Annotated in this window: 62 protein-coding genes and 1 other RNA gene (2 of these 63 running past the window's edge); 10 read left to right on the top strand and 53 right to left on the bottom strand. The window is 41.1% G+C overall.

What is annotated here, in order from left to right:
- From V7D18_RS13505 to V7D18_RS13485, 5 genes are all read right to left on the bottom strand, one after another.
- Positions 1-1306 carry the 5' portion of a S8 family peptidase gene (locus V7D18_RS13505; RefSeq protein ID WP_426154793.1) on the bottom strand. The gene continues 392 nt to the left of window position 1, outside the view, so 1306 of the gene's 1698 nt are visible here — the first part of the coding sequence; it begins with the start codon at positions 1304-1306; the stop codon falls past the left edge of the window.
- A gap of 160 nt (positions 1307-1466) precedes the next feature.
- On the bottom strand, positions 1467-2492 hold the full coding sequence (locus V7D18_RS13500; protein ID WP_426154792.1) for a sugar kinase: 1026 nt from the start codon (positions 2490-2492) through the stop codon (positions 1467-1469).
- Between the two features lie 116 nt (positions 2493-2608).
- The gene (locus V7D18_RS13495) at positions 2609-3640 is read right to left on the bottom strand and encodes a PfkB family carbohydrate kinase (protein WP_170821685.1); all 1032 of its coding nucleotides are present in this window, start codon (positions 3638-3640) and stop codon (positions 2609-2611) included.
- 34 nt (positions 3641-3674) lie between these two features.
- The gene (locus V7D18_RS13490; RefSeq protein WP_314459231.1) at positions 3675-4325 is read right to left on the bottom strand and encodes a bifunctional 2-keto-4-hydroxyglutarate aldolase/2-keto-3-deoxy-6-phosphogluconate aldolase; all 651 of its coding nucleotides are present in this window, start codon (positions 4323-4325) and stop codon (positions 3675-3677) included.
- A gap of 110 nt (positions 4326-4435) precedes the next feature.
- On the bottom strand, positions 4436-5197 hold the full coding sequence (locus V7D18_RS13485; protein ID WP_426154791.1) for an IclR family transcriptional regulator: 762 nt from the start codon (positions 5195-5197) through the stop codon (positions 4436-4438).
- 215 nt (positions 5198-5412) lie between these two features.
- On the opposite strand from V7D18_RS13485, the gene V7D18_RS13480 reads away from it, so the two are divergent.
- A complete protein-coding gene (locus V7D18_RS13480; protein ID WP_426154790.1) occupies positions 5413-6414 on the top strand; it encodes a LacI family DNA-binding transcriptional regulator in 1002 nt (333 codons plus the stop codon).
- Between the two features lie 29 nt (positions 6415-6443).
- A complete protein-coding gene (gene uxaC / locus V7D18_RS13475; protein ID WP_426154789.1) occupies positions 6444-7841 on the top strand; it encodes a glucuronate isomerase in 1398 nt (465 codons plus the stop codon).
- Between the two features lie 78 nt (positions 7842-7919).
- On the opposite strand, the gene V7D18_RS13470 is transcribed toward uxaC, so the two are convergent.
- From V7D18_RS13470 to V7D18_RS13350, 25 genes are all read right to left on the bottom strand, one after another.
- Entirely contained in the window at positions 7920-9059 is a 1140-nt protein-coding gene (locus tag V7D18_RS13470) for a hypothetical protein (protein ID WP_426154788.1), read from the bottom strand.
- Between the two features lie 87 nt (positions 9060-9146).
- The gene (locus tag V7D18_RS13465; RefSeq protein ID WP_426154787.1) at positions 9147-9911 is read right to left on the bottom strand and encodes a C39 family peptidase; all 765 of its coding nucleotides are present in this window, start codon (positions 9909-9911) and stop codon (positions 9147-9149) included.
- Between the two features lie 319 nt (positions 9912-10230).
- The gene (locus V7D18_RS13460; protein ID WP_426154786.1) at positions 10231-10371 is read right to left on the bottom strand and encodes a hypothetical protein; all 141 of its coding nucleotides are present in this window, start codon (positions 10369-10371) and stop codon (positions 10231-10233) included.
- Positions 10372-10520: 149 nt separating this feature from the next.
- Positions 10521-11309, bottom strand: a complete 789-nt coding sequence (locus V7D18_RS13455) for an RnfABCDGE type electron transport complex subunit B (protein ID WP_426154785.1) — start codon at positions 11307-11309, stop codon at positions 10521-10523.
- 18 nt (positions 11310-11327) lie between these two features.
- Positions 11328-11903, bottom strand: coding sequence for an electron transport complex subunit RsxA (rsxA, locus tag V7D18_RS13450; protein WP_426154784.1), 576 nt, complete (start codon positions 11901-11903; stop codon positions 11328-11330).
- 12 nt (positions 11904-11915) lie between these two features.
- A complete protein-coding gene (gene rsxE, locus V7D18_RS13445) occupies positions 11916-12710 on the bottom strand; it encodes an electron transport complex subunit RsxE (RefSeq protein WP_426154783.1) in 795 nt (264 codons plus the stop codon).
- Positions 12711-12721: 11 nt separating this feature from the next.
- Positions 12722-13336, bottom strand: coding sequence for an RnfABCDGE type electron transport complex subunit G (locus tag V7D18_RS13440; RefSeq protein ID WP_426154782.1), 615 nt, complete (start codon positions 13334-13336; stop codon positions 12722-12724).
- Position 13337: 1 nt separating this feature from the next.
- Positions 13338-14261, bottom strand: coding sequence for an RnfABCDGE type electron transport complex subunit D (locus V7D18_RS13435; RefSeq protein ID WP_426154781.1), 924 nt, complete (start codon positions 14259-14261; stop codon positions 13338-13340).
- Between the two features lie 11 nt (positions 14262-14272).
- The gene (rsxC, locus tag V7D18_RS13430; RefSeq protein ID WP_426154780.1) at positions 14273-15595 is read right to left on the bottom strand and encodes an electron transport complex subunit RsxC; all 1323 of its coding nucleotides are present in this window, start codon (positions 15593-15595) and stop codon (positions 14273-14275) included.
- 522 nt (positions 15596-16117) lie between these two features.
- A complete protein-coding gene (locus V7D18_RS13425; RefSeq protein ID WP_426154779.1) occupies positions 16118-17989 on the bottom strand; it encodes an ABC transporter ATP-binding protein in 1872 nt (623 codons plus the stop codon).
- Positions 17989-19728, bottom strand: coding sequence for an ABC transporter ATP-binding protein (locus tag V7D18_RS13420; RefSeq protein WP_426154778.1), 1740 nt, complete (start codon positions 19726-19728; stop codon positions 17989-17991). Before V7D18_RS13420 ends, V7D18_RS13425 begins: the two co-directional genes overlap by 1 nt.
- A gap of 4 nt (positions 19729-19732) precedes the next feature.
- Positions 19733-20236, bottom strand: a complete 504-nt coding sequence (locus V7D18_RS13415) for a MarR family winged helix-turn-helix transcriptional regulator (protein WP_426154777.1) — start codon at positions 20234-20236, stop codon at positions 19733-19735.
- Between the two features lie 158 nt (positions 20237-20394).
- Positions 20395-21030 (bottom strand): SOS response-associated peptidase, encoded by a 636-nt coding sequence (locus V7D18_RS13410; RefSeq protein ID WP_426154776.1) that lies wholly within the window; start codon positions 21028-21030, stop codon positions 20395-20397.
- Positions 21006-21323: a hypothetical protein gene (locus V7D18_RS13405; RefSeq protein ID WP_426154775.1), complete on the bottom strand. Its 318-nt coding sequence runs from the start codon at positions 21321-21323 to the stop codon at positions 21006-21008. The genes V7D18_RS13410 and V7D18_RS13405 overlap by 25 nt, the downstream gene beginning before the upstream one ends.
- An 18-nt stretch (positions 21324-21341) precedes the next feature.
- Positions 21342-22622, bottom strand: a complete 1281-nt coding sequence (locus V7D18_RS13400) for a DNA polymerase Y family protein (RefSeq protein WP_426154774.1) — start codon at positions 22620-22622, stop codon at positions 21342-21344.
- Between the two features lie 88 nt (positions 22623-22710).
- Positions 22711-22920, bottom strand: a complete 210-nt coding sequence (locus tag V7D18_RS13395) for a hypothetical protein (RefSeq protein ID WP_426154773.1) — start codon at positions 22918-22920, stop codon at positions 22711-22713.
- On the bottom strand, positions 22913-23572 hold the full coding sequence (locus tag V7D18_RS13390) for a hypothetical protein (RefSeq protein ID WP_426154772.1): 660 nt from the start codon (positions 23570-23572) through the stop codon (positions 22913-22915). Before V7D18_RS13390 ends, V7D18_RS13395 begins: the two co-directional genes overlap by 8 nt.
- 137 nt (positions 23573-23709) lie before the next feature.
- Positions 23710-24303, bottom strand: coding sequence for a hypothetical protein (locus V7D18_RS13385; RefSeq protein WP_426154771.1), 594 nt, complete (start codon positions 24301-24303; stop codon positions 23710-23712).
- 14 nt (positions 24304-24317) lie between these two features.
- Positions 24318-26741: a beta-glucosidase gene (locus tag V7D18_RS13380; RefSeq protein ID WP_426154770.1), complete on the bottom strand. Its 2424-nt coding sequence runs from the start codon at positions 26739-26741 to the stop codon at positions 24318-24320.
- Positions 26741-29605, bottom strand: coding sequence for a glycoside hydrolase family 3 N-terminal domain-containing protein (locus tag V7D18_RS13375; RefSeq protein ID WP_426154769.1), 2865 nt, complete (start codon positions 29603-29605; stop codon positions 26741-26743). The genes V7D18_RS13380 and V7D18_RS13375 overlap by 1 nt, the downstream gene beginning before the upstream one ends.
- A gap of 166 nt (positions 29606-29771) precedes the next feature.
- Positions 29772-31082 carry a GHKL domain-containing protein gene (locus tag V7D18_RS13370; protein ID WP_426154768.1) on the bottom strand — a complete coding sequence of 437 codons (1311 nt, stop codon included), beginning with the start codon at positions 31080-31082 and terminating at the stop codon, positions 29772-29774.
- Entirely contained in the window at positions 31082-31789 is a 708-nt protein-coding gene (locus tag V7D18_RS13365; RefSeq protein WP_426154767.1) for a LytR/AlgR family response regulator transcription factor, read from the bottom strand. Before V7D18_RS13365 ends, V7D18_RS13370 begins: the two co-directional genes overlap by 1 nt.
- A gap of 135 nt (positions 31790-31924) precedes the next feature.
- Positions 31925-32155 carry a hypothetical protein gene (locus V7D18_RS13360; RefSeq protein ID WP_426154766.1) on the bottom strand — a complete coding sequence of 77 codons (231 nt, stop codon included), beginning with the start codon at positions 32153-32155 and terminating at the stop codon, positions 31925-31927.
- A gap of 104 nt (positions 32156-32259) precedes the next feature.
- Positions 32260-32742, bottom strand: coding sequence for a cupin domain-containing protein (locus tag V7D18_RS13355; protein WP_426154765.1), 483 nt, complete (start codon positions 32740-32742; stop codon positions 32260-32262).
- Positions 32743-32744: 2 nt separating this feature from the next.
- Positions 32745-33944 carry a winged helix-turn-helix domain-containing protein gene (locus V7D18_RS13350; RefSeq protein WP_426154764.1) on the bottom strand — a complete coding sequence of 400 codons (1200 nt, stop codon included), beginning with the start codon at positions 33942-33944 and terminating at the stop codon, positions 32745-32747.
- 114 nt (positions 33945-34058) lie between these two features.
- Between V7D18_RS13350 and V7D18_RS13345 the strand changes: the two genes are divergently transcribed.
- The gene (locus V7D18_RS13345; RefSeq protein ID WP_426154763.1) at positions 34059-34229 is read left to right on the top strand and encodes a hypothetical protein; all 171 of its coding nucleotides are present in this window, start codon (positions 34059-34061) and stop codon (positions 34227-34229) included.
- A gap of 152 nt (positions 34230-34381) precedes the next feature.
- Here the strand turns inward: V7D18_RS13345 and V7D18_RS13340 are convergent, their stop codons facing one another.
- On the bottom strand, positions 34382-34753 hold the full coding sequence (locus V7D18_RS13340; RefSeq protein WP_426154762.1) for a nuclear transport factor 2 family protein: 372 nt from the start codon (positions 34751-34753) through the stop codon (positions 34382-34384).
- Between the two features lie 402 nt (positions 34754-35155).
- Here V7D18_RS13340 and V7D18_RS13335 point away from each other — a divergent pair, with 402 nt between their 5' ends.
- Positions 35156-35428, top strand: coding sequence for a GNAT family N-acetyltransferase (locus tag V7D18_RS13335; RefSeq protein ID WP_426154761.1), 273 nt, complete (start codon positions 35156-35158; stop codon positions 35426-35428).
- A gap of 36 nt (positions 35429-35464) precedes the next feature.
- Here V7D18_RS13335 and V7D18_RS13330 read toward each other — a convergent pair whose 3' ends face one another.
- The 10 genes from V7D18_RS13330 to V7D18_RS13285 all read right to left on the bottom strand — a co-directional run bounded on the left by V7D18_RS13330 (position 35465) and on the right by V7D18_RS13285 (position 44581).
- Positions 35465-35827: a DUF1667 domain-containing protein gene (locus V7D18_RS13330; protein WP_426154760.1), complete on the bottom strand. Its 363-nt coding sequence runs from the start codon at positions 35825-35827 to the stop codon at positions 35465-35467.
- A 2-nt stretch (positions 35828-35829) separates the two neighbouring features.
- Entirely contained in the window at positions 35830-37113 is a 1284-nt protein-coding gene (locus V7D18_RS13325) for an NAD(P)/FAD-dependent oxidoreductase (protein ID WP_426154759.1), read from the bottom strand.
- Positions 37114-37123: 10 nt separating this feature from the next.
- Positions 37124-38560, bottom strand: a complete 1437-nt coding sequence (locus V7D18_RS13320) for an NAD(P)/FAD-dependent oxidoreductase (protein ID WP_426154758.1) — start codon at positions 38558-38560, stop codon at positions 37124-37126.
- Between the two features lie 101 nt (positions 38561-38661).
- Positions 38662-39372 (bottom strand): MIP/aquaporin family protein, encoded by a 711-nt coding sequence (locus V7D18_RS13315; protein ID WP_426154757.1) that lies wholly within the window; start codon positions 39370-39372, stop codon positions 38662-38664.
- A gap of 40 nt (positions 39373-39412) precedes the next feature.
- Positions 39413-40906 (bottom strand): glycerol kinase GlpK, encoded by a 1494-nt coding sequence (glpK, locus tag V7D18_RS13310; RefSeq protein WP_426154756.1) that lies wholly within the window; start codon positions 40904-40906, stop codon positions 39413-39415.
- 49 nt (positions 40907-40955) lie between these two features.
- A complete protein-coding gene (dhaM, locus tag V7D18_RS13305) occupies positions 40956-41336 on the bottom strand; it encodes a dihydroxyacetone kinase phosphoryl donor subunit DhaM (protein WP_426154755.1) in 381 nt (126 codons plus the stop codon).
- Between the two features lie 13 nt (positions 41337-41349).
- Positions 41350-41970: a dihydroxyacetone kinase subunit DhaL gene (dhaL, locus tag V7D18_RS13300; RefSeq protein ID WP_426154754.1), complete on the bottom strand. Its 621-nt coding sequence runs from the start codon at positions 41968-41970 to the stop codon at positions 41350-41352.
- A gap of 18 nt (positions 41971-41988) precedes the next feature.
- Positions 41989-42978 (bottom strand): dihydroxyacetone kinase subunit DhaK, encoded by a 990-nt coding sequence (gene dhaK / locus V7D18_RS13295; RefSeq protein WP_426154753.1) that lies wholly within the window; start codon positions 42976-42978, stop codon positions 41989-41991.
- A 60-nt stretch (positions 42979-43038) separates the two neighbouring features.
- The gene (locus V7D18_RS13290; protein WP_426154752.1) at positions 43039-43614 is read right to left on the bottom strand and encodes a glycerol-3-phosphate responsive antiterminator; all 576 of its coding nucleotides are present in this window, start codon (positions 43612-43614) and stop codon (positions 43039-43041) included.
- 583 nt (positions 43615-44197) lie between these two features.
- The gene (locus V7D18_RS13285) at positions 44198-44581 is read right to left on the bottom strand and encodes a VOC family protein (RefSeq protein WP_426154751.1); all 384 of its coding nucleotides are present in this window, start codon (positions 44579-44581) and stop codon (positions 44198-44200) included.
- 150 nt (positions 44582-44731) lie between these two features.
- Between V7D18_RS13285 and V7D18_RS13280 the strand changes: the two genes are divergently transcribed.
- Positions 44732-45508 carry a Ku protein gene (locus V7D18_RS13280; RefSeq protein WP_426154750.1) on the top strand — a complete coding sequence of 259 codons (777 nt, stop codon included), beginning with the start codon at positions 44732-44734 and terminating at the stop codon, positions 45506-45508.
- On the top strand, positions 45508-46431 hold the full coding sequence (locus tag V7D18_RS13275) for a DNA ligase (RefSeq protein ID WP_426154749.1): 924 nt from the start codon (positions 45508-45510) through the stop codon (positions 46429-46431). The genes V7D18_RS13280 and V7D18_RS13275 overlap by 1 nt, the downstream gene beginning before the upstream one ends.
- A 249-nt stretch (positions 46432-46680) precedes the next feature.
- Here the strand turns inward: V7D18_RS13275 and V7D18_RS13270 are convergent, their stop codons facing one another.
- The 3 genes from V7D18_RS13270 to dmpI all read right to left on the bottom strand — a co-directional run bounded on the left by V7D18_RS13270 (position 46681) and on the right by dmpI (position 48028).
- Positions 46681-46851 carry a DUF6440 family protein gene (locus tag V7D18_RS13270; RefSeq protein ID WP_426154748.1) on the bottom strand — a complete coding sequence of 57 codons (171 nt, stop codon included), beginning with the start codon at positions 46849-46851 and terminating at the stop codon, positions 46681-46683.
- 379 nt (positions 46852-47230) lie between these two features.
- Complete coding sequence (locus tag V7D18_RS13265) at positions 47231-47617, bottom strand: VOC family protein (RefSeq protein ID WP_426154747.1); 387 nt, start codon at positions 47615-47617, stop codon at positions 47231-47233.
- A 195-nt stretch (positions 47618-47812) separates the two neighbouring features.
- Entirely contained in the window at positions 47813-48028 is a 216-nt protein-coding gene (dmpI, locus tag V7D18_RS13260) for a 4-oxalocrotonate tautomerase DmpI (protein WP_426154746.1), read from the bottom strand.
- 181 nt (positions 48029-48209) lie between these two features.
- On the opposite strand from dmpI, the gene V7D18_RS13255 reads away from it, so the two are divergent.
- The gene (locus V7D18_RS13255) at positions 48210-48662 is read left to right on the top strand and encodes a DUF3888 domain-containing protein (protein ID WP_426154745.1); all 453 of its coding nucleotides are present in this window, start codon (positions 48210-48212) and stop codon (positions 48660-48662) included.
- Positions 48663-48670: 8 nt separating this feature from the next.
- Here V7D18_RS13255 and V7D18_RS13250 read toward each other — a convergent pair whose 3' ends face one another.
- The 6 genes from V7D18_RS13250 to V7D18_RS13225 form a co-directional block, all read right to left on the bottom strand.
- Positions 48671-49237 carry a GrpB family protein gene (locus tag V7D18_RS13250; RefSeq protein ID WP_426154744.1) on the bottom strand — a complete coding sequence of 189 codons (567 nt, stop codon included), beginning with the start codon at positions 49235-49237 and terminating at the stop codon, positions 48671-48673.
- Positions 49238-49341: 104 nt separating this feature from the next.
- Positions 49342-50028, bottom strand: coding sequence for a DarT1-associated NADAR antitoxin family protein (locus tag V7D18_RS13245; RefSeq protein WP_426154743.1), 687 nt, complete (start codon positions 50026-50028; stop codon positions 49342-49344).
- A gap of 2 nt (positions 50029-50030) precedes the next feature.
- A complete protein-coding gene (locus tag V7D18_RS13240; protein ID WP_426154742.1) occupies positions 50031-50669 on the bottom strand; it encodes a DarT ssDNA thymidine ADP-ribosyltransferase family protein in 639 nt (212 codons plus the stop codon).
- 127 nt (positions 50670-50796) lie between these two features.
- Entirely contained in the window at positions 50797-51402 is a 606-nt protein-coding gene (locus V7D18_RS13235) for a hypothetical protein (protein WP_426154741.1), read from the bottom strand.
- Between the two features lie 422 nt (positions 51403-51824).
- Positions 51825-53051, bottom strand: coding sequence for a LamG-like jellyroll fold domain-containing protein (locus V7D18_RS13230; RefSeq protein WP_426154740.1), 1227 nt, complete (start codon positions 53049-53051; stop codon positions 51825-51827).
- A 251-nt stretch (positions 53052-53302) separates the two neighbouring features.
- On the bottom strand, positions 53303-53902 hold the full coding sequence (locus V7D18_RS13225; RefSeq protein ID WP_426154739.1) for a hypothetical protein: 600 nt from the start codon (positions 53900-53902) through the stop codon (positions 53303-53305).
- Between the two features lie 110 nt (positions 53903-54012).
- On the opposite strand from V7D18_RS13225, the gene V7D18_RS13220 reads away from it, so the two are divergent.
- Positions 54013-54195, top strand: coding sequence for a hypothetical protein (locus V7D18_RS13220; protein ID WP_426154738.1), 183 nt, complete (start codon positions 54013-54015; stop codon positions 54193-54195).
- A gap of 246 nt (positions 54196-54441) precedes the next feature.
- Positions 54442-54870, top strand: coding sequence for a hypothetical protein (locus V7D18_RS13215; protein ID WP_426154923.1), 429 nt, complete (start codon positions 54442-54444; stop codon positions 54868-54870).
- Positions 54871-54934: 64 nt separating this feature from the next.
- On the opposite strand, the gene V7D18_RS13210 is transcribed toward V7D18_RS13215, so the two are convergent.
- A complete protein-coding gene (locus V7D18_RS13210; protein ID WP_426154737.1) occupies positions 54935-55567 on the bottom strand; it encodes a hypothetical protein in 633 nt (210 codons plus the stop codon).
- A 125-nt stretch (positions 55568-55692) separates the two neighbouring features.
- On the opposite strand from V7D18_RS13210, the gene V7D18_RS13205 reads away from it, so the two are divergent.
- Positions 55693-56697 (top strand): patatin-like phospholipase family protein, encoded by a 1005-nt coding sequence (locus tag V7D18_RS13205; protein WP_426154736.1) that lies wholly within the window; start codon positions 55693-55695, stop codon positions 56695-56697.
- A 63-nt stretch (positions 56698-56760) separates the two neighbouring features.
- Here V7D18_RS13205 and V7D18_RS13200 read toward each other — a convergent pair whose 3' ends face one another.
- Together V7D18_RS13200 and ssrA are read right to left on the bottom strand one after the other, a co-directional pair.
- Positions 56761-57093 carry a hypothetical protein gene (locus V7D18_RS13200; RefSeq protein WP_426154735.1) on the bottom strand — a complete coding sequence of 111 codons (333 nt, stop codon included), beginning with the start codon at positions 57091-57093 and terminating at the stop codon, positions 56761-56763.
- 450 nt (positions 57094-57543) lie between these two features.
- Positions 57544-57671: a transfer-messenger RNA gene (gene ssrA, locus V7D18_RS13195) on the bottom strand; it runs 215 nt beyond the window's last position.

The raw sequence follows: 57671 nt of genomic DNA, 5'->3' as shown, positions 1-57671 counted from the left end.
CATAGGCTGATACGGTAATGTCTGGATCCGATTCTAGAAAATATGTGTTATCTGAGATAAACCCTTCCATCGGCAGCCATATATTAAAACCAATTCTTACATCCCCTTTCTCGTAAATCCTAAATTTCCAGATTCCCGGAGCTGGTTTTATAAATCGGAAGAAAATCAACTGACTACCGGTTTGTGTTTCTGATACCTGATAATCAATATAAATTATGGTTTCTTCAAAAATAAAACTGACCTCCTGAAACTCATCTCTACTTTCTATTTGCTGTACAAACTCTCCTGAGGGGGATATAATATCAACCGAATAAAAATTAGGTTGTTCGCCCCATAGCTGCATAGTAAAATTGCCCTCATTCTTACCCACTCTCAGTTCCACCATATCAAAACCGGAAGATTCATCTATCATTCCAAAATAGTGCCTCCTTGCATTCCCTTCATTCCCGGCTGCTATGATACATGCGATCTGTGGAGTTGCTGCGACTAAAGCATTATAATTATTAAAGGTTCCTCTTCCATCATGGGGGCCTTCTGAGGCTCCAAATCCGACACATATGGCCATTGGTCTTGATAGCTTTGCATATACACTGGTTAAATATTGCAGTGCAAAAGCAAAATCATTTTCCTGATAAGCGACCGCATCCATTGGAATGCATAAGTACTCCTTAAGATACCGCTTTGCCTCTTTCAATTTTACGATGACAAATTCCGCCTCTGTGGCGATACCATAAAAATTATTCTCAGGGGATTCCTTTCCTCCGGCGACTCCCGCGAGCATAGTACCATGACCGATTGTATCCCTGGTCGGTACTATCTCAAAGGGATCATCACTTTGCAAAGCCTGATTTATCTGTTCTCTTGTATACTCCGTTCCATATAGAAAGCCTTCCGGCGGACTACCGCTTTGTATCGTCTGATCCCAGATCGATACAATTCTGGTCGTACCATCTGCATTCCGAAACACTGGATTCGTATAGTCAATCCCTGTATCATAAATGCCAATCAAAACTCCGTTCCCATAAAGATTAAAGACCGGAAAATTGCGTAACATCGATATTCCTGACGCCTCAAGACTATTCAGGCTTAATAAGCCCACGATGGAAGGGATTGGACTATATCCAAGCTCAGCAATGGATCGCTTTGTAAAGTATTTTACCGGAAAAGTAACTAAGGATATTTGAAAATGAATGGGAATAGCAACTGCCTCAGGAATTTTATCCAAAATACTTTGGACCTTCCCAGTTTCCACAACTAAATCAGCATAGTCTTCACTAACAATTCGATTCCTATAATCTTCTGCCATGATAACCACCTATTTATCTGTTACATTTATATATGGAAATACTTAAAAATGTATGTCAGAATAACTTTCGTAAAACCACCAAAAAAGGAGCCATTGCACAATAAGTGATATCAATCACTTATGGTGCAATGGCTCCCGCCTGTCTGTCAGACTTATTGTGTCATCGGCTCATTTCACTCTGAGGTCCCTTATCATTGTGTTCCCGAATTACAGTATTAACCTCACTTAAGTCAGAGGTAGGAAGATCTCCTGGTATGGTATTTTTTAAAGCTGCAGTGGCATTGCCATACTGAACCGCCTTCATGCAGTCACCGCCAGTGCTTAAAAGACCATAAAGCGCACCTGCTATATAGGCATCTCCGCTTCCGATCCGATCCACTACATCAATATTATGGTAAGGTTCTTCCTCATAATATTCGTTTCTCGCAGCATCGTAAATAATAGAACCGAATGTATGGCTCTTCGGACTATGTACGATTCTCTGCGTAGACGCCACGATGGAAATAGGATAATCCTCAGTAAAGCTCTTCATCATCTCTTTGGCAGTTCCTTCTTTTTTAAAAGTCAGCCTCGCCGTGTCTTCCGAGCAGAAAAAGATATCCACATAAGGAAGTATCTGCTCGATGCAGGCTCTTGCTTCCTCTCCTGTCCATAAATTTCCACGGAAATTAACATCAAAAGAAATGATCGTGCCGCTTTCTTTGAATTTGCGTATCATATCAATGGCGGTTTTTCTTGTATTCTCACACAAAGCAAGGGTAATGCCAGTGGTATGAAAGCAGGTAGTTGCTTTATACATATCATCCGGAAAAGAGGCTTCACTGATATTATAGAAAGAACTGTTCTTTCTGTCGTAGATCACCTTGGGCTTTCTGGGATATGCACCGTATTCATAATAATAAAGACCAAGTCTGGCATTGGAGCTTTGATCATACACGAAATAATCATCACTGATTCCATAAGAACGCACTTTGTTCTTTATAAAATTCCCCATGTCATTGGCTGGAAGCTGTGTTACCACACCGGTATGAAGCCCTAAAAGAGCCGCACCTACCGCAACGTTTAACTCTGCTCCGCCAACCTGTTTTTGAAAGGAATCTCCCCGGACCAGCCTTTCCACTCCATCCGGAGACAGACGTAAAAGCAGTTCTCCCAGGCTTAATAAATCAAATGGTCTGTCACTCATCTTGATCGTTCCTCCATAGATTTTAAAAAAAGGGGGTCATTGCATAATGACCCCCGATGTCTTTCCCCGTTCAGTTAGAGGCAGTCATATCTTCTGCCAAAATCAGTTCAGTTAAATTATCTCTGAACACGTCCTGATCCGTCACCGCCAGCCAGGCTGTCAACATCTTCTCTGGATACAAGGTTGAAGTCGCCAGGAATGGTGTGCTTTAATGCGGAAGCAGCTACTGCATATTCCAGAGCAGCCTTGAAATCTTTCTTATCAGCCATACCGCAGATTACGCCTGCTGCGAAGGAATCTCCGCCGCCTACACGGTCTACGATTGGTGTGATGTGATATTTTCTGGAATGATAGAATTCGCGGGTTGCACCATCCATAATGCATGCAGACCAGCCGTTATCGGAAGCGGAATGGCTTTCACGTAAAGAGCTGATTACATACTTGAAGTTGAACTTGTCAACCATCTGATTGAAGATATCTACATATCCCTGTAATTCCAGTTCTCCGGAAGTTACATCAGTGTTGCCTGGCTTGAAGCCAAGTACTTTCTCTGCATCTTCTTCGTTACCGATACATACATCAACATACTGCATTAAGTTTGTCATAACCTTCTGAGCTTTCTCAGAAGACCATAATTTCTTACGGAAGTTTAAGTCAACGGATACAGTCACGCCGTGTGCCTTAGCTGCCTTTAAAGCTGCCTCAGTCAGTTCTGCTGCACTGTCGCTGACAGCAGGAGTGATTCCTGTAAAGTGGAACCAGTCTGCGCCCTCAAAGATCTCATCAAAGTTAAAGTCTGCTGCTGTTGCTGTAGAGATAGAGGAATGTGCTCTGTCGTATACAACAGTAGAAGCTCTCATGGCAGAGCCTGTCTCTAAGAAATAGATACCAAGTCTTTCACCGGTTTTTGCAATGTGCTTTGTTCCAACATTGTATTTTCTTAATGCTGCAACTGCGCAATCACCGATTGGATTCTTCGGAACTGCTGAAACGAATTCAGCTTCATGTCCGTAATTTGCAAGAGAAACAGCTACGTTTGCTTCGCCGCCGCCGTAATTTACATCAAACTCATCTGCCTGAATAAACTTTTCATTGTTCGGGGTAGATAATCTTAACATGATCTCGCCCATGGTTACGATCTTTGCCATTTTGTATTCTCCTTAATTCTTAAGTTGTTTTCTATTATTTGCGAGCTGCTGCCACTGCTTCAACGAATTCTTTTGCTTTTGCTGTAACTGCTGCAAAATCGCCTGTATTAGCGCCCTTTGTCAGGCTGCTGCCTGTACCAACGGCATATGCGCCTGCCTTAATCCACTTGTCAACGTTATCAACGTCAACACCGCCGGATGGCATGAAGTCGCCCTGTGGAAGGGGTCCTTTAAAGGAGCTGATCGCTGCCGGTCCCATGATGTTGCCTGGGAAGATCTTGATTACGTCACAGCCGCACTCCAGTGCAGTGATTGCTTCGGTAGGAGTCATAACACCTGGAAGCATCGGTACTCTGTAACGATTGCAAAGCTTAATAGTCTCTACGTTTAAGCCCGGGCTTACCACATAGTTTGCTCCTGCAAGGATTGCTGCTCTTGCAGTCTCAGGATCAAGAACAGTACCTGCTCCGATTACAACATCATCATTGGCGCTATATTTTTCAGACATTTTAGCGATGAATTCAATTGGGTTTCCTTCATCCATAGTCATGGTGATTTCAATAAAATTAATTCCGCCTGCAATAATTGCATCAACGACCTTCTCGCCCTGTTCCAGGCTTTTCGCACGAACAACAGCAACCAGACAGTCTTTTTTCATCTTTGATAAAACTTGTTCTTTTTTCATGATTGTTCTTCTCTCCTTTTTTAAATTCGTATATACGAATTAACTTCATATTTACGATTCTTATACTTGAAATATTAATCGCTTCCAGGCATTTTGTCAATAAGTAATCCTCATATTTTTCCAAGAAAGCCTAATAACCTGGAAACCTCCATTCCCTTCTTCGAAACCAGTTTTCCAAGAGCCTCATAATCCTCTGCCGGCTTATATAAGCTGGATATGCTGATTGCCCCCAGTACGTTGCCATCCCGGTCAAAAACCGGAGCTCCCACGCACTGCATATGCTCTTCCATCTCTCTTGCATCAAAAGCATATCCTCTTTCTCTGACCTGTTCCAGTTCAGCAAGAAGGCCTTCTCTGTTTTCAATGGTACGTTCTGTATGCCGGGTAAACCGGATGCGGCTGATGATCTGATCTCTGTTTTCCTCATCACTGTAAGCCAGAATCACCTTCCCTAATGAAGTACAGTACATGGGATTTTTAGATCCGACCGTGGCTGTTGTAATAATAGGATTCTCCGGTTCGAACTTACATATGTATACAACATGATGATCCGATGGAACTCCGAAAAAAACGGTTTTGCCCACTTCCTTGGAAAATGCCTTCAGTACCGGCTCAATGATTCCGATAAAGTTTAAATTATTGGTATAATTCACACCGATCCGGTATGCCATTAAGCCAATGGTATAGTTCTGCTTCTGCCCCCGGGTCACATTAACCATGCCCATCTCTCCCAGAGTGGTGACGATATCGTAGGCGCTGGTTTTGGGGAGGTCCAGTTTCTGGCAGATATCATCTAACGTCGCGCCTTCCGGTGTTTTCGAAATAAGCTTCAGAATTTCTACTGTACGCTGTGTGGTTCTGTTAAGTTTCATGGTATAGCCTCCATTTCCAGAATCTAGTATACTCCCGGGGTCTATAAAAAAGCAAGATTATTTTCGCATATACGAAGTATTTGTAAGTGTTTACAGGATTATACGGATTTTCTGTATTATTTTTCAAAAAAAATAAATGGGGGATTGTAATATATACCATAATTATGTATAATAACCTAGGAATGTAAATACTTACAATTACGGAGGGAATGCTTTTGAATATTTACGATGTTTCCGAACATGCTCATGTTTCAATCGCCACCGTCTCCCGCGTGATTAACGGGAATCCCAATGTCAGTGAAAAGACCAGAAAACGGGTTCTCGCTGTCATGGACGAGCTTGGCTATACACCGAATGTGTTCGCCAGAAGCCTGGGGCTTAACACCATGAAGACCATTGGAATCATGTGTGCGGATTCCTCTGACCCATGGCTGGCAGAGGCTGTCTATTATCTGGAAAAGCAGCTGAGAAGCAGCGGATATGATTCCATCTTATGCTGCAGCGGCTATCTTCCCGAAACCAAAAAGAAGTATCTGGAACTGCTGCGTTCCAAGCGTGTGGATGCCATTATACTTACCGGTTCCCATTATGTGGAGGCGAAAGACAGGGACAATGCATATCTCATGGAAGCCGCGAAAGACATTCCCATTATGCTGGTCAACGGCTGTCTGGAAGGCGGACAGATTTACAGTACGGTCTGTGACGATCATGCCGCCGTTTATTCTGCTGCAACAAAGCTTTATGAGTCAGGCCGGTCAGCATTACTATATCTATATTCCGGCACTTCATACAGCAATCTGCGCAAGCTGTCAGGCTATCGCCAGGCTACAGTATCCGCCAGTTTACCGGTGCGGGATGAGCTTATGGTTCTCTGCTCCAAAGATCCGGATCTTGCCATGGAACAGCTTAAGGAACTGTCCGCTTCCGGAATAAAATTTGACTCCGTTCTAGCTGCTGAGGATATTTTGGCTGTCGGTGCGGTAAAATATGCAAATCAGACCGGAATTTCCATCCCTGAGGGATTAAGCATCATCGGATATAATAATTCCATATTGTCCCGGTGCACAACGCCCGAAATTACTTCCGTGGACAACAAGGTTGAGGCTCTCTGCACCACTACCGTCAATACTTTGATGAGGGTGTTAGAAGGAGGCAATGTGCCTGCTAAGACTACCATTACTCCAGAGCTGATTAAGCGAGGTACTACTAATTTCTAATCATATATATTTAAGGAGGACTCTCTAACATGAAACAGTTTATGGACAAGGACTTTTTACTGTCTACCCAGTCTGCAAAAGATCTTTATCACAATTATGCGGCAAAGATGCCTGTCGTTGACTATCACTGCCACATCAATCCACAGGAAATTTATGAAGACCGCAAATTCGATACCATCACTCAGGTATGGCTGGGCGGCGATCATTATAAATGGCGTCAAATGCGTTCCAATGGTGTAGAAGAAAAATACATTACGGGAGATGCCACTGACAGGGAAAAATTCCAGAAATGGGCAGAAACCATGCCAAAGCTGATCGGGAACCCGCTTTATCACTGGAGCCACTTGGAGCTTCAGAGATATTTTGGCTATACCGGCTATTTAAATGCAGATACAGCAGAAGAAGTCTGGAACTTATGCAACGAAAAGCTTCATCAGGATTCCATGAGTGTCCGCAATTTAATCAGGCAATCCAACGTAACATTAATCTGTACCACAGATGATCCTGCAGATACATTGGAATGGCACCAGAAAATCGCTGCAGATTCCACGTTTGAGGTAAAGGTTCTTCCAGCATGGAGACCGGACAAGGCCATGAATGTTGAAAAACCTGATTTTGCTGCTTATATTGCAAAACTGTCTGCCGCAAGCAGCATGGAAATCAAGGATTTTGCTTCTTTAAAGGCCGCTTTGAAGAATCGTATGGAATTCTTCGCCAGCCAGGGCTGCTGCGTATCTGACCATGCACTTGAGTATGTGATGTATGTACCTGCTGACGATGCGGAGCTTGATGCAATCTTTGCAAAGAGCATCTCCGGAAAAGCTGTTACAAAGGAAGAAGAACTGAAATACAAAACTGCATTTATGGTATTTGCAGCAAAAGAATACAACCGCATGGGATGGATCATGCAGCTTCATTACGGCTGTAAGAGGGACAACAATGCTCTTATGTTTGAGAAGTTAGGACCTGATACCGGATTTGACTGCATCAACAATTATGCTCCTTCTGCACAGATGGCTGATTATCTCAATGCTTTAAGCGCTACAGATGAGGTACCAAAGACAATCATCTATTCCTTAAACCCCAATGATAATGCTTCCATCGGAACAATCCTCGGCTGCTTCCAGAGCCAGTTCCCAGGTAAGATCCAGCAGGGTTCTGCATGGTGGTTTAATGATCACAAAACCGGCATGACAGAGCAGATGACCTCTCTTGCCAATTTAGGCTGCCTTGGAAACTTCATCGGTATGCTCACCGATTCCAGAAGCTTCTTGTCTTATACCAGACATGAATATTTCCGCAGAATTCTTTGTGAGCTGGTAGGCGGCTGGGTAGAAAACGGAGAATATCCGGATGATCAGAAAGCTTTAAAAGAGATTATTGAAGGCATTTCCTATAACAATGCTGTAAAATATTTTGGATTCTAAATTATATTCATAAAAACAGGGTGCCGCGAAAAACTGCTGATTTCCAGCGGCTTTGCGGCACCTTTTTTATCTATACGATTACTGCTTTTCATAATTTTGGGGAATCAGATATACATTTTCGTTCCCGCTGTCTGAATCCGGCTGCTTTACAATCAGGAGATTATCCCCATAGGAAAGCATGTCACGGATACTGGATGTGTCATTTTCCAGATCAAAATTCTGCATCTCAATTTTTCCTGTTCCTGTATCCATCCTGTAGATTTCGTTGGTATTTCTTTTATATAGAAACTGATATGGACTTGGATGAGAATAATCACGGATACATTCAACATCATTTTCATATAAAATAACCCGGTTATCACCTTCACCAAACTCACATACAATCGTATTATTGGAATAATCCGTAATGGAAAAATAATTATGAAACACTGAGAAGGAACCTATCCCACTGGTTATTTCATACTTCTTCAAGACATCGGTTATGTCTGTTTCACTGATAAATGAAAAATCCGAATCATATTTTACAATAAAGCAATTCATATCTGAACCGGAATTACTTTTTTCTATGGTATATAAATATTTCTCATCACTTGTAATATATATAATCTGACGTGATGTGTTATCTTTTTTCGAATCCTGCGCCTCAGCTTTTGAATGAAGCCTGACCTGTATCATGTTTTTGCTGCTGTCCAGGGTCTCCACAAAAGACTTTACTCCCCCATTTTCTGAATAATCCCCTTGCAGAGATACCAGTTTATTATCTAAGCCTGTTAATGGTATCAGCTTCTGGGAATACATGTTTTTTGATTCCGCAACCATTTTATCTGTTGAAAAATCTACAGCATACAAGTCATTCTCCAATTCTGTCCCATTATATAAACTTACATAAAAATAGAGAGTGTTATTTATCAGTGCGTTGCTTATCCCTTTTAAAGCAAAATTATCTATGGTTAAAATCTTTTTGTTGCTTCCATCCTGAAAATTATAAATATAAAAGTCTGCAGCCGGTCCGATCATCTCCATATACAATAATTTGGTTTCATAAATATCAATATAGGTCCTTAAAGCAGAGTTATCAAAGGCCGCATTGTATGCCTGGACTTTACTTGATGAGTCTTCACCGGTGTTTCCCCGATCAGACCAGATATGGCAGCCTGGCAGGAATAGGATGCATAGTATGATTAACGGCACGATAAAACCTTTGATTTTCCTGTTCATTTATTCAAGAACTCCCTCTCTACGTCTGGAAAAGACGAAAGGGAAATATCCCCTCAGCCTTTTCCAGAATCCTTATACTATATAAAATTAATACATTAATCCAATATTTACTTTATTATATGCCTTATAAAGAGTGGCAGCGGACTTGGTATATGTCCATGATTCTCCGTCTAACCCGGAACCGGAATACCCGATCCATGGATCGCCCAGAGCAAATGCGGACTTATCACTTTTTGCTCCGTACACAGACATAAAATGACCATTTGTTGAATAAAGCCAGCCGTCACTGGTTGAAAAGGTCAGGCCTATAATCGGAGCTGCTTTTGATGTGGATACTCCGCTGTACAGTAAATTGCTCATCTCAGACGAGGACTGGTTATATTTTCCAACGTATGTGTTCCTTCTCTGCTGCCCATTTATATATGTTATCATATCCGCAAGATAAGAACCGTTGGTGGTTGTCCTGCAGCCATATGCAATATCCGACTGGTTACGGGAAACGCCGAGATAATTTAATGCAGCCTGAACACACGCCGGACCACAATTATAATTAGTTATCTGGCTGTATACGGTATATCCGTTTAAATACCTCCAGGAAGCTGATGCCTGGCGTGAAAGGTTGTTACTCAGCAGATCATCCTTTTTAAAACCAGATTTATCCTGTGGTCTTGCTGAACGTGCACCGTTTGGAGCTTTTACAATATCTCCGCCTGCAGGTCTGCTTTCCCCGCTTACAGATACCGCTTTCGCTTCGATATATTCCTTTGCAGAGTCTCCCTGGGATGCAAAGGAAATGCTGTTGGCTGACGCCGCCATTGTTAAAGTCAAAAACATTAAAAGAAACTTTTTCATTTGTTTTCCCTCCATTTTCTTTTGTGATAGTTCCATTTTCGTATTGCCGGATATCTGGTTAATCTTCGTGTAATGCACTTTTTCGACTCACCTCCTAAACCTACACCTTTTAAGAAACCGGTTCCAACTTCAGTTACAAAGTGAATGAATCACAATGTCAGTATACAACAAAATTCTACAAAAAACGGGAGCATGTTGAAAATAGCAGTTTGTATGTAGTAAAATGCAACTTTCTGGGGTAAATGTATTTTATTACAACAAAAAGAATGTTGAAAGTGTGCTCTCCAGGCACACCCCAACATTCCGTATAGATCCTTTTTTATAGCCCAATGTAATACAGCGCTCCTGGTACAAGAGTTCCGGTATGAAGCCTTATTGTTCCAAGCGCCAGATATCCATGAATCAGCGAAAGCGCTGCCAGTCCAACCCCCGCAGGTTTATGGAATTTTCTGATCCACATTCTCAATCTGGTTATTACCCGGTTTTTTCCCTGAAAGAACAACCGGTTGATCTGTCTAAGCAAATACGGCAGCATTACGTTATTAAAAAAAGTGCTGCAATAAAAGATTATTATAAAACAATCAATATTACAGCACTCTTTCTCTAATACTATATAATTACCTTAACCGGACACTTAGCAGCACATTTACCGCAATTGGTGCATTTCTCATAATCAATAATTGCAACGTTATTGTCCATATGAATGGCATCAAATTCACACTGCTTGATGCACATGGTACAGCCAATGCAGCCCACATCGCATTTAGCCTTAACATCTTTTCCTTTGTCGTGGGAGTTACACTGAACTAAGTACTCCGCTTTATAAGGAACCAGATCAATTAAGTTGTTGGGACAGGAAGCCACGCATTTGCCGCAGGCAACGCACTTCTCCTTATCAACGACTGCAATGCCGTCCACAACATGGATCGCATCAAATTCACATGCTTTCACACATGATCCGTATCCCATACAGCCATAAACACATGCCTTCTCACCAGCTCCCGGTACGACTGAGATCTTCCGGCAGTCATCAATTCCGTAATAATTATACTGAACTTTTGTCTTATCACAGGTACCTTTACATTTAACAAATGCAACCTTTTTCTCAGCTGCGCCTGCAGACACACCCATGATCTGACTGATCTTTTCTGTTACGGAAGCGCCGCCTACAGGGCAGGCACCAACATCAGCCTGGCCTGCAGCAATGGCTTTTGCAAGAGCATCACAGCCTGCATAGCCGCAGCCGCCGCAGTTGTTTCCCGGCAGCTCATTTCTGACCAGGATTTCTTTTTCATCAACTTCAACTTTAAATTTCTCGCTGGCAATGCCGAGGAATACGCCAATCAGAATACCGATAATGCCTACAACGGCTGCCGCAAAAATAATTCCTGTTATCATATTCTTTCGTCTCCTCCCTTAAATTAATCCGGAAAATCCGAAAAATGCAATCGCCATCAGGCCAGAGGTAATCAGAACAATCGGTGATCCCTTAAAGGAATGAGGAACGTCATTATATTCGATTCTTTCACGGACACCAGCCAGCATGATAATGGCAATGGTGAAACCAACAGAAGTACCCACACCGTTTATAACACTCTCCAGAATGTTATAACTCTTCTGAACATTGGTCAGTGCCACACCTAAAACAGCACAGTTGGTTGTAATCAGAGGCAGATACACACCCAGTGCCTCATAGAGTGCAGGCATGGATTTCTTTAAAAACATCTCTACAAACTGTACCAGCGCTGCAATGACCAGAATAAATACGATGGTCTGTAAAAATTCCAGATGGAGTCCCACTAATACACTTTTATAGATTAAACTGGTAACAAATGATGCGATGGTAATAACAAAGATTACAGCTGCGCCCATACCGGCAGAAGTTTTCACATTTTTGGAAACTCCAAGGAATGGACAAAGGCCGAGAAACTGACTGAGCACTACGTTATTAACCAGTGCGGAGCCAATAGCAATTAATAATAATTCTTTCATCGATCCACTCTCCTATTCGTCTTTCCTGGAAGTTGCAGATTTCAATTCTGCTTCTTTTCTGGCTACTTCTGCTTTTTTTGCTGCAAGTGCTTCTTCTTCTGCCTGTCTTTTTCTTGTTTCCAAAACCTCATGGTTTGACATGCAGGAAGAACCGGAACAGGACATACAGTTGCCTCCGCAGGCTAACTTGGATGGCGGAACGGAACCATTGGTTGCAGACGGAGCTTTGAATTTGTTCTGCAGGGCAGTTAAAATCGAAAGTACAAAGAATGCGCCTGGAGCCAGAACAAAAATAGCGATATGGTAGTTCTCAGGAATAAATTTAATTCCGAATGCGGCACCGGACCCCAGGATCTCACGAACCAGACCGATACAGGTTAAGGCGATGGTAAATCCAAGTCCCATACCAATTCCGTCAAAGGTGGAGGCCACCACGCCGTTCTTGGAAGCATAGGATTCTGCACGTCCTAAGATAATACAGTTAACAACGATCAGCGGAATATAGATTCCAAGAGCGGAATACAGGCTTGGTACATAGGCCTGTAAAAGCAGCTGCACGATCGTAACAAGAGTCGCTACAATAACGATGTAAGCCGGGATTCTGACACGGTCCGGAATAATCTTACGCATAGCGGAAATAATCATATTGGAAAATAACAGTACCACAGTCGTGGAAAGCCCCATACCTGCTCCGTTAATCGCAGATGTGGTAACAGCCAGAGTCGGACACATACCGAGCATCAGCACGAAGGTCGGGTTCTCTTTTACGATACCGTTAAATAAACGTTCTGTACATTTGTTATTCATCTTCCCACCTCCTACTGATTCATATAGTGATGCACATAATACAATGCCGCGTTGACAGCATTGGTAGTTGCACTTGATGTAATGGTAGCGCCGCTGATGGCATTGATCTCGGCATCACCTGCATTGCCGGACTTGGTAACAGTGAGTGATTCCGCACTCTTTCCGGTATACTGGCCTTTAAATTCCGGTTCTTTTGCCTTAAGACCTAAGCCCGGAGTATCGCTGATTGCCAGAAACTCAATACCGCTTATACTTCCATCCGCTTTGATTCCCACGGAAAGCTCTACTGTACCGCCATAGCTGTCATCCGAATGGGACGTAATGACATAACCCAGCAGAGTGCCGCTTCCATCTACTGCCTGAAGTGCATTGTTTACGCCTACATTGCCAAAGTTCTGTGTCAGCAGCTCTGTATTACAGGTTTCAATGTCTGCCTTCATCTTATCATCAGACTTAAAATCCGCCGCTTCCGGAAACACTGCCTTATATGCCTCAATATTGGCTGCAAGCGTTGCTTTTTCAATAGGTGCCTTCGTAATCTGATAAGCACCGCCCAGCAGAAAGCCGGAAACCAGAGTAATGACAAATAAAATTAACGCGTCTTTCATATATCCGCCACTCTTCATCTTATTTGCCCTCCTTTCCAAATGCTTTTGGAAGAGATATCTTCTCAATCAGCGGCACTAGAATATTGCTGATGATGATCGCATAGGATACTCCCTCTGCAGATCCTCCGAAAAGCCGGAACAGACCGGTAAGCACACCTAAAAGAATACCAAAGTAAATCTGCCCCTTTGGGGTAACCGGACTGGTTACATAATCAGTTGCCATAAAGAATGCACCAAAAATAATACCGCCGCCGCATAAATGAGTCAGCACATACATCAGGTCATGCTGTCCGAAGATAAAGACGAACAGAGAAAATGTTATTAAATAGGCTGCCGGAATCCGGATTGATATTACTTTTCTGGCGATTAAATACGCCGCACCAATGAGCAGCGCGATGACAGAAACTTCTCCAATGGTACCTGGAATTCTTCCGATAAACATGGCTGCCACATCAACTGACTGCCCCGCTTTAAATGCTGCAAGAGGAGTAGGGCTTACGACCGCGTCATTGTATGTAAACGTGGTCATGGGACCTGCAAAAGCGATCAGAAGAAAACATCTTGCTGCAAGAGCCGGGTTCATAAAGTTCTGTCCCAGTCCGCCGTAAAGCTGTTTTACAACGATGATTGCAAATACACCGCCTAAAAATGGCATCCATAACGGAATTGCCGGAGGCATGTTAAGTCCAAGAATCATTCCGGTTACAAGTGCACTTCCGTCACTGACAGTCACCGGTTTCCCCATCAGGGTTTCAAATACATATTCACTTAATACACAGGATAAAATGCTGACAAGCAGAACCAGTGCAGCCTTTACTCCAAACTGATATACACCATACGCAGTAGCCGGGATCATGGCAATTGCTACATCCAGCATTAAATTTTGTGATGTTACCTGATCTCTGACATGAGGTGATGATGATACGTTTAATAATTTACTCATACTTCACCCTCCTACGCTTTCTTTCTGCTTGCAATCACTGTTTTACGCATCTCTTTAAATGCCTGGGTCAAAGGCAGTTTTGCCGGACAGGCATACGAACAGCAGCCACATTCGCAGCATTCCATACCATCTAATTTTACAAATGCATCTATGTCAGATCTTACAGCCACCTGCATCATCATCTGGGGAACTACGTGGCTGGGGCATACGTTTACACATCTGCCGCAGCGGATACAGGCTGTCGGCGCATTCAGTGCAACCTCATCCTTTGACATACAGGTAAGCGCAGAGGAGGTTTTGGTAACAGGTATATTCATGTTGAACAGCGCCTGCCCCATCATCGGTCCTCCGGAAATCACTTTTTCCGGTTCTGTCTTAAATCCGCCGGAAGCCTCTAACAGCTCAGCGTAATTTGTTCCTGTCCTCACATTGTAGTTCTGTGGATTTGTTATGGCATCGCCGGTAACCGTAATAATTCTTCGGATTAACGGGGTGGACTTTGCTACGGCATTGTAGATGGAAATAACCGTATCCACGTTATCCACGATACAGCCTGCGTCAGCCGGAAGCATGGAAGAATTGATCTTTCTTCCAGTCACCGCATAGATCAGGGAGCGCTCACCGCCCTGTGGATATTTTGTCTTTAGCGGACAAACCGTGATTCTCGGTTCATCTTTTACAAGCTCTGTCATCAGTCTGATTGCTTCCGGCTTATTGTCTTCTATACCAATTACGCCCTTTGCATTGTCAAACAGCTGAAGAATGATATTCAGACCTTTTACAATGCTATCCGGCTCTTCGAGCATCATCCGGTAATCGGATGTCAGATATGGTTCACATTCTGCTCCGTTTACAATGATGGTATCAATTTTTGTCTCATCCTTTGGTGTCAGCTTTACGTGTGTGGGGAATCCTGCTCCGCCAAGACCTACGATACCGGCCTCCTTTACAATATCACGTATCTCCTCTTTTGACAGGGATTTGGGATCCCTCTCTTTACCAAATCCTTCCGCCTCCTGATATTTTCCGTCATTCTCAACGATGATTGACATTACCATGGAGCCGTTTGCGACCATTCTTGGTTCAATGGTTTTTACTGTTCCTGAAACGGAACTGATCACACATGCAGAAATAAAACCTCCTGCCTCTCCGATCTTCTGACCAACTAATACCTGATCACCTGCCGCCACCAGAGGCTTTGCAGGTGCGCCGATATGCTGGGACAGCGGGAACACCATCTCGCCTTTTGGCTGCAGTACCTGCACAGGTTTATTTTCCGACAATTCTTTTCCCTCATAGGTGTGAATGCCGCCTTTAAATGTAGCCAAACCCATTAGACTAACCCTCTTTCTCTACAATTCTTTATCTCTCCCGACAAAATTTTCTCATTTTGTCACCGAAGTAAGTATAACACAATCCGGGAGGTGAAACAATCCGAAATTACATATTGTATACTGTGTTCCAAATGTAAATCTTTCCATTCGTGGAATAAAACAGCTTTTGAAATTCAGAATTTATTGTTAAATGATAAACAATTATGCTTTGTAACAATCATCTATGTTTTCTCAAAAAAACAATCATTTCTTTTTGTACACATTTAAAAACAAAATAAATAACTTTTGGAACTATTGTTTTTATTTTTATACATTTTTTATTGTTAAATTTTTATTAAATTAAACCCATTGTTAGAAAGTTAACTTTCATATTCATAAATATTTTTCATTAATAAGCCCATTTATTTATTAAAAAAAATAATAACAAAACAGGAGCATTAGACATTCCAGAACAGGAAATTTCTTCCTGTTCATAGCTTTGTCCTATGCTCCCAGGCTGAACCAACTGGTAAAAACCATAGATTAATCCAGTTCTGCTGCTCCGGTATGAAGCTGATAATACCGTCCCCTCTGTTTTAACAGATCCTCGTGATCTCCCCGCTCAATAATCTCACCGTTTTCCAGTACCATAATGGCATTGGCATTTCTTACCGTGGACAGACGGTGTGCGATAACAAAGGTGGTCCGGTTGGTCATAAGACGGTCCATTCCCCTCTCAATGTGCTTTTCCGTTCTTGTATCCACGGAGCTCGTCGCTTCGTCAAGAATTAAAATGGGAGCTTTGGAGATGGCTGCTCTCGCTATATTGAGAAGCTGTCTCTGACCCTGGCTTAAATTGGCTCCGTCTCCTTCCAGAACCGTTTGAAACCCGTCGTGCAGCCTCATAATGAAGGAATAGGCAGAAGCTGTTTTTGCCGCCTCAATGACCTCTTCATCTGTAGCATCAAGCCGCCCATAGCGGATATTCTCCATTACGGTTCCTGTAAACAAATGGGTATCCTGGAGCACCATGGCGATGTTTCTGCGAAGGTTTTCCCGTTTCATGTTTTGGATATTTACGCCGTCAATGGTGATTTCTCCGCCCTGAATGTCGTAAAAACGGTTGAGTAAATTGGTGATTGTGGTTTTGCCGGCTCCGGTTGAGCCTACAAAAGCAATTTTCTGACCCGGCTTTGCATAAAGGCTGATATCTTTTAAGATCACTTTTTCCGGATTATAACCAAAGGTCACATTCTTTAATTCCACAAATCCATTCATTGGTTCCAACTCTTTTGCATCTTCCCCATCTGCAGGCTCCGGACTCTCATCCATAATTGCAAATACCCGTTCTGCACCTGCAAGTGCGGAGAAAACGTTACTGATCTGCATGGAGATCTCATTGATCGGCCGGCTGAACTGTCTGGAAAAGTTTAAAAATACAGTCAGTCCGCCTACGTCAAATCCTCTTATCACACACAGGAGAGCTCCGATGCAGGCAGTTAAAATATAATTTAACTGGCTTAAATTAAACATGACCGGCATCATGATACCGCCAAAAAACTGGGCATGTATCATGTTATTTTTTAAATCCTCATTGAGAATGCCAAATTCCTCTTCCGCATCCTGCTCGTGGCAGAATACCTTTACCACCTTTTGCCCGCTGATGGTCTCTTCAATATATCCGTTGACTGCTCCCAGTGAACTTTGCTGGGCAGAAAAGTATTTCTGGCTTCTCGCGGCAATTATCCCTGCCGCTTTCATCATAACCGGTATCAGCACCAGTGTCACCAGGGTCAGCCAGATATTCGTATAGATCATAAGAAACAGTGTTCCCACAATGCTTAATGCTCCTGAGAAGAGCTGGATTAAGGTATTGCTCAGCATCTGACCAATGGTATCCACGTCATTGCTGAACCGGCTCATCAAATCGCCGGTATTGTTGGTATCATAAAACCGCACCGGAAGGGTCTGCATCTTTTTAAACAGATCATCTCTTATCTTCTGGAGGGCATTCTGGGCAACTGTGATCATGATTTTTGACTGGGCATAGTTAGCCAGCACTCCCACCAGGAAAACCGCCGCCATGACAGCAAGCCCTTTTGCAAGGCCTGCCGCATCTCCCCTGCTTCCGTCTAGCGGTGCAATGAACCGATTCATTATGGGGCGCAGCATATAAGCGCCTCCCAGATTGGAAAGTGTGCCGATCATTACACATATGATTGCAATTGCCATCTGGGGTCTGTATTCTTTTAAATAAGCCAGCAAACGTCTGGCGGTGACATTGGCATTCTTTGGAGTGCCTTTTTTCATTGGTCTTCCATGCCCTGGTCCCCCCATACCTCCTGCACCTTTTAAAGTTGAGGCAGACCGGCCGTAACGCCTTTTTAAGCTTTCAATCTTCTTTTGTTCATCCATTATGCACCTGCCTCCTTTTCCCGGTCTTTCTGTGAATAATAAATCTCCTGATACGCCTCGCAGGTTTCCATGAGTTCTCCGTGGGTTCCGGTTCCGGCTATTTTCCCTTCATCCAGAACAATTATTTTATCCGCATGTTCCACTGACCCGATCCTCTGGGCAATGATGAATTTTGTAGTATTCTTAAGCGTGGTTGTAAAGCTCTGTCTGATCTTTGCTTCTGTCGCCGTGTCAACTGCAGACGTGCTGTCATCAAGAATCAGGATTTTAGGCTTCTTTAAAAGAGTTCTTGCGATACAAAGCCTTTGCTTTTGCCCGCCGGAAACGTTGGAGCCGCCCTGTCCTAAGTCTGTGTCATACCCTTCTTTAAAGCTGGAAATGAATCCATGGGCCTGAGCGCTTTCCGACATGAGAATTATTTCATCCATATCGGCAGTTTCATTTCCCCATTTCAGGTTTTCTTCAATGGTTCCGGAAAAGAGAACATTTTTCTGAAGCACCATTCCAACTCCTTCTCTTAAATTCCGGATGGAATAATCCTTCACATTGATTCCGTCCACCAGCACTTCTCCCTCATCTGCATCGTAAAGACGGGGAATCAGCTGTACCAGAGAGGTTTTGCCGCTTCCGGTCGCACCGATAATACCGATGGTATCACCAGGATTTGCAGTGAAGGTTATATGATCCAGGACCAGATCCTCTGTTCCCTTTGTATACTGAAAGCATACATTCCGAAACTCTACTTTTCCGGCAGTAATCTGCGCTGCTTTTTCTGAAGCCTGTTCATCAGTTAAGTCAATTTCCGTGTCTAAGACCTCTTTTACTCTCTTTAAAGAGGCCATTGCACGGGAGGCCTGTAAAAAGACCATGGAAAGCATCATCAAAGACATCAGAATCTGAACAATATATATGGTAAATGCGGTTAAATCCCCCACCGGCATGCTGCCTGCGATAATTAAATTTCCTCCATACCATACGACGGCAATGGTAGTGATGTTCATCATCAGCATCATTAACGGCATGGCAGCGATCACTACCTTCATCGCATTTAAGCTGCCTTCTTTTAAATCCCGGTTGGTCGTACGGAACTTTTCTTCCTCATGGTTTTCCCTGACAAAGGATTTAATAACCCTTACATTGGTTAACGCCTCCTGCACACCCGAGTTTAAACGGTCGATTTTCTTCTGCATGACCTCAAACCGCGGAAACGCTATAATAAGTATAATCGCGATCAGAATGATCAGAACCGGAATGACAACAAGAAGAATGCTGACCAGCTGCCTGTTCATTAAATATGCCATGATCAGACCTCCTATGAGCATACCCGGAGCCCGAAACATCATACGGAGAGTTAACATCACTACGTTCTGAATCTGCTGGATATCATTGGTCAGCCTGGTCACCAGAGATCCTGTACTGAAATCGTCTATATTTTTAAAAGAAAATTCCTGAACTTTATGAAAAACATCTTTTCTTAAATCCGTGCTGAAGCTGATGGAGGCCTTTGCTGAATAATAGGCGGCTCCGATTCCCCCAATTGCCATAACTACAGCGATCAAAACCATGATAATGCCCATTTTTACAATATAGGCTTCATTTCTTTCCAGCACTCCGTTATTGATAATCATGGAAGTCAGCCTGGGCAGCAATATCTCTCCAAAAACTTCCGTGAGCATAAGAATGGGAGCCAGAATAAAAGCACCCAGATAGGGTCTTATATATTTCCAGTATCGTTTCAAGTTGTTATTCCTCTCTTTCTGCCATGTCCTTTTCTACAGGTATCCGGGACAAATTATCATAAATACGGTCCAGCACCTGACCCATGTAAATTAAATCTTCATCGGAAAAGCCCTGAAACATCTTAATTTCTACATTACGGAAATATTCCCGGCTTTTGCCTACCATATCCTTCCCTTTCTCTGTCAGACACAGCTGATTCATCCGATTATCCTCTTTGTCCACGATCCGGGTAATATAACCTCCTTTTTCCAGCTTCTTTACTGATACCGCAATGGTAGCAGTGGAAACGTAAAGGCGTTTTGCAATCTCCTTCTGAGACACATTGGAATGCTCTGAAAGCATCATTAGGATCTGATGCTGGCTGCGGTATACCCCGGTCTGCTTCCCCTGCTCATCCAAAAGGCACCGGTGCATCTTCATGATCTTCATATATTTTGTCATAACGCTGTGCATCGGCGAACTCATCTCCATTGATCCTTCCGCTCTGAAATGGCACATCGGTTTCATTCTTACGCCTCCTTTTGTTAGCCTACTAATAATTAGCTAATTAACTATATGGAATTATAACACCGCCTGTTTCCGTTTGCAATCATATATTTCATGGAATTCAGGCGGCAGGTTTCCTGTTTTTTGTATGTTTTTGATATAAATTATCAATTAAACAGCTAGAACAGCCTTAATTCCTGCTGTTCATACTCCTGACGCCGTTTAAGAGGGATCTGTCTCTCCGCCAGCATACCGCGGAACGCTTCTTCATGGGAAAGCCAGTCCCCGATCTCACTCTTTTCCAGAATCAGCGGCATCCGGTCATGGACAGGCGCCACAAAAGGATTGGCATTGGTTGTGAGAATGACAAACCGGTCTTCCTCTCCAAGATTGTAAAAACCAGCCAGAAACAGGATGGGAACACCTTCCCGGTAAAAAGCTGCTTTCTCCCTGTTTTTGCTCCATTCATAAAATCCGCTGCAGGGAATAACGGCCCTGCGCCGCAGGATGCTTTCACGGAACATGGGCTTTTCAAGTACTGTTTCTGATCTGGCATTAAAGATCACACCTTTTTTCTGAAAGCCGGGAAATCCCCAGCGCTGCAGGGCAGTGACCACTCTGCGGTCTTTGTTTATAAGGACCATGGCCTGATCAGCGGGATGAACGTCTCCTGTAAGCCTCTCCCTGTTTATTTTATTATCAATTTCTCTTACCAGCTTTTCAATCTCCCGCGCTGTCTCATCATCCACATAATACCTTCCGCACACGCTTTTCTCCCTTCCCTTCGCTTTTATTTTGGTAATATCATAACCCATTTACAGGCTTCCATGTAAAATATCAGCTTAAATTCATGGCGTATTCCTCCGATTATGGCTTCGCACTCATATTCTTTTGAGGGAATTCCCGAATAATTTTTATTCTCACTATGCCTTACCGTAATCTCTCTCACTGTCTGGATCTCTCCGTCATCGCCCTCAAACTTAAAGCTTAACGGCCTTAGATTACAGCTGGCTGTAAACCATGCCTTACAGGCTATATGATACATTTTACCTTTTAATTCTCCGCTGTCAATCGCCTCTGCATTGATTCCGATTCCAAAAGAAGACATCCTTCTCACTTCCTGTTTTTATAAAATAGTCTGCCTGCTGTAATCCACAGTCCTTTTTTCCCTGCTGATACCCCCGCCCATATGATCCAGACACCGGGCAGGTCCGTTCTGGGGGGTTTTTAAGAACGAGGCTCTTATAATGGAATCATTGCCAAACCGCTTTCTGATCTCATCCACGGTCCGGTCAAGACGTTCCAGCCGTTCATAGTCCCCTGTATCAAACAGGCCAAGCTGCCTTTCGCTTCCTTTTGTAATCTGACTCGTGTGGATACCAAGGTGGCGGACCGGCAGTTCATCCCATGCCTCATCGAATACCCGGCACGCTGTCTTAAAAATCTCTTCGGTTATATTGGTAGGCGAAGAAAGAGGGGCCTGATGGCTGTAATAATGAAAATCCCAGTCTTTAATTCCCACAGACAAAACTCCGGCACGGACTTTATCGGACCGCAGTCTTGCTGCCAGGGTCTCGGCAAGGGATAAAAGCACAAGATGGGCATGTTCCCTCTCCGTTACATCAAAGGCAATTGTGGTACTGTTGCCGTATCCTTTATTGGGCGGCGGCACCGGTTCTACCGCTGAAAAATCCAGCCCGTGGGCAAATCCCCAGATCACCTCTCCCATTTTGCCAAAATGACTTTTTATCAGGCCAGGATCGGTTCCTGCCAGATCTCCGATGGTCTTTATTCCAAGCTGGCCAAGCTTTCGAAATGTGGCCCTGCCTACAAAAAACAGGTCGCTGACCGGCAAAGGCCACAACTTTTCACGGATTTCTCCGGTCCACAGCGTATGAACCCGGTCCGGCTTTTTAAAATCCGATGCCATCTTCGCTAAAACCTTATTATCAGCAACACCGATATTAACGGTAAATCCCAGTTCCTCTCTGATTCTCTTCCCGATTTCCAGAGCTGCCTTTCGCGGCTCCCCGAAAAGCGCCTCCATCCCCGTCATATCCATGTATGCCTCATCAATGGAATACTGTTCCACTGTGGGAGAATACTCCTTCAGAATGCGGATAAAAGCATCGGAAGACCGCTGGTACAAATTATAATTAGGCGGGACCAGTAAAAGCCCGGGACATTTCTGCAGTGCCTCCGTAACAGACTGTCCTGTGTGAATGCCATACTTCTTTGCCGGGATGCTCTTTGCCAGAATGATCCCATGACGCATGGTCACATCTCCGCCCACTGCGGAAGGCACCAGCCGCAGATCCAGATTCCCGGAAAGATGCTTCAGCCGGTAGACCGCTTCCCAGCTTAAAAACGCAGAATTTACATCAATATGAAAAATAACCCGTCTCATACGCTCACCTCTGAGTATATGATAACCGAATGTATGTTCGATTAATAGTGGAAATAAAAGGATGTATTTCTTATGGGAATACATCCTCTTATTTTTCATTCAAAATCCGTTTCGCCTCAGTTTCCGTAATTACTTCATAACATTCAAATTCCGGAGCATCGGGATAAAAATATCCCAGAGACAGTCCCCGCCGCACCCATTCTCCGTTTTCATAGCCAAAGAACTGCCTTCCTTCCTGCTTAATCACAGTCCCTTTGTTTTCATAATCGGTTAATTTAAGAAACCTGATCTCATCCATGACATTTCACCTTTTCTATGCCCTTCGGAATCTCCATAGAATCAGAAAGTTCAAACATCTGATCACCCAGTTCTATGTATTCCCTGCTGCTCACATCCCTCATCAGCCTCTGCTTCTCATACAGTTCATGTATCTTCCCGCTCTTTACTCCGAAGCTCTCCGGTGTATGATACTGGAGCTCAAATGCCTGCCCCTGGGGGGAACGCAGAATGGTATTGATTCCATTATAGGGATTTTGACTGTCAAGCCAGTAATTCTTAATTTCAACCGTATTATAACCTGAATCCTGATAGATCTCAATGATTTTTATCACTTTTTCTGAAAGCAGCTCCGGAGAGACTGTATAAGTGTAGCGCAGGATATCTTTTATTTCACATGCCTGCCCTGTCTGACTGTATTTCCGGCAGAATTTTTTTAAATAAGAGCCGACTGACTTAATCCGGTATTCGGTGCCGGTCATGTCCACATCAGTCTGTTCTGCCACGCTCTTTACTTTTGCTGTGATGAAAGGTTCCCGCTTCAGCGCCTGTTTATACCAGAGTATGCCTTTGATCCACGCTCTTAATACGTTTCTCTCTCTGCGGACTGCTTTGAGACAGCAATATGGTTTCCTCACCGGCAGACAATCCCGGTAGTATTTTCCCCTTAGCATGATTCTGAATTTCCTTTTATATTTTTATAGTACCATTCAGAATATGCTGCCTGCCCTTCATTTGTGTCTGTTTTATTTCTCCCATGTGAAAAGCGGAAGTCCATACAGCCGGACCTCCGCTTATTTTAACTGCCTTTTTAAGCTTCCTTATTTTTGAAAATGATGCGGAAGATGGGGAAAAACACCCAGAATGAAACAGCCGAATTAATCAGCATGGTGATCACATCTGCCATCGTCTCTCCGCCTCTGCCCAGATTCAGCCTGTTCATAAAAAGATCATACACCGGAGCCTTATAAACTCCCTGTAAAGCGGCTGCACCGATGGTAATGATCACGTAGGCAATCACATACCACACGGCCGCCTTAAGAGCACTGTTATTAGCTTTAAATGTCACATTTCTCTGAAGAAAGAAATTGATTACCTGGGCAATGGCCATGGTAATCTCCACTGCCAGAAAATAAGCAAGTCCTCCGCCTCCCCCGCTGGAAAGCGTTCCTGCTGCATAATTAAAAATATAATAAGGAGAGCCATCCAGATTGGAGCCGATGTGCCCGATCTGGAAATTCGTGTCTGCAAGAGCGGTCATTTCAAACACATTCCGGAAAACCGGCATTAAAACCATCTGCAGTACCGTCACCCCGTTGGATACGATAAAAAATATTATAAATTGCGCCATTGCAGGATGTTTGCCGCCAAACGACTTCCATCCCTTTTTTAAACCTGCCAGCATTCCATCACTCCAATCTATTTCCCGGATAGTTTTTTTTCATAAGCCCTGTTCGCTTTTGCATTGGAAAAAAAGCCTCCGATCACCTTTTTCATTCCCTTCAGGAAATGTCCGTTGACGGCCAAAACCATTCCCTCTGCCATTTCCATACTCACAACTCCATTTGTCATTTTGGCAATTCCCCGAAACGGCATACTGTAAATAAAAAGAAGGTTTAAATCCGGTTTGCCTTTTGCCTCACTTTTGTTTTTCAAACCTGTCAGAACGCCATAGACCAGCCTTGCCAGCCTGCTCTTTGCATAGTACATCTGGCAGAATGCATCGTTGATTCCCAACTCCCCGCTCCATTTTCCATCGGGAATGGGGTGTCCCAGCAGCACTTCAAATTCTTCAGCGGATACATCGGTGATAAGACCAGAATAATAGGATTTCATTTTTTCCGGTGTATAAGGCAGGATATCCGTGGTACCTTCCAGTGTAAGAGTCGTGCTTAATCTTAAATCTTCCACACTGGCTCCGATGTATATGGTATAATCTCCCTTTTCCACTTCAAAGCGGTTCGTCGCTACGTTCCAGTACCGAAAAGTCTTATCGTCAAAGGGGATCTTAACGTTCCTGCTCTCCCCCGCTTTTAAATGAACCTTTACAAAGCCTTTCAATTCTTTATCCGGACGGAAAATCATTCCTTTGGGTCCGCCCACATAGAGCTGGGCCACCTCTTTCCCATCCCGGTCCCCCTTGTTGGTAATGGTAAAACGCACACCGTCTTCGGATAACTGCAGATCGGAGTAAGCAAATGTTGTATAAGACAATCCAAAACCGAAGGGATAACAGACAGGAATTCCTGCCGTATCGTAATACCGGTATCCCACGAAGATTCCTTCCCTGTATTCAGCGCAGCGTTCCTTTCCAGGGAAATAATGATATGCCGGAGTATCCGAAAGCTTTAGCGGATAACTCTCAGCTAAGCGGCCGGAGGGATTGACCTCACCGGTTATCACCCGTACCATGGCCCCCGCTCCTGCCTGGCCGCCTAAGTAACCATGGAGGAGGGATTTGCAGCAGGACTGCCATGGCAGTTCAATGACAGATCCTGCACTTAAAACTCCCACAATATTGGGGTTGACTTCGGCCAGAGCTTTAAGAAGACTGATCTGGCTGTCTGGTATTTCCAGATGGGTCCGGTCCTGCCCCTCTGACTCACTCAGCTCATCAAGCCCGAAGCAGTAAAGAACTGCATCGGCTTTTGCCGCCAGTGCAAGAGCCTCTTTTTTAAGCGCTTCATCTTCTTTTCCGTTTCGCTGATACCCTTTGGAGCACCCTATAAGGTTTAATGGAGCACTCTGTATTACCGACTCAATGGTCTCCAGGGACAGGGGATTTACAATGGAAGATCCTGCCCCCTGATAGCGGGGGGTAAATGCAAAATCTCCGATTACCGCAACTTTACAGCCGAAAGCCAGGGGAAGCATCCCATCTTCATTTTTGAGAAGAACAATGCTCTCCTGAGATGCTTTCCGGGCCAGTTCATGATGCGCCTTTGAGTCAAAGGATTTCTTTTCGCTCTTTTTAGCAGCTGTAAGGCTCAATACAGCATCTAATAAGTCATCCACACAGGCATCCAGTTCCTCCATGGTGAGCGTTCCAGTTTCCACCGCCGCTATTAATTCCCTTGCAGAACCCAGTCCCGGCGCCGGCATCTCTAAATCAGATCCTGCAGCAACGCCTTCCACATGATTATTGGAGCCGCCCCAGTCTGTGATGACAATTCCGTCAAAGTTCCAGTCACCGCGCAGAATATCCTTTAGCAGATGCTTGTTTTCATTGGCATAAACCCCATTTACCGCGTTGTAACTGGTCATAATGGATTTTGCGCCGCCCTCTTTCACTGCAATTTCAAAGCCTTCCAGATAGATCTCCCTGAGTGTCCGTTCATCAAGAACAGAATCAACCGACATCCGGAGCCTCTCCTGGCTGTTGACTGCGAAATGTTTGGGGCAGGCACAGACGCCCTGACTCTGGATTCCTCTTATATAGGCCGCTGCCATCTTTCCGGACAAAAGAGGATCTTCTGAAAAATATTCAAAGTTCCTTCCGCAAAGAGGACTTCGTTTGATATTAAGTCCGGGTCCCAGCAAAACATTTACTTCCTGGCTGGAAGCCTCTTCTCCCAGGGCCTTTCCGATTTCCTCTGCAAGATTCTCATCCCAGCTGTTCGCCACGGCCGCAGCCGTGGGAAAGCAGGTAGCCGGCAGGGACGCATTGAGTCCTAAATGATCCCCTGCACCGGCCTGTTTACGGACTCCATGGGGACCATCCGCACAAAATATGGAAGGGATTGCCAGCCGGTCAATATTCCTGGACTGCCAGACGTTCTTTCCGCTTAAAAAGGCCGCCTTTTCTTCCATCGTCATTTTTCGAATGATATCCTCATGCTTCATTATGCCATTCCTTCCTCTTCCAGTCGTTTTTTGTAGCTTTTTATAATTCTTACTTCCAAAAGGATAAACCCTGCTGCCAGAATCACGTCGATTATGATTGCAGCGATCTGCCACATCAGCAGACTTACGCTTGCATTATCTCCTTCATAGGCACGGCTGTTTACCACAGTGTACATAATGTTTTTACAGGATTTGCGCATGGCATTTAAGCTGGTGGCGCTGGTCCTGTCTTTTACATGATTTGTCTCCGTATCATAGGCAACCAGCATGGCATCATTCCCGTTGCGGATCTCCTGATCTGCATTCTGGTATCCATAGCCTCCAAAATAATCGGTGAGAACAAATCCCCGGAATCCCCATTCGTCACGAAGAACCTTGTTAAGCAGTGTATCATTGGCGCCGGAGTATACAGTTCCAATATAGTTAAAGGAAGACATAACTGCCTTTGCGTGCCCCTCTTTTACTGCAATTTCAAAGGGTTTTAAATAAATCTCACGGATTGCCTGCTCACTGGACCATGTACAAAGCATGCTTAAGCGGTTTGTTTCCTGGTCATTTAATGCAAAATGCTTGATATATGCATAAACTCCGTGCTTTTCGGCACCTGTAACAGCACTGGCTGCCATCTGTCCCGAAAGTACGCCATCCTCGGAATAATACTCAAAGTTACGGCCTGCAAATGCGCAGCGGTGGATATTCATAGCCGGTGCATACCAGCCGGATACCTTCATCTCATCTGCCATTTTGCCGATTTTTTCTCCAAATGCTTCTGCAATGTCACGGTTCCAGGTACTTGCAATCATGACGGCAGACGGAAAGCCGATGGAGCCGGTCCCTGTAAAGTTGTTATTGATGGAAGCAGGACCATCGCAGTCCACTGTTCCGACTTTATTCACACTTTTTGCCTCTGAGGTCTGATATCCTCCGATTGCAGTCATCATATCCATATCATTTACAGATAACTGGTCAAGAAGCTTCTCCCACTTGGGATCATCAAAGGACAGTCCCCGCATATCAGCCAGTTTCAGTCCGTTTCGGGCTCCTGTCACCGGCATCTGATCGCTGTCATTGTTGTGGGCAGCCGGATCGTAATTGCTGTTGTTTACAAAGGTTTTCTTGTATTTTTCCGGCATGCTCATACTCTTCGGTGCTGCTGTGGCTTTCTCGTAGTTGGCAAATCCATCTGCGCGGGAAAGATAGGTCAGCTCCCCGGCGGCATCCGCAAACCGGTTCACTGCTGCTGTTTGATCTGAGGTTCGGGGTTTCGACTCATTATATACCACAGTGGATGGTACGTGGTAATTCTGTTCTGCAATGATGGTGTGGGAATCGGACCGTATGGATATGCCATAATCTCCGGATTCCAGCACATAGCAGCCGTTGCCGGCCTCATCAAAAGAGGCCATATCTTCTGCCTGAATGGATATCTTAACAGTCTGGGACTCCCCAGGTTTTAAAGTGTCGGTTTTATCAAATGCAATCAGGTTTGCAGAAGCTTTTTCGATCCCTTTATTGGTATAGGGCGGATTGTAATAGACCTCCACTACATCTTTACCAGGGTTGTTTCCTGTATTAGTTACAGTCACGTCAAAAGAGACTGTTCCGTCATTTTCCGTTAATTGTCCCATCTCCTGCTGAAAAGAGGTATAGGATAATCCATAACCGAAGGGATAGAGTACCTCTTTCTCATAATCAATCAGTCCCTCTGCGGCCGCTGTCTCGTAAAAACGATAGCCTGTATAAATGCCTTCTGTGTAGTTTACAAAGCTTGGATAAGTATCTGCTCCCTTAAATGCCTTGCCTTTGAATTCATTCATGTTATCATAGGTAAAGCTGCCAAAGTTGTTGTAATTAGGCGCTTTGGTCAAATCCGTTACAAATGTATCACTGGTTTTTCCCGACGGATTAACGGCTCCGCTTATAATTTCACCCAGCCCTTTAAAACCGGACTGACCGGTACCAGGACACCAGATGGTGCTTTTTATCTGGCTGTAATCATTGACAAAACCAAGCTCCATGGCATTGGCACCGTTGTATACCACAATAACATGATCAAAACTGGAACATACCAGATCCATCAGATTCTTTTCTGTCCGGCTTAACTGCAGATAATGCTCTCCCGGCTCAAAATCCTTGTATTCCTTGGAATTGTCGGTATATGTAACCTTGCTTACATCAGTGGGAAGATCTGCCCCCTCTCCTCCTACCCGGGTAATGACCACCATAGCCGTATCAGAAAAAGCTTTGGCATCTTCTATGAGCTTGCCGCTGTAAGTGTCTGCCGCCGGCTCCGGCAGCGTCCAGTCCTGATCCCACATGCCAACACTTGGGCGGTCCGTGCGGTATGCCGTATAAAAATCAGTCAGGCTGGTATTAAGCTTAAAGCCTGCATCCGTGAGGCCCTGAAGCAGCGATACCGTCTCATATGCCTTTGAAAGAGACCCGGATCCTGTTCCCCCATAGCATGGGTTTGTGGAAGCCCAGCCAAATACGTTTAAATTGGAATTATTCTTTAACGGAAGAAGGTCTGCATCATTTTTCAAAAGAACAATCCCTTCCTTCGCAATCTCAGTACAAAGATCGGTTGCCTCATCAGATGTCTCCTGTGAAATGGTTCCGCTGCCGGTTGCCAGTGAAATCAGATTGGACATAGGTCCCCAGCAGATTAGGTTTACAACCACAACAAAAGCCAGAAGAATAGCCATAAGGCTGTTTTTGCGGATCAGATACTTCGTGGACCCCTTCCTCTTTTTGCATACCACCATAACTACGGCTGCAGCTGCAGCAACTACGGCAAAGCCGATGAGATACGGTACACACAATTTGACGATTTTTAACACATCATCAATGTTAATCTGTAACATTTCTTTCATCCTCCTCCATGCATAATACCAGAAACTGGTTTTGTCTTCTTACTTTAACACAGTTATGGCGCACTGGGCCGTCAATTGCACAACCGGTCGGTTTTTCTGCATAAAAAGCAGCGCTGCCTGTCCGGTTTCAGGGAGGTTAGCGCTGCCGTATTTTAACTTATTCCTCCCTGGGAAGGGGGATGACCACATTCAGTTTAAACCAGTTATCTTTCGTATCAATGGTTACCCAGCCATTGTATTTTTTAACGGTGTATTTAATACTTTTGATGCCATATCCATGATACTCCTTATTTGCCTTTGTGGTTGCCGGCTGATTGTTCTCAAACCGGATATTTCCTTCAAAATAATTCTCAAACCGCATGACAACAAATTCTTTTTTGGAAAGTACCTCTGCGTGAATCAGTCTTTTCTCCTTGTCTTCAATTTGTATTGCACATTCAATGGCGTTGTCCAGAGCATTACCAAGAATCGTACAGATGTCCATGACATGGATAAAATTCAACAGCTTTCCATCAACCACTGAAGTCAGCTCAATCTCATGTCTCTGACATGTCATACTTTTCCCGGTGAGTATGGTATCCACCACGGAATTGCCTGTTTTGTTCTGAGCCTCATAGGTGCGGATCTCGCTTTCCATTTCATCTAAAAATGCCAGCCGTTTTTCAGAGTCCTGTTCTGCTCTTAAAACAGCAATCTGGTGTTTTAAGTCATGATATTTCCGGTTTATCATCTCTATGCTTTCCCCTGATTTCCGGTACTGGGAATACTGGCTCTGGAGAATGTTGCGCATAGCTTCCAAATCATATTTTACCTGCATCTCCTGCCTTAATATGTGATAAGCAAAAAGGATAACAAGGCCGCTTAGATCCACCAGTGTCCTGATGTTAAATATCTCCTTTGTAATCTGGCTGCTGAAGGGAGAATTGGAATATACAAAGCTTAAGTTGCTGACAAAAAATACAGTCACTCCGGTGGCTGTTACAAACAGCAGCTCTTTCAGCGTAATATTTTCCTTCCGGATATGCTTTCTCTCCAAAAAATAAGCGCCTCCGAAAACAGCTCCGAAGACGATGAAAAAAACAAGAATATCCAGCCACATCGCCGATATCTGGGTATTGAGTACTGCATTATAATAAAGCTGCCACTCCAACGATGCCGTAAATTCCGCCAGAATAAACGACCTGACGCAATAATATGCCGCGCTGCCGGCCTTCACCTCACAGGTAAACATGAAATATGCCTGCATCAGGCCAATTGCCAAAAGCATTCCGGGAATCCACAATGACTTTGGAAACGTTCCTGCTGCCAGCTGTATGCTGCATTGCAGAAAGCATGCAATGCCCATGACAGCCGCCAGGGAAAACCCTTTCAATTTCCTTTTGAGATTTAAAACGTAGATGCTGCATGCGGCCCACTCCGCAATCCCAGTGTAAAGCCTTGGAATCTCTGTCAGTGTAATATGGTTCATTATAAAGTCCCTCCAAGATAATTGGTCAGTTCTTCCATAAACTCCTTTTTTTTCGTCCTGCTGACCGGCAGTCTGGCTCCTTTCATAAGCACGCAGCCATCCTGCACCCCTTCCACATGCTCCAGGTTTAAAAGATATCCCTTGCTGCACCGGAAAAAATTTGAATTTCTCAGTTTTTCCTGCGCATCCTTCATCGCTCCAAAGGTCACATACTCTCCGGTGAGGGTATGAAAAATAAGCCGGTGCCCAAGACTTTCAACATAACAGATATCCGTGAGGTACAGCTTCACCGTACCTCCCTTTATGTTAACCGCCATAAACTTTTTAACATTCCGGTTCATGCGCCCGATCACCTTATCAAGCCTCTGGGAAAAAGAAAAATAGGAAACCGGTTTCAGCACATAATCCGTCGCATGGACGGTATAGCCTTTAATGGCATACTGGGCCATGTTGGTGATGAAAATGATAATGACCTCAGGATCCTTTTCCCGGATGTGCTGGGCCGCCGTCATTCCATCCATAAATCTCATTTCTATATCCAGTAAAATAATATCGTACTCCGCCTTATAGTTTTCAACAATTTCATCTCCGTCAGAAAAAGTGAGAATGTGAAACAGCTCATTCCGTTCATTCTGATACCGGAGTAAATATTCCTTTAGCTGCGAAACACTCTCTGCATCATCATCCACAACTGCAATTCGAATCATAACTCTCTCCTCTGGTGCGGTTAATCGTTATATCTTATTAAGGATACACCAAATTTTTCCAGCTGGCAACATGATTGAAATTGGATTCTTATCAAAAAAAAGAGATACCAAAAGGTATCCCCCATAAAAATTTTGTTATTTTGTTCTGGATATCAGGAGTTCTTTTAAATCGGTAATCGACATATTCTGCTGGTCCAGAATGGAAGATACTTCCTTAAACTGTTCCAGACTGATCTTTTCCTGAATTTCCTTCTCTTTTTCTATTAATTCAGCAATTGAATTCTTATGCTGCTGAATGGATTCCTGTACTTCTGCCAATTCCTTCTGAAGCTTTTCAAGTGATGATTTTCTTACTCCTCTTGCCATATTTAAGTCTCCTTGCTGATTCTGGTATTCTGACCATATATTAGCAATTATCAGACTAAAAATCAATAATATTTCCATAATATGGTACTGGTAATTATTTCCAGTTATTCTGCCGAATTATTTTCTCCGGAATTAGGATCGGATGACCAGGATTTGTCTGTCTGTTTTCCGGAGAATATACGTCTTACCCCATTGGATTTTTGCATATAAACATCCTCATCAGGATAATAGCAGGTATCCTCATTCTCCTTCGTTCCCACGTCGAGAATCACCAGAACTTCATTGCCGGAATTGAAAAATGTATGAGCAATGTCTTTCCCAGCCGGTTTTGCGATAAAATCATCTTTTCCCACTTCCTGTTCCTGCCCGTTTAACCGCAAAGTTCCTTTTCCCGACAGAATCAGGAAAAATTCCTCCTGCTGTGAATGGCTGTGGTATTTCGTGCTGAATGCTCCGGGAGGGACATAATCAATATTTACATAAAGCTTCTGGCTTCCTGCCGATTCCCCTAATGATTTCGTGACCAGTCCCGCTTTATCACTCCAGATAAACTGCTTTGAGAGTTTTTCTATATTTTCTATATTCATTTTTATATTTCTCCATTCTTATATGATTCTTCCATTATAATTTCCCTGCATTGATTAAATATTGAAAACCGTCTGATTGCAGCATCAATGGCTTCATCCATTGACTTTGACCGCTTGACACCTGGCTCAAACCAGATGTTTTTTACCAATAATGTCTGTTTTTTCGTATCGGCAGATGCCTCAATTCTGCCGATAAAACGATCACCGTAAATAACAGGCAGCACATAATGTCCGTATCTGCGTTTTTCCGGGGGAGTGTAAATTTCCCATTTGTAATCAAAGCCAAAAAGTGCCTGTATTAACTTTCGGTCCCACAATAAGTTATCTAATGGGGCAATAAATTCACATCTTTTTTTCCAGCTTATATGATCCTCGCATTGTCTGGCTAAAGGAATATCCTCCACCAGCATATACAGCTCCTCTTTGATCCCTTTTATCTGGACTTTTTTTATTTTTTCTTCCTTAAGAAGCCGTGTAAAAACGGCACTTCTCTCCGCTGATTTCAGACCGTCGATATTCAGCCATGCGTCAGAAGCCCGGTTCCACATAAGCCCCACAGCGCCGATTCTGCGTAAAATACGCCATGTGTGATGGTCATGCTCATCCGGATACGGATCAGGACTTGATAAAATCGTCTCAGGTATGCAGGTTTCAATGAGATCATAGTATTTGATAGATCCCGCTTTATGATGAACCGCCAGCTCACCGGTAAAATACATATGCTCAAGCACTGCTCTGGACAGTTTGGTACGGCTCCAGTACCAGTCCACCTTATCCGGCATATCGAGATCCCCGGAACACACCGGACCGTGATCTGCGATGTATCTCTTCACCTGCCCCTGTGCCCCATGAACTGCCTCATGACTTCGCTCCCACTGCCGGTGCTGCTTTCGGAAGCGTTCAAAATACGGCCAGTCACCCACTGGAAAAATAGAAAGGTTTTTATCAAAGTAATCTACAAGCACACGGTCCTGATATAAAAGATCAGAAAGCATCTGTTTGGAAAACCTTCTGATCCGTGACTGCAGAACCAGTTCAGCATTTTTTCCGCACACATCCACCGGGTCAAACTGGATACAGCCAGCCTGACGGATAAAGTCCATAACTCCCTGCTTTCCCTCAAACCGATAGTCTCCAAGCAGTCCCTGCTTCCGAAACAGAAAACGGCATGCCTGTCTTTTTGTAAAAGATATCATTTCCATCTCTTCCCTCTCTTTGCAAATATCCCTGAAATATGTATTACTCTCAGAAAATACCAGTGTACTTAACGTAATTACTGATGTAATATATAAAAAAAACATAAGGGGTAATACATAATGCCAAATTCATATTTTAACAAAAATGACTCTTGCCAGAATGGCTTAGCACTGGGCATCAGCGTTGGTTTAATCTGTGCTTCAGTAATTAATAATCTTGGAATCGGATTAGCAATGGGGATCGTCTTTGGTATGTTATTTCAAAATGGATTTTTCAGAAAAAAGCTGTAATACATAGAAACAGATTATGATCCTCCTTTTTAAGAATATTAACGTAAACACCTCCCGCAGTCAAGAAGAATAGACCGGCGCGGTCATCTCAATATGGTTACCTTCGCTGTCCTTAAATTCACAGACCCAGTTTGTAGAGTTTAAATTACATTTCACAGAATCGGCCTGTCTTTCTTCATATCCAGACGCCATGTTGGGATTTCCCCGTCATCGCCACAATATTCATCCAGTTGTTTAATCTTACCATATTCCATCTGAAAAAATGAAACAACATGACAGGATACCTCATCCGACCAGATATGGGCAACCGTAATAATCAGATCACCAATCTGCTCCATTCGTTCCAACTCCCCATTCCATTTTCCCGGATATTCACAGTTCACTTTTATAAACTCCGTAACAGTAAACTGTTCATTTGTACAATGCCAGCAAATCACCCCATTCTCATGAAAAAAAGTCAAAAGCTGATCTGCATTTTGTTCCGCCACATACTTCCAATAAAGATTCATTCTGTCTCTATCCATACTTCAATCCTCCAAACTTAGTCTGCGCAGAATTCATCAGGCGCAGAATCATCATATCACAGAAAGAAAGACAGCTGTATGTCATGTTTTATAAAAGAAAAGGTATTAAAATATTTCAGTAAAACATCATAAAAAATAATATATTTTATGTCATGTAATAATATTGTTAAAATACGTTTAATTCATAATAATTCCACACATTTCACATATTTTCAGCTTTACATAATGACATTTTTAGGTTATACTTACTATAACTCTTCTTTGGAGCATCGTTTCCCCAATTTTTACGATGCTCTTTTTTTATTGCTATTTTATTATGAATCATGATACATTGAGATCTCCTTGAACCTTTTTCCTTAAAATGATATAATCGTTTCATTACAAAACAAGGAGGTATTATCTATGAACTTTACCTACACTCCCAATAAGATCGCACTTTATCATTCAGACAGCAACCTGCTGGCTGAAGTTACCTTTCCAGATGTAGATGATAAGACTGTTAATATCAATCATACCTTCGTGGATGATTCTCTCAGAGGCCAGGGCATCGCAGGCCAGCTGATGCAGGCCGCTGCAGATCATCTGCGTTCTGAAGGAAAAAAAGCAGTCCTGACATGTTCCTATGCTATCACCTGGTTTGATAAGCATCCGGAATATCAGGACTTGCTGAAATAATCGTTTTATTTTCGCAGGTCTGGTAAAACAGACCTGCTACGCATTTTTTGTAGAGACTATAGAAGTTCCTGTTCCTGCAACATTTTCTATAATAACATCTCCGATATGAACAGGAGACGTTACCTTAACCCGTTTTATCTCCTCCATACATTCAAAAATCTTATCCTTGGGGATATCGTCTTTCGTTTTAACTGATATAAGAGGCCTGCTGCCTCCGACTACTTCCACCGTTGATGTCACAATTCTGGTTGGATTTGTAACCTCTTTTCTGGCGTAAGTATCACCCTTAGGACAGGTGTTGCCTTCCACCTTCATAACAGATCCGCTTTCCAGTGTAACAGTCAAATTACAGCCGACAGGGCAGCCTATGCAAATCAATTCTCTCTTTTCAACGGACATCTCTACTCCTTTTCAATTTTAACGGTAATCGTTCTCAGATTCTTAACTTGTTTCAGCTTATCCCTTTGCAGTTTGATTTCTTCCATTTCACCCGGAGCCATAATTTTCTTTTTTCGGTGCACAACCCGCTCATCGTCATAATATACGCTGATAAAAGAGTCCTGAAATACATTACCGACACGAAACCTGACAATCAGACTCTCATCCATTTTGTTTAAATTTATTTCGGCAGGTACCGTATATCTGACTCCCTCTGTTGCCACCAGACGAATGGGTTCTGCCGGATTTTGGTCCGGATATGCAGCCTCAGTTCCCATGGCAGAAATATACTTCACCGCATTTTTTCCTGCAAGTGCGGCTTCTTCTGATACGTAATCAACCAGATCATGAACATGGAGTACATTGCCGCATGCAAATATTCCCGAAATACTGGTTTCCAGGCTTTCATTTACCCGCGGTCCTGATGTTACAGGCTCTATCTTTATTTTGCAGGCGTTGGACAGTTCATTTTCGGGAATCAATCCAACTGACAGCAAAAGAGTGTCACAGGAAATATATTCTTCTGTTTCCTTTATTGGCTTTCCATCATCTCCAACCTGGGCCAGTGTAATTCCTTTCAGCCGCTCTTTACCGTCAATATCTACGACTGTATGCCTTAGTTTCAGCGGAATATTATAATCATCCAGGCACTGAACGATATTACGCTTCAAGCCGCCGGAAAAAGGAAGCAGCTCTGCCACCACTTTGACCTTTGCTCCCTCAAGAGTCATTCTTCTGGCCATGATCAGACCAATATCACCAGACCCCAGGATTACAACCTCTTTTCCTGGCATGTAGCCGTCTATATTAATAAGACGCTGTGCCGTTCCCGCAGAGAATATACCGGCCGGCCTGTAACCCGGGATATTTAATGCTCCTCTCGGCCTTTCTCTGCAGCCCATTGCCAGAATAACTGCCTTAGCCAAAATCGTATAAAGCCCTCTTTCCCTGTTCATGGCTGTAACAACTTTATTTTCCGAAATATCCATGACCATGGTATGAAGACGGTATTCTATCCCAAGTTCTTCTGCTCTTTTAATAAATCTGTAAGCATATTCCGGTCCGGTCAATTCTTCTTTAAACGTATGAAGTCCAAATCCATTATGGATGCACTGATTTAATATTCCTCCAAGCTCATTGTCTCTCTCCAGTATCAGAATACTTTCACAGCCGTTTTCTTTTGCCGAAGCTGCTGCAGCAAGCCCTGCCGGTCCTCCGCCAATAACCACAATATCATAATTTTCCATAGGTCTCTCCTCACTTAACAGCTCTGTTTTTCCCAATAACAACTTTTGCTTCCATGCCTGATTTCACGATATCTTCCATTGGAATGTGCAGTTCTCTCGACAAAATTTCCATTGTTTTTGGGGTACAAAATCCAGCCTGGCATCTTCCTGCGCCTGCTCTTACCCGGCGTTTTATTCCATCAAGTGACTTTGCTCCTAATGGTCTGTGAATGGCATCCAGTATCTCTCCCTCTGAAATCATTTCACATCTGCATATGATATTTCCATATTCAGGCTGCCTTTTAATCAACTCATTCCTTTCCTCAACTGTAAGCTCAGCCGCATGGATAATGCCTTTCCTTACTGCAATATAGTCTGATTTTTTCTCCATCTGGAATGTGTTTTTTATAATATCAACTACCATTTCCCCAACAGCCGGGGCACTTGTTAACCCCGGTGACTCCATCCCGGCTGCATCAATAAAACCGGCGGAATCTTCTGCTTCCTTTATAATAAATTCATGATGATCTTCGTGTGCACGAAGGCCGGCAAAAGAGGTAATGGTCTGTCGAAGCGGCAGATCCTTAACTGTATTACCAGCTTTTTGAAGCAGCTCCTGAATCCCCTCCTTTGTTGTATTGGTCCCTTCTTTATCTTCAATATCAGCAGCTGTCGGACCGATAATTAAATTTCCATGTACGGTGGGCGCTACCAAAACACCTTTGCCATATTTTCCAGGTAAAGCAAAAATGGTTTTGGATACATGGCTACCCGCTGATTTATCAAGAAGGCAATACTCACCGCGCCTTGCCGTTATTTTCATTTTTTCCCTGCTAACCATGTTATGAAAAACATCAGCATATACTCCTGCCGCATTCACAACATATTTTGTTTCTAAAATCCCATAATTGGTTTTTACCTCATAAAAGCCATTATTTTTATGAATATTTACAACTGTGGTGTTAAACTTAAATACTACCCCGTTCTGGCTGGCATTTTCCGCGAAAGCAAATGTCATTGTAAACGGGCAGATAATTCCTGCTGTTGGTGCATATAAAGAACCAAGCACCTGATCAGACAAATTGGGTTCCAGCCTGACAGACTCTTCTCTGTTTAAGACAGCCAGATCTTTGACTCCATTAGCAATTCCTCTCTCATACAAATCCTGCAACTTAGGCAAATCCTCTTCATTGGTGCAGACAACCAGTGAGCCATTCCGTATAAACGGAATATCAAGATCTGCTGCTAAAGTTTCAACCATCTCATTGCCTCTCACATTTAGTCTGGCCATAAGAGAGCCTTCCTCTGCATCAAATCCCGCATGCATAATCGCGCTATTGGCTTTTGATGTACCGCAGCAGACATCTTCTTCCTTTTCAACAACACAGGCATTTACCTTATATTTTGAAATCTCTCTCGCAATGGAGCAGCCGGTAACACCTGCTCCTATAATAATTACATCATACATACAAAGGCCTCCTTTGCGAAAAAAGAACCAGGTTCATTAACATTTTGTATATGCTAACCTCCTGGCTCTCCTTCTCGCGCAATCAATATTAATTTTTCATTTTACCAGGGAATCGCATTGTATAACAATACGGCCGCAAGTGCACCAATAACAGGACCAACTACAGGTATCCAGGAATATCCCCAGTTAGAATCTCCCTTTCCTTTAATTGGAAGCAATGCATGTGCAATACGGGGGCCTAAATCACGAGCTGGATTGATCGCATATCCGGTTAATCCACCCAGAGACATACCAACGGAAACAATGATACCGAATACAAGCAGTTTATCAACACCAGATGCTAAATTCGGCACGTTTGCAATGCCTTTGATTGCAAAAACAAGTACAAAAGTTCCAACTGCTTCACTTAACAGATTAAGTCCGGTATTGGGAACGGACGGACCTGTGGAAAATACTCCAAGTTTCGTTGCAGCTTCCTCTGTAGCATCAAACTGACCTTTGAACAGCACATAAACCAAAACTGCACCTAGAAATGCTCCAATGAGCTGACCTGCAATGTAATTTGGAACAACACTCCATGCTACGGTTCCTTCTGCAGCCAGTGCAAGTGTTAATGCCGGATTAAAAGATGCCCCTGAAGCCTGCCCGAAAATGAATGCGGGCAATAAGACAGCAAGACCCCATGCAAAAGTTATCTGGACTGACCCGCCCCCCTTCATTCCTGACTTATTTAAGGTAACGTTCGCTACTACACCATCGCCAAGTAATATGAGCAACATAGTACCTATCATTTCTGAAATAAAAATCAGCATACTCCTCTACCTCCTGAAATCATGATTTTAATAGACAGTATCAATCCTTTGCCCAGCCATAAGAACATTTAACCGCTTTATTCCAGCCATTAATAAGCTCTTTTCTCTCTGTTTCAGCCATTTCGGGGGTAAATATCCTGTCGATCTGCCAGTTCTTTATAACAGCTTCCTTATTTTCCCAGTAACCTACCGCAAGTCCTGCAAGATATGCTGCTCCCATAGCAGTCGTCTCAACACATACCGGTCTGTGTACCGGAGCTCCCATAATATCAGACTGGAACTGCATCAGGAAGTTATTTGCACTTGCACCGCCATCAACTTTTAATGTGCTGAGAGTGATACCTGAGTCTGCCTGCATCGCGCTGATAACATCATTCACCTGGAAAGCCAGTGATTCAAGAGTCGCTCTGATAATATGATATTTGTTGACTCCTCTTGTGAGACCCACGATGGTTCCTCTTGCATATTGATCCCAATGAGGCGCTCCAAGGCCTGTAAATGCAGGGACTACATAGCAGCCATTGGTGTCCTTTACCTTCTTTGCCATATATTCAGAATCCTGAGATGAATCAACCAGCTTCATCTCATCACGCAGCCACTGAATTGCAGCTCCTGCAACAAAGATCGATCCCTCCAGGGCATAATTTACCTTTCCGTCAAGTCCCCAGGCAATCGTTGTTACCAGCCCGTTTTTGGAATATACCGGTTTTTCTCCTGTGTTCATAAGGAGGAAACATCCGGTTCCGTATGTATTCTTTGCTTCACCGGCTGTAAAACAGGTCTGGCCAAATAAAGCTGACTGCTGATCTCCTGCTGCGCCTCCGATGGGGATCGGACCGCCAAAGAACTGAGGATCAGATTCGCCATATACAAAACTTGACGGTTTTGCTTCGGGAAGCATACATTCCGGTATATTTAATTCTTTTAATATATCCTGATCCCATTTTAACTCCTGTATGTTGAAAAGCATGGTTCTTGAAGCATTGGAATAATCAGTCACATGAACTCTGCCTTTTGTCAGCTTCCATATAAGCCACGTTTCAACCGTACCAAAAAGTAATTCTCCTGCTTCTGCCCGTTCTCTGACGCCCTCAACATTGTCTAAGATCCATTTCAGCTTCGTTCCTGAAAAGTATGCATCAATGATAAGACCTGTTTTCTGCCTGAAGGAGTCTGTGAGACCTTTCTCTTTTAAAGAATCACAATACTCGGAAGTACGTCTGCACTGCCATACAATTGCATGATATACCGGCTCTCCAGTCGTTTTATCCCAGACTATTGTTGTCTCTCTCTGATTCGTAATACCAATTGCAGCAATATCTTCAGCGCCTGCGCCAATCTTAGACATTGCTTCAACAGCCACGCCTAACTGTGTTGACCAGATTTCATTTGCATCATGTTCAACCCAGCCGGGTTTTGGAAAATACTGTGTAAACTCTTTTTGAGCCACACTGCACATTTCACCTCTTTCATTAAATAAAATGCACCTGTTGCTTGTTGTTCCTGAGTCCAAAGCCATTACGTACTTCGCCATTAATAATATCCTCCTTTAATTTCTTATTTAATAAGTACTTAATGTACCTTTAAAACTTGTTGACATATCCTGTATCTGTCAAGTTTCTGCAGATAGATTCCATACTTAAACCACCCGCCGCATCAATGGTTCCGGCAACAGCTCCTTCCACCAGTGGGCAGTCAACCATTTTCACTTTACGGTTTTCCATGGATTCCAAAACCATTTCCGTTGTCATCACCGCACTCCCCATATCCATAAGTACCAAAACGCCATCAGGGGTATACGCCTTTTCTATTGCATCTGAAATCATCTGATAACTGGTTCCGAAGCTGCCATCCTCCAGACCGCCGGCAGGTATTACTGTAACCTGTTCTGCCATGATCTTAGTAAAATCAGCCACACTTTCGGCTAATAACCGGCTGTGGGATACAATCACAAAACTAACCATAATTTTCCTCCTGTCACATCTGGGAAGCAATCGCTTCTAACAGAAATGTAAAAGAAGTTGCACCGGGATCCTGATGACCGATACTGCGCTCGCCCAGATAGCTTGCTCTTCCCTTTGTGGCGATTATTGTTTTCGTATACTCCACCCCCTCTTTTGCTGCTGTCAGACCTGCCTCTACGGATTTTTTTTCATCTTGTGTCAGCTGCCATTCTGTTTCCATTGCGCGCTTTGCAGGCAGCATGGCATCAAGCATGGTTTTCTCCCCTTCCACTGCTTTCCCCCGTGCCATTACTCCCTCTATGGCATATTGAAAAGCTTCTAAAAAATCATCAAAAGACAGTTCCTCCTTACCCTTTAAAAAGGTTCCCGCTTTCATAAAAGCAGTTCCGTATAGTGGACCTGATGCACCTCCAACCGTCGCTACCAGGATCATTCCAACATTTTTTATCATATCAGCGACATCCATTGCAGCCAGTATATCCCTTTTTTTATTAATTTCACCAAAGCCTCTTGCCATATTAATACCATGGTCCCCATCGCCGATGACATTATCAAGCTCTGTAAGGAACTCTTTCTGGTTTTCCATGGCATCAATCATCTTATCAATTGCAAGCATTACATTTTCTTTGTTCATCTCATCACTCCACAATCATCATGCTTTAAATGCCGGTGTGTCTGCTTTTTCATCTAACAGGGATTTTAATTCAGCATCCAGTTTTAATAAAGAAATGGAGAAGCCTTCCATCTCAATCGATGTCATATATTCGCCCACATAGGTCTTATAAACAGTGATTCCTTTTTCCTTTAAAACGTCAGATACCCTGTTGTTGATAATAAACAGTTCCATAAGAGGAGTTGAACCAGCACCGTTAATCATAACTGCGACTTCGCTTTCCGAATAATCGATATCAGCGAGTATTTTCTCAAGCAGTAAATCAACAACTTCATCTGCAGTTTTTATTTTCTCACGGTGTGTTCCGGGCTCACCATGGATTCCGATCCCTACTTCCATCTCATCTTCTGCCAATTCAAATCCCGGCTTTCCATTGGCTGGAACGATACACGGTCTGATCGCTGCTCCCATTGTGCGGACATTATCCACTACCTTCTGGGCAACGGCCTGAACCTTATGGATATCTTCCCCCTTCTCAGCTGCAGCTCCTGCAATTTTATGTACAAATACAGTACCTGCCACACCTCTTCTGCCAACTGTATATAAACTGTCCTTCACTGCAACATCATCATTAACAACCACCTGTTTTACCAATATTCCGTCGGCCTCGGCCATCTCTGCTGCCATTTCAAAATTCATTACATCACCAGTGTAATTCTTAATTACCATTAGTACACCTGCATCACCTGCAATTGCTTTTATACCCTCGTAAACCTGATCTGGTGTCGGTGAGGTGAAAACTGCTCCTGCCACAGCTGCATCAAGCATTCCGGTTCCGACATATCCAGCATGTGCAGGTTCATGCCCGCTTCCGCCGCCGCTTATTAAAGCAACCTTATTCTCTTTCCTGTTGCTTCGAATTACTACATTACCGCAATCAAGCTTTTGCAAATACTGTGGATATGCTTTAACCAGTCCCAAAATCATCTCGTTCTCTACCTGTGACACATCATTAATAAACTTCTTCATGCCAATTGACCTCCTTACATATGATAAACAGTTTCTATATATTGTGTACATACCCTTTTATTACATAAACCATACCGCCTGGTCAGAGGTTGATATAGAAAGTGCACCGCTTGCCAACGCTGCCATCACATCTTCCTTATCTGAAATCAAACCACCGGCAATTACCGGCACCTTGCTGATTTTGCATATTTTCTTAATTACTTTTGGCATAACTCCAGGTAAAATCTCAATTACATCCGGCAGCATTCCATATGAACAACAATTTTGCTTCTCAATATTCACCAGAGCCATGGAATCAATTACGAAATATCGCAGAACAGTATATAACCCTATCTCTTTGGCACGCTGGATGAGGGGCTGCTTTGTAGTGATAATCCCATCCGCATTTGTATGTGTTTTAATAAAATCAACCGCAACTTCCTTTCCGCTTAGTCCTACTAACAAGTCCATGTGTACCAGGACTATGTTATCTTCTTTTTTTACTTCATCTATAATCTGATTAATATTGCAGACATCTCCAAATAATATAAAAATTACTTTGACATCTGATTCAGCACATTTTTTTAACCCATCCATGTCTTTTACCGCAGCAATAATGGGATTATTTTCTATAATTGTCCATAATTTATTGTCCAACTTTACATCTCCTTTATTTAGCTATAGGTCCACCTGTTAATAGTGGTCTGACTTTTACTTTCAAAAAAAGAGCGCATAACGATTAATCAGCATTTCTGCTGTCGTATCTGCGCTCTTCTCTCAAGGATTTTACTTAAAGATAATATATCACATATTTGTGCATATTGCAATATTTTTTTAAATTTATTTTTATTTTTATTGTGTTTTTGTATTGTTTTTTATTTATCATACTTTTTTATGTATGCATTTTGCACAACAGAATCCTTATTTCACTAGCATACTCGTACTTTTTTGCTCGTTTTCTACTTTTTTCAACAGATTTGTACATCCGAAAATTTCGTTAACAGATACATAAATATTGATAAATATTGATGCTTATCATACAATGTAACCATATGCTTGTTTAAAATGTTATTTTTTTCACATTTTGGATAATATTAACTGATTTTCCACAGATTATATTCTATCTCATAGTGTAAATATGCAATAAAAAGCAGGGAAAATATAAAAAAATATGCCGGCAGCAAGAGTCTCTGCCCCTGCCCCGGCACTTGTATTAAAATTACCGTTTCAACATCTGTTTTTAATGCTTCCATATCACAAAACAAAATGGATGTCCGGCAGGATCGAGCATAGTAATCCACTCTTCTCCGCCATACTGTTCATCAGCAATTTTTGCCCCCAGCATAATTGCTTTTTCCATTGCTTCCTTTAACTCATTCTTATCATCTACAGCAAAATCTAAATGTGCCATCATCTGCTGACGCCCCGGCTGTGACGGCCAGGTTGGCGGAACATAATTTTCATCATACTGAAAGGCGATTCCCATATCTTCTTCATTTGAGTGTATTCCAATAAAGGTTTCTAATTCAAACACTACCGGCCAATGCAAAAGGTCTGTGTAGAAAGACACCAATTGGTGTATATCGCGGCATTCTAAGATTACAGTTTTTAATTTTATATTCATATAAGATTGCAGCCTCCTTTTTATTTTCCTAATTGTAACAAAGAATGCGATTGCTTAAAACCTTAATGAATATTATAAATAACTTTGAGCTGAACAATGCATATTTTCCATCTTTTATCAAACAATAATTGAAAATAAGGAGGCGATAATATGGCTGTAGCTCATAAAAGTGCAATCAATGTGGGGATGCTCTATATCCCGGTTGGATTATATAAAACCACAAAAGATATTTCCGTTAGTTTCAACCAGCTGTGTAAAGATACCCATGAGCGGGTGAAATACAAAAAAATTTGCCCTTCCTGTAATAAAGAAGTCGATCCGGATGGCATTATAAAGGGATATGAATATGAAAAGGGAAAGTATGTAACCTTTACAGAAGACGAACTGGAAAAAATCAAAACCAAAAAAGACAAAACGATCCACATTGAGCATTTTGCAAAATTATCAGATGTAGATCAGATTTATTACGAAAAAAATTACTATGTTGTCCCCGAACCCGGAGCAGAAAAAGCCTGTGAACTGCTGCGTCAGGCCATGCTCTCACAGAAAAAAGTAGGAATTGCCAAAACAGTAATAGGTTCGACTGAAAATTTAATGGTATTGTATCCTGCGAAAGATGGTATAATTGCAAAAACTTTATTCTATCAGGCTGAAATTCAGGCTGTGCCGGTGGCAGTAACCAAACCGGAGGTCACAAAACCAGAAGTGGAAATGGCAAAAACCATGATTGATTCAATGACATCAACATTTGACCCTGGTTTATATCATGATGAATATCAGGATAGACTACGTCAGGCAATCGAAACAAAAATAGCCGGCAAGGAAATAGTAAATGCTGATACGGAAGGTCAGAATAATATTATTGATCTTATGGAAGCCATGAAGAGGACGGTTGAAATAGCAAAAGGAACCAAAGGTCTGGCATAATGGATATATTTGATAGTAAAAGCGTCAGTCCCATGCTGATTTCTGAGATGCAGGATCCGTTTGACTCACCGAACCATATTTTCGAGATCAAATGGGACGGTATCAGATGCCTGTCCTATTTAGATGATGGAACAGAAATGAGGAATAAAAGGAATAAACTTATGATTCCTATATTTCCGGAACTTGAAGCTCTCTACAGGCAGGTAAAGGTAAAATGCATTCTTGACCATGAATTACTTGTACTGAAAAACGGAGTTCCTGATTTCTTTGAGGTTCAAAAAAGAGCTTTAATGAGTAACCAGTTTAAGATAAAACTTGCTGCTGACAGATATCCTGCCAGTATTATCGCCTATGATATATTATATTACAAAGATAAAGATATCACTATGCTCCCACTTATGGAGCGGAAAAAATATCTCCAGGACGTTATTGTCGAGAATCATATCATCTCGGTATCCAGGTATGTGGAGAATGACGGGATTATGCTGTTTGACCTTGTAAAAGAAAAAGGATTAGAGGGAATTGTAGCAAAAAGAAAAGACAGCCTGTACTGGCCGGGAAAAAGAACGAAAGACTGGATCAAATGCAAGATAATGGCTGCTGATGACTGTGTCATTTGCGGGTATATTCCAAAGGAGAATCACATGACCAGCCTTGTTCTTGGACAATATGATGATGATATTCTTGTGTATAAAGGGCACGTCACTCTGGGGGTTAGTCTTAATATATTAAATCAGCATAAATATAAAATCATCGACTATTCCCCTTTTGGATATGTTCCGGAAGGAAATAAAGATGCCGTATGGCTTGCTCCTGAATTAGTTTGTATCGTTGAATCAATGCCAACTGAAAAAGACAGTTTCCGGCAGGCAGTATTTAAAGGTATCAGAGATGACAAATCAGCAATAGAGTGTAAGATATAGGTGGATGCGAATAGTGCTTTCTTCACCATTGTAATCACCTTTCCTTTCTCTAATAGTTGCCTTTTAAAATAACTCTTATAAAATAGCCCTCCATCAAAATTATGGCAGTTGTTTCAGGGTGCGCCTAGTATAGGCGTACCCTGAAACAGCTCTTATTAAGTTAATCCGATGGATAATTTCAATATAATATACTCTGGAAAATAAATCCAGCCTCTCACTCCATCATGTATGCTATTAGATAAATAAGATTTATTTAGTAATAACAGGTTTACCAGTTTCATCCAACAAGGGAGTAAATCCAGATGCATTACCATCTCTGTGAAATATATAGTTTACACCCGTCTGCTTGTCCAGCCATATTTCCGTCACTGGTGCTATCTTCCCCTGTACATAAATTTTTTCAAATCTTTCTGATGCCATTCTAATCCCTCCATTTTAACTTCTTATTTTCATAATAATTTTATTCCAAAAGCTATAACCATTGTTTATGCGCTATAACTTCCTGCTTTTATTTCACTCACGATTAAATTCATACAAAAAGAAACCTTAGAAAAGTATAGAAAAGAAGTCCAAAATATTACGAAGAAAAACTCGATTTAAAAATGGTACTATGCCATACCTATACTTTCCATATGATTGTTTATTTTATGGTTAATAATTAAAGCAATTTTTTAAGATACGTAAATTTAAGTTTTATTGATTAAATTTCTGCACTAAAAAACTACCAGCTTAATACTGATAGTTAGTAGTTTTCTTTACATATTCAATTTTACCTGTTCCTATTTCCCAAAAATTCGAACTATACAAATAAGCACCATCTAATACCATATTTATCAATTAAATCTGCCATTAGTGTACTGAACTCACATGGTGCAAGCGGCATCAAAATTTTAGCATCAGTTTTTAACACATTATATGCTTTCTGCACCTTTTCTTCGTTTCCTTCTCCATAATGTAAACAAAACTGCATTACGTTGCCCGTAATCGTTTCCTCACCAATAATGGCATATTCTGAATTTCGTTCTGCCACAGCTAAAATTTCTCCTTCAATATCAAGCTCTGAATGAAAAAACGTTCCATCTTCATTTGGATAACTGCTGATGAGAACAGCATCAAAAGCCTTTTGATAAAGAGCCACCGCCTCATCACTTCTTGTAACATATGCTTGCATCATTGATCTTTTCATAAAGAATCCTCCTTGTTCTTTTTTTCTTTATTATTTACACAAAATATAAATCATCTTCATGAATAGATTACCATCAAACTTATTAACTATCAATATTAAATTTCCAATGAACAATAATGCGTTAAATACTAATTTTGAGTATAAAAAAAACTACCAGCTTAATATTGATAGCTAGTAGTTTTAAATGCTGATGAACTAAAATTTACTGTTTTTTTTAATGTATTCATTTTTTACTATGTCAATTGTCTTTCCACCAATCCCAATATTTTCATCTGGCAATTCTTTAATTGTGGTCATAAAAAATTCCGGTGGTACCTTCATTATCTCCGATGATACTTCAGTAAGCCGTTTAATTAACATTTGCTTTTGTTCATCTGATAATACTCCACCCTCAATTGTAATATATGGCATATAGATCTCCTTTCGTATTCCAACTCTATTATATATAAGAATACATTAAATCCTACTTACTATCAATATTAAGTTTTCAATGTTCCGTGATATGTTAAATTCTAATTCGAGTTTCTTGGAATAAGTACCTTTTTAAAATAATACCTTTTATTAATTAAGCAATTCTCATTGAGGTATAGTCATGAAAAATCGGAAGAATTTAATTTTATACTTGATTTTAGTATATTTTTTGGTACTATCGATATCTGCCAATCTAATTAATAAATATAAAACTCAAACCACATTTAATGTTGATGCCACGTCCCCTGCCGAGATAAAGGATGAGTTGATAATAGCACTATTTATAGAGGATGTTACATCCGCCTCAAACGGTTTTTACGAAGAATATTTTACAATGACCCCAGCTATTTATAATTATGAAATTAAAGTTCAAAAGATTTCAAAGGAACTTGGAAAAATAAATATCACTTTTGGTATCAATCCAATGATAGGGGCTCATGATCCAGTTGGATATGACGAAGCATCATATCAAATAGATTCATCTGGAAATAAAACATTTATTAGCTTTGTACACTTAAAAACATATGATATTCCCGATCATTTAAAAAATTTAATAAAAAAGGAATTACCTTAAATTTTAATTTAATATCTATTAAGATATTTTTTTATTGCTTTTTCAGTACATTCAGATATAAACTGTCCTTTAGCATTCGTATAGCTATCTCTATCATGCTCAAACTTTTTCCAAAGAGATAATTTCATTACTTCATACTGTTTTGCCAGGTCAGAATGGTCATTCATATAGTCTCTAAAATATAACTCATTATTATCGCCCAAATACCTTAAATGCAAATGGAAAACTTTTTCAGCAAAACCCTCATCTGTATATCCCTTATTAAAATCCATTCTATTTTTTTCTTCTGACATACAAATATATCCGTTTTCTACAAATATTTCTTTGATACTTTTCATAGAATAATTTGTAGGAATTTCAACAAGAATATCAATAATTGGTTTCGCCCAAATTTTATTAATTGCGGTGCTTCCAATATGATGTATTCTAATTTTATCTGTTAGAGGAAGAAAATTATGTATCCTACTTTCTTCTTCTAAATACCATTCTTTCCAATGTTCTTGATGCTGTATAAGAAATATGGGAAATAAATCCCATAATTCTTCTAAAGTCATCTCATTCAACGCCTTTCCCATATTGTAATACCCCTAAAAATTTTTATTTATATATTCAAAGCTGTAAATATTCACAATAAAAAGCAACAATTTATAGAGCTATGCAACACGGAATATTTTTATATTTATAAATCAAATGTCAGTTGTTCATAGTCTTTATCATCAATCTGTTTTCTATATACAATCCTCAAAAAATCTCTTTGTGATTTTAATGCTTCATCAAGCATATTACTTTTTGAAAGCCCAACAAATATGGCAACAGATCTAGCTTGACAATTAATAGATTTTTGAGGATTAAATTCAATATCTGTAAACGCATCATATTTAACAATTTCCTTTGCTAACTCTGTGTTTAAATTTAAAGCATTTATATATAGCCAATTATAAAAGTAATCTATGGGGTTCAAAGGATAGAGATTATTGAAATATTTAAACGCAACTAACCTTCCACTATTTTTAAGCCGTTCATCCTTTTTGGCTTCTTTGGGCGATTTATCTAGAAGATCAATATATGGTCCGCCTCGCTCAAAAACCTTGCTACTTTGAAATGCGTTTTCTACCGGAAATGAACGATTTGTAGTAGTAATCATCAAATTAAAAGCACTTAGCAGCGCTCCTAATTTAATATTACTTTTACTTGAAATTTCCAACACCTTATATTCGTGGTATTCTTTTAAAAAGTTTTCATGCAAGCTAAGAAAGGATCGCTGTTTTTGTGCCACTGAAAATCCTGGGAAAAAGTCAAAATCAATAAAACATTCATTAACATATGGTGATATGTGTTCTGAAATATAAACGGGTCTAGTTGCCATATTTACCTCCAGCTTTGAAAATCATGACGTGGATAAAAATACCCTTGATCAAACCAACATCTTATACTACTGTTCATAAAAATATTTTTATATTGTTGATAATTATATTGTGTCCTAAAGAATGCTAACTCTATACATTTTGCAGGTATATTATCTAAAACAAGAATCTCTGCTTGAGGATCCGTTGGTTCGAAATCAAATAAACAAAGTTCAGATCTAATATGCCCATTTAAATTAAGCTGAAACATATTGTGAAATGAAGAATAAGTTTTTCTCTCTTCAATTGGTATAAAACGGCAAGCATTACTGGCAGCATTTGTGAAATTAAAAGCACAATCATACTTTATAACCTCTAAAGCTTTCAAAAGTAAAACACAGTATTCTCGATTCGGATATTTTAATGTAATTGGATAAAACATTTTATAATTCGGAAAAGAAATAGATAATGATATAGATTTTGTTACATTATCTGCTCTTACTTCATCATTATAAGAGTATTTCATTTTTGATAAATCTAATGTGGATCTTGTTAATAAACCCATTTTCAAGATATTTGGCAAATTATTTACATCAGTAAAGTGTACAAAATACTCAATTTCTCTTAAATTTATTTCATTAATGATTTTTTCTTTATCACTCATACTTAATGGATAACTATAGAAATTATCCTTCCCCCTTTGTAAATTAGAGTTATTTGCTTATTTACGTATTCTGTTATATGCGAAAATTACAAACTTAAAATATTATAAAACCAAGACAATAAGAACGTTAATCATTAGTTATGTATCCAAAACAACAATTGGAGTGTAATGACCCTGAAAGCGGTCTACCATTACTAACAAATTTAAAATCTTCCGTTTTCTTAACATTATATCTCCTTAATCTGATTAGTTTAATCCATATTGTGCAGATTTCATTTATCCACAATTTTGGAGTGTCTATTTCACTCGGCGTTTTAATTCCACCTTTTGCAGAAGCCATATCTATGACTTCTGCTCTAAACTCAATTTCGTTTACACCACCACCCGATTTTCCTATTACAAAGTATATGTAAATCCGTTCTTTGTTACTTATAGCTTTTTTAAATTTTTCTAGTTGTTTTTTTGACATTCCAGAAGCCAAAGCATTTGTGGAAAACCAAGTACAACCTTGATTTTCAATGCATCTCTTATACTCTTCCAATGTTTGAAATCCGTCAAAATCCCCTTTACTATCCCAGCCTAATTTCATAAAAATCGAAACCGGGTGTATTGTAACCGATGGGACTGTAGTATAGTTCGAACTCTTTCTCATTATTGTTGAATTTTTATCTTTTGCAACTACAATTGCCTGTTGTTGCGGCATTTTCCCTCTCATATCCCATTTAATTGTCATAGTTGTTTCTCCAATCTCTTAACAAAATTGTGATTGTAGTTTGTTCTTCGCAATAACTTTTATTAATTTTTCTCTCTACGATAAGACTACTTCAATACTCTGCAAATATCAAGCCCATTTACAAAAAAATTGAAAGCAAATAAACCTCATGCTAATTATAATCAACTAAACAATCTTACTGCCTTCTTTGTTTTTATTCCACTAATCATCTATCTCTCTATTTTATAATAATCCGACATACTGTGCTCCCCTGATCAGATACATACAGCTCGCACTCCAGAACGTGACCAGCTCTAGGCTCAAGGTAATACCTCTTATATGCCAGTTACTGTATAACCATCTTATTTAATTTAGATACGAGGTCAATATCTAAAAAGTAAATTAATCAAAAGAAAGAGCCCCAGTTTCCCAGGGCCACTTCATTAATTGTTATATTCGTTCACCTCGAAGTTTGAAATCTGTTCGTAAGCAATATAATCTTTTCGAGCTGTGAACGAAGCTTTGTTATACTCCTTTTCAATCACATAGGTTGGGCTGGAAGCTGCTTTGCTGTTATACCATGTTACAAAGTTATTTATTTTGTCTGCAGTCATTTCATATTCTTTCCGTTCGCCGGTAACCATGGAGATCACAAGAAGAGCTTTGTTGCCGGTTGGCTGATCAGTGGAAGCTTGTGGAGTGGCTGAGGCTTCATTGGAATTCCAGCCTTCGCTGCCGTTGATAATAGCAGTTACAACGTAATAGTATGTAGTTCCATTAGTAACGCCTGTGTCAGTATATGTAGTTCCTGTTATACCTGTCGCTATTGTTGTATATGGGCCACCTGCAGTCGTGGAGCGCTTAACGATGTAGCTTGTTGCATCGGTTACTGAGTTCCAGCTTAAGTCTACCTTGGAATTGCCGGCTGTAGCTTTTAAGTTTGATGTATCTGGTATTGTAGATCCAGGTATTACTATTTTATTATAAAATTTGATATCATCCAAATAGCCTTTGAATTTACCGTCATCTAATATAGTATCTGCTCTTCCTATTGAAAGTATATATTCATCACTGAAATACCCTTGAGAAACGCCTTTCGCGACTGGGTTTACCATATCATCTACATATAATTTAACTTCTCTTAATCCAGTATAATCACATGTAAATAAAATATCGTGCCACTGACCATCACAAATACTTTTAGGCGTTTTTACACTATATCCAGGATGACCAGTATAAATAGCAAGTATTCCCGTATCAAGAATACCAATAAAAGTACCACCTCCATCTGTTGATTGAGTACTCATAATTGTTTCTGTTCTAGTTGTTGGTTTTTGATCTTTTTTTACTTTAAATCTTATTGATCTTGGCTTAGCTTTTTCAAAAACGCCTTCACTCATTGTTATATAATCATTCCTACCCCCAAATTTTCTTGCTTTTCCAATTCCATTATATCCAGTAACAAATGTTGTATTATTCTCACCATAAGCAATACCATCCACGGCGTTTTCTCTTATCGCATCAAATACGCTTGAGCCATCATCGCTATCAAAATTATACTCATGTATAGGCTTGACCTCTTCAGCAAAAGCAGTGATCTGTCCTAAAAACGATACACAAAACATAAAACAAATACAAGTTGCCACTCTCAGCAATGCTCTCTTACTCATACAATGTACCTCCAAAATTTATCTTTTGTAATTTTTGTTGTTATAAACATTCTAAATCTAATAAATAAAGTGCAGAAAAGAAAGCCATTCGAATGTAACAAATGACTTGTAAATTTTTATTATAATCGATCATAGTATTCTGGGATTTCAGCTTTTTCATTTATGATTTAGAATGCCTTCATCTTATCATCTTGTTTCAATCCGGACAATCGGTAACCTTACCAAACAAATTTAGCACTATTTCACTAATCTCAAAACTCTCCAATACGCTGCGCTCCCTCCTGATGGGATATATACAGCGCACATTCCAGATCGTAACCGGATCTGGACTCAAAGTAATACCACTTGCTCTCAATCTCCTGCCAACCGGTAAGAGCATAACCATTTGGATTAAACCGGTATTTATGGCCATTAATAATCTGCCAGCATGATTTATAGTAAGTGGTCTTTGTGTCAACAAAGTACCAACCATTTTCATCATGGTTCCAACCCGAAATATATTCCGGCTGTGTCACAATGTTCCAATCTGGCCGACCATATCCCATAATCCTTTCATAAGATAAGCTATAGGCCTTCTGACAAACTCCCACGCCATTCTCAATAACTCCATTGGCCCCGGAAGTATTTCCTTCTATGGTTTTAACCTTGGTAGAAGTTACCTCAATAACTATGCCGGTATGATATGCTCTGGTTCCGTTCGTGTAGAAGATCACGTCCCCCAGCTCCGGAGAGGTATAGTATATAATTGAGCGTGGGGGCTGGTCAACCGATAATGTAATGAAGACCATATACCGTGGCGGACGGGATTTGAACCCCCGATAAATCTTGTATTTACAATGTTTTTTTAACATCGTGTGATACTTCATGTGATACAATTCAAATTCCATCAACTTGGAATTATATGGAAGCGCTTGACCATCCGAACAAATGTTCTTATAATTATCTTCAGGAGGTGGTTATAATGAAAGCAAAATGCGAACTTGATCCAGATATCAATAAATGTCCCCACTTTGAACCAGTAGAACAAGAATGCAATTCAGATAATGAATGCTGTGGATTTTATAGAAAACCAGGTACTGAAAGTACACCTCAGTATTTTAGGCAACCGAGGTGGTATGAGCAGTATTATAAGAAAATCAAGTAGGAGGTAGATGATTATTTCACCTACCGTCCTCTCAGTCGAGTAAGTAAGAGGACTTGCACCTCAAACTTCTCACAGAACCGTACGTGAAAGTCTCGGGGAACTGAAATGAAGAAGATTAAATTATTATTAATTGCAACCATTGTTGCTACAATTGCAATGAACATGATAGCCTTTGCAGGGCAGTGGAAATAGGATAGCTTCGCCTGGTGGTACCAGAATGATGACGGCGGATACTCTACCAATGTAATAAAGCAGATAGGCGGAGCATGGTATTACTTTGACGAGTCGGGGTATATGAAAATCGGCGATTACCAATTTTCTGACGGATGGTATAATTTTCGTGAAGATGGGACATGTTCCAACCCTACAAGTCAAACAACAGGACTCTTGATAGGAGCTCCTGGCGTTGGTTGGGTTGAATGTACAGACAAAACGACATCATTGCTGCAAGAGATCGCTGATGGTAGAGTTGTTTACTTTAACGACATGTATTGGGTCTCTCCTGATTATGTAAAGGAGCTTAAGGATCTAGCAGAAAGGGATATTGTTACAAGACAATCTACAAACACATTGGCTCCAGGAGTAATAATTAACTTCAATAAATCATTTAATAGGCAGGGCCAATTACCGGGCCCCGCCTATAGCAGCTTATCTATAAGTCTCAATAATAACTAAATATTCTATAATACATTTAGCGAATAAATTCTAAATAACACCTAACCATTTTGTCAGAATTCACTTATCTTTTACTATTAAAAGCTGCTATTGTTTTAATCACATCATCTGTATACTTACTTAAATATTCAATGATTATATCAATGAATATTTTTTTTAATTCTGGTGGGATTTTATCAATTATATCTGAAAAAAGCTCTTTCTTATTGCGTGTGCCAATAATTAATATTTCCATTTCTGTACCTTTACTAATAGCATCTCTAAAAATATCGGCATCTTTACCAGCGGGCAGCGTAAATAATATTTTACCGTGGCGATGTCGTTCCTGACGATCCGAAACCCCACTAACTGTTGTTTCCATTCTTGGAACAACCAGGTAACAATAACCGTCTTTTTTTCCTCTGACCACTATGCCAACCTTATATAGTGTATCTCCTCCTACCCCTTCATGAATACCATGGAAATGTGCGTAAATATATGCACCTGTAGGTCCCCCCTTAACTAATTTAGCCTCTACATCTCCGACCGCGAAACTTTTTTTTGAACTGGTTAAAATCTCTGTATTGGGTGGATTCTCAATTCTAATATCATCCGGTTCATCGTAGGCAAAAAACCAGCTTCCACTTGAAGAAGCTTGTAAAGCTTCAATCCATGTATCAGATGACCAAACGGCTCTACCACTCTCTCTATATATCACAAGGTTTCTATCATCCTGCAAGGAAAGAAATGATTTATCACCAACAGTGTTAGAGGCCCATGAATGTTTTTCAAAAATAAAGATAATACTAAAAGCATAAATTTCAGAAGGGAGAATAAATTAAAATGTTAGATCATATAACAAACTTGGTTTTTGAAGGTGGAGGTATTAAAGGTTTGGCATATATTGGAGTCATTAAAGAACTGGAGACGAGTAATGTATTGCCGCATATTAAACGTTATGGGGGATCGTCAGCAGGTGCTATTATAGCTTTAATGTTAGCACTAAACTACAACTACAACGAGGTCAACGATATGTTTGAACAGTTAGATATATTAAAATTTAAAGACGACTCAAATGGTGTTCTTAGAGACATAAGTAGATTAATGAATGACTATGGTTGGTTAAAAGGAAGATTTTTAAAAGAATGGATAGAAGAGATTATAGCTAAGAAAACAAATAATAAAGACGTCACTTTTAAAGAATTGCATGATAATTATTCAAATGAAAATTTCAAGGATCTGTATATTCTAGGAACTAACTTAACAACGCATTCTACAGTTATATTTTGCAAAGATAAAACCGAAAATTATAAAATTGCTGATGCAGTAAGGCTCTCATGTTCTATTCCAATAGTTTTTCCACCTGTTGAAATTAATAATGACCTATACGTAGATGGTGGAGTACTTATAAATTTTCCAATAAAATTATTTGATAGAAAAATCTTTATATCTGAAGAGAAAAATGCGTTCGTTACAGAGGAATACGAAACACTTAATGAAATTGAAAGCTTTACAGATCCTTATGTGTATAATAAAGAAACTTTAGGTTTCAAACTTGATATTGCTGCACATACTAATTCATTAAGTATTAATAGAAACATAAAAAAATATCAAATATTTGATTTATTAGATTATTTAAAAGAATTAGCCGGTACAGTTATGGATAGTCAGGACAATCAGTTAATTCACGAAAATGATATTTTAAGAACTGTTTTGGTCGATTCTCTAGGCATTTCTGCTATTCAATTTGATATAACAAAAGAAGAAAAATCAAAACTTATACAATCTGGAATCGATTCTACCAGACGATTTCTAGATAATTATATAATGCCTGAAATACAATTTTAATTTATTGTTTTATAATAAAGTGGGAACCAAACCACTGACTCCCATTTTATTTTTAAAACTTTTTTAACAATACCGCAGCGCCCCATCCTTATCCGGCGTGAGCGTCATCGGTTCCGTTATCATCTTACCATCAGCATCTACTGCATAGATCTTTCCGGAATTCTCAACCAACTGTGTCTGACACATAGCCCCGTCTGGTCCCAGATAATACCATGCATTATTATACTGGTACCAGGTATTAGTGACCATAATCCCGGCAGCATTAAACCAGTGCCACTTACCATCAACCTTCACCCAGTCATTACGTACCGGCAGACCGGTATCACGGTTGTAATACAACCAGCCATCTATGACCTGTACCCAGCCTGATGACTTCTTGACTTCTATTCCTATCAATGCCGCCTTGAATGCTTCCCAGGTGTGGTTATAAACATAGGGATTCGGACAGATCTTCCCTGTAACATCATAATGCCGGATTGTGATCTGCAGTAATGCCGTACTTTGCCATCAGTTCCTTGGTCAGTTCAACGGCTGCCTGCACCGTTTCCTCTTCGAAGTACCAAGCCCTGCTTGTATCTACCTTGCAGCGTGGTGGTTGGAGCAGTGATAATATTATGAAAAGTGTTTACAGAAATGTAATAGATGCAGAGGCGATAAAGCAGAATAAAAAAATAATTAATCACTTTGAAGATATATCTCATCTGCATTAATTATGATTGATTTTCGTGTGATATCGTGTGATATTTATAGGCTTTTTAATACTTTATTTGGCAATTTGCTTCCATTGACAAAATAAAAGAACCCCTGTAAATACAAGACTTTCTCGCATTTACAAGAGTTCCAAAAGAGTGGAGCAGACGGGATTTGAACCCGTGTCCAAAAACCAATTCCCTGTTCTTCTACTATCATAGTTAGTTCATTGACATTCCCTCCACAGCCCGGGAACTAACACCCTGACTGCTTCAGTAGCTTCA

It is taken from the genome of Lacrimispora sp. 38-1, assembly GCF_049890855.1.
Lineage (GTDB): Bacteria > Bacillota > Clostridia > Lachnospirales > Lachnospiraceae > Lacrimispora.
The sequence above is the reverse complement of the archived record's forward strand: the minus strand, read 5'-3'. Positions and strand labels throughout refer to the sequence as shown.

What these genes read in the sequence shown, in the direction of transcription:
- uxaC (WP_426154789.1), top strand. Translation starts at nt 6,444, where the DNA reads ATGAAACAGTTTATGGACAAGGACTTTTTACTGTCTACCCAGTCTGCA.
- V7D18_RS13490 (WP_314459231.1), bottom strand. Translation starts at nt 4,325, where the DNA reads ATGAAAAAAGAACAAGTTTTATCAAAGATGAAAAAAGACTGTCTGGTT.
- V7D18_RS13205 (WP_426154736.1), top strand. Translation starts at nt 55,693, where the DNA reads ATGTTAGATCATATAACAAACTTGGTTTTTGAAGGTGGAGGTATTAAA.
- V7D18_RS13220 (WP_426154738.1), top strand. Translation starts at nt 54,013, where the DNA reads ATGAAAGCAAAATGCGAACTTGATCCAGATATCAATAAATGTCCCCAC.
- V7D18_RS13365 (WP_426154767.1), bottom strand. Translation starts at nt 31,789, where the DNA reads ATGATTCGAATTGCAGTTGTGGATGATGATGCAGAGAGTGTTTCGCAG.
- V7D18_RS13340 (WP_426154762.1), bottom strand. Translation starts at nt 34,753, where the DNA reads ATGGATAGAGACAGAATGAATCTTTATTGGAAGTATGTGGCGGAACAA.
- dhaM (WP_426154755.1), bottom strand. Translation starts at nt 41,336, where the DNA reads ATGGTTAGTTTTGTGATTGTATCCCACAGCCGGTTATTAGCCGAAAGT.
- V7D18_RS13275 (WP_426154749.1), top strand. Translation starts at nt 45,508, where the DNA reads ATGGATATATTTGATAGTAAAAGCGTCAGTCCCATGCTGATTTCTGAG.
- V7D18_RS13240 (WP_426154742.1), bottom strand. Translation starts at nt 50,669, where the DNA reads ATGAGTGATAAAGAAAAAATCATTAATGAAATAAATTTAAGAGAAATT.
- V7D18_RS13250 (WP_426154744.1), bottom strand. Translation starts at nt 49,237, where the DNA reads ATGGGAAAGGCGTTGAATGAGATGACTTTAGAAGAATTATGGGATTTA.
- V7D18_RS13380 (WP_426154770.1), bottom strand. Translation starts at nt 26,741, where the DNA reads ATGAAGCATGAGGATATCATTCGAAAAATGACGATGGAAGAAAAGGCG.
- V7D18_RS13235 (WP_426154741.1), bottom strand. Translation starts at nt 51,402, where the DNA reads ATGACAATTAAATGGGATATGAGAGGGAAAATGCCGCAACAACAGGCA.
- V7D18_RS13410 (WP_426154776.1), bottom strand. Translation starts at nt 21,030, where the DNA reads ATGGGTTATGATATTACCAAAATAAAAGCGAAGGGAAGGGAGAAAAGC.
- V7D18_RS13435 (WP_426154781.1), bottom strand. Translation starts at nt 14,261, where the DNA reads ATGAGTAAATTATTAAACGTATCATCATCACCTCATGTCAGAGATCAG.
- V7D18_RS13315 (WP_426154757.1), bottom strand. Translation starts at nt 39,372, where the DNA reads ATGCTGATTTTTATTTCAGAAATGATAGGTACTATGTTGCTCATATTA.
- V7D18_RS13470 (WP_426154788.1), bottom strand. Translation starts at nt 9,059, where the DNA reads ATGAACAGGAAAATCAAAGGTTTTATCGTGCCGTTAATCATACTATGC.
- dhaL (WP_426154754.1), bottom strand. Translation starts at nt 41,970, where the DNA reads ATGAACAAAGAAAATGTAATGCTTGCAATTGATAAGATGATTGATGCC.
- V7D18_RS13390 (WP_426154772.1), bottom strand. Translation starts at nt 23,572, where the DNA reads ATGCTAAGGGGAAAATACTACCGGGATTGTCTGCCGGTGAGGAAACCA.
- V7D18_RS13370 (WP_426154768.1), bottom strand. Translation starts at nt 31,082, where the DNA reads ATGAACCATATTACACTGACAGAGATTCCAAGGCTTTACACTGGGATT.
- V7D18_RS13345 (WP_426154763.1), top strand. Translation starts at nt 34,059, where the DNA reads ATGCCAAATTCATATTTTAACAAAAATGACTCTTGCCAGAATGGCTTA.
- V7D18_RS13350 (WP_426154764.1), bottom strand. Translation starts at nt 33,944, where the DNA reads ATGGAAATGATATCTTTTACAAAAAGACAGGCATGCCGTTTTCTGTTT.
- dhaK (WP_426154753.1), bottom strand. Translation starts at nt 42,978, where the DNA reads ATGAAGAAGTTTATTAATGATGTGTCACAGGTAGAGAACGAGATGATT.
- rsxE (WP_426154783.1), bottom strand. Translation starts at nt 12,710, where the DNA reads ATGAATAACAAATGTACAGAACGTTTATTTAACGGTATCGTAAAAGAG.
- V7D18_RS13265 (WP_426154747.1), bottom strand. Translation starts at nt 47,617, where the DNA reads ATGAAAAGATCAATGATGCAAGCATATGTTACAAGAAGTGATGAGGCG.
- V7D18_RS13335 (WP_426154761.1), top strand. Translation starts at nt 35,156, where the DNA reads ATGAACTTTACCTACACTCCCAATAAGATCGCACTTTATCATTCAGAC.
- V7D18_RS13440 (WP_426154782.1), bottom strand. Translation starts at nt 13,336, where the DNA reads ATGAAGAGTGGCGGATATATGAAAGACGCGTTAATTTTATTTGTCATT.
- V7D18_RS13465 (WP_426154787.1), bottom strand. Translation starts at nt 9,911, where the DNA reads ATGAAAAAGTTTCTTTTAATGTTTTTGACTTTAACAATGGCGGCGTCA.
- V7D18_RS13280 (WP_426154750.1), top strand. Translation starts at nt 44,732, where the DNA reads ATGGCTGTAGCTCATAAAAGTGCAATCAATGTGGGGATGCTCTATATC.
- V7D18_RS13320 (WP_426154758.1), bottom strand. Translation starts at nt 38,560, where the DNA reads ATGTATGATGTAATTATTATAGGAGCAGGTGTTACCGGCTGCTCCATT.
- V7D18_RS13330 (WP_426154760.1), bottom strand. Translation starts at nt 35,827, where the DNA reads ATGTCCGTTGAAAAGAGAGAATTGATTTGCATAGGCTGCCCTGTCGGC.
- V7D18_RS13255 (WP_426154745.1), top strand. Translation starts at nt 48,210, where the DNA reads ATGAAAAATCGGAAGAATTTAATTTTATACTTGATTTTAGTATATTTT.
- V7D18_RS13500 (WP_426154792.1), bottom strand. Translation starts at nt 2,492, where the DNA reads ATGAGTGACAGACCATTTGATTTATTAAGCCTGGGAGAACTGCTTTTA.
- V7D18_RS13360 (WP_426154766.1), bottom strand. Translation starts at nt 32,155, where the DNA reads ATGGCAAGAGGAGTAAGAAAATCATCACTTGAAAAGCTTCAGAAGGAA.
- V7D18_RS13355 (WP_426154765.1), bottom strand. Translation starts at nt 32,742, where the DNA reads ATGAATATAGAAAATATAGAAAAACTCTCAAAGCAGTTTATCTGGAGT.
- dmpI (WP_426154746.1), bottom strand. Translation starts at nt 48,028, where the DNA reads ATGCCATATATTACAATTGAGGGTGGAGTATTATCAGATGAACAAAAG.
- V7D18_RS13270 (WP_426154748.1), bottom strand. Translation starts at nt 46,851, where the DNA reads ATGGCATCAGAAAGATTTGAAAAAATTTATGTACAGGGGAAGATAGCA.
- V7D18_RS13225 (WP_426154739.1), bottom strand. Translation starts at nt 53,902, where the DNA reads ATGTTAAAAAAACATTGTAAATACAAGATTTATCGGGGGTTCAAATCC.
- glpK (WP_426154756.1), bottom strand. Translation starts at nt 40,906, where the DNA reads ATGGCGAAGTACGTAATGGCTTTGGACTCAGGAACAACAAGCAACAGG.
- V7D18_RS13485 (WP_426154791.1), bottom strand. Translation starts at nt 5,197, where the DNA reads ATGAAACTTAACAGAACCACACAGCGTACAGTAGAAATTCTGAAGCTT.
- V7D18_RS13460 (WP_426154786.1), bottom strand. Translation starts at nt 10,371, where the DNA reads ATGTGGATCAGAAAATTCCATAAACCTGCGGGGGTTGGACTGGCAGCG.
- V7D18_RS13230 (WP_426154740.1), bottom strand. Translation starts at nt 53,051, where the DNA reads ATGAGTAAGAGAGCATTGCTGAGAGTGGCAACTTGTATTTGTTTTATG.
- V7D18_RS13405 (WP_426154775.1), bottom strand. Translation starts at nt 21,323, where the DNA reads ATGTCTTCTTTTGGAATCGGAATCAATGCAGAGGCGATTGACAGCGGA.
- V7D18_RS13325 (WP_426154759.1), bottom strand. Translation starts at nt 37,113, where the DNA reads ATGGAAAATTATGATATTGTGGTTATTGGCGGAGGACCGGCAGGGCTT.
- V7D18_RS13245 (WP_426154743.1), bottom strand. Translation starts at nt 50,028, where the DNA reads ATGGCAACTAGACCCGTTTATATTTCAGAACACATATCACCATATGTT.
- V7D18_RS13455 (WP_426154785.1), bottom strand. Translation starts at nt 11,309, where the DNA reads ATGATAACAGGAATTATTTTTGCGGCAGCCGTTGTAGGCATTATCGGT.
- V7D18_RS13395 (WP_426154773.1), bottom strand. Translation starts at nt 22,920, where the DNA reads ATGGATGAGATCAGGTTTCTTAAATTAACCGATTATGAAAACAAAGGG.
- V7D18_RS13285 (WP_426154751.1), bottom strand. Translation starts at nt 44,581, where the DNA reads ATGAATATAAAATTAAAAACTGTAATCTTAGAATGCCGCGATATACAC.
- V7D18_RS13415 (WP_426154777.1), bottom strand. Translation starts at nt 20,236, where the DNA reads ATGAAACCGATGTGCCATTTCAGAGCGGAAGGATCAATGGAGATGAGT.
- rsxA (WP_426154784.1), bottom strand. Translation starts at nt 11,903, where the DNA reads ATGAAAGAATTATTATTAATTGCTATTGGCTCCGCACTGGTTAATAAC.
- V7D18_RS13375 (WP_426154769.1), bottom strand. Translation starts at nt 29,605, where the DNA reads ATGTTACAGATTAACATTGATGATGTGTTAAAAATCGTCAAATTGTGT.
- V7D18_RS13400 (WP_426154774.1), bottom strand. Translation starts at nt 22,622, where the DNA reads ATGAGACGGGTTATTTTTCATATTGATGTAAATTCTGCGTTTTTAAGC.
- V7D18_RS13425 (WP_426154779.1), bottom strand. Translation starts at nt 17,989, where the DNA reads ATGGATGAACAAAAGAAGATTGAAAGCTTAAAAAGGCGTTACGGCCGG.
- rsxC (WP_426154780.1), bottom strand. Translation starts at nt 15,595, where the DNA reads ATGGGTTTGGCTACATTTAAAGGCGGCATTCACACCTATGAGGGAAAA.
- V7D18_RS13495 (WP_170821685.1), bottom strand. Translation starts at nt 3,640, where the DNA reads ATGGCAAAGATCGTAACCATGGGCGAGATCATGTTAAGATTATCTACC.
- V7D18_RS13385 (WP_426154771.1), bottom strand. Translation starts at nt 24,303, where the DNA reads ATGCTGGCAGGTTTAAAAAAGGGATGGAAGTCGTTTGGCGGCAAACAT.